This window comes from Priestia sp. JNUCC 25 (assembly GCF_053667915.1).
This window is the reverse complement of record NZ_CM132211.1, coordinates 4,720,579-4,775,762: the sequence shown is the minus strand read 5'-3', so window position 1 is coordinate 4,775,762 and position 55,184 is coordinate 4,720,579. Positions and strand designations below refer to the sequence as shown.

Annotated in this window: 69 protein-coding genes and 1 riboswitch (2 of these 70 only partly in view); of the genes, 47 read left to right on the top strand and 22 right to left on the bottom strand. The window is 38.1% G+C overall.

Going from position 1 to position 55,184, the window contains the following annotated elements:
* The 20 genes from JNUCC25_RS25125 to JNUCC25_RS25030 all read left to right on the top strand — a co-directional run.
* Positions 1–974: the 3' portion of an acyl-CoA dehydrogenase family protein gene (locus tag JNUCC25_RS25125; RefSeq protein WP_029319253.1), read on the top strand. It extends 811 nt beyond the left edge of the window; 974 of the gene's 1,785 nt are visible here — the last part of the coding sequence; the start codon falls outside the window, past its left edge; it ends in the stop codon at positions 972–974.
* A 115-nt stretch (positions 975–1,089) separates the two neighbouring features.
* Complete coding sequence (locus JNUCC25_RS25120; protein WP_013059656.1) at positions 1,090–1,446, top strand: arsenate reductase family protein; 357 nt, start codon at positions 1,090–1,092, stop codon at positions 1,444–1,446.
* Positions 1,447–1,581: 135 nt separating this feature from the next.
* On the top strand, positions 1,582–1,965 hold the full coding sequence (gene gcvH, locus JNUCC25_RS25115) for a glycine cleavage system protein GcvH (RefSeq protein ID WP_013059655.1): 384 nt from the start codon (positions 1,582–1,584) through the stop codon (positions 1,963–1,965).
* A gap of 79 nt (positions 1,966–2,044) precedes the next feature.
* Entirely contained in the window at positions 2,045–2,290 is a 246-nt protein-coding gene (locus JNUCC25_RS25110) for a YusG family protein (protein ID WP_013059654.1), read from the top strand.
* A 181-nt stretch (positions 2,291–2,471) separates the two neighbouring features.
* Positions 2,472–2,822: a toprim domain-containing protein gene (locus tag JNUCC25_RS25105; RefSeq protein ID WP_013059653.1), complete on the top strand. Its 351-nt coding sequence runs from the start codon at positions 2,472–2,474 to the stop codon at positions 2,820–2,822.
* A 14-nt stretch (positions 2,823–2,836) separates the two neighbouring features.
* On the top strand, positions 2,837–3,136 hold the full coding sequence (locus JNUCC25_RS25100) for a thioredoxin family protein (protein WP_013059652.1): 300 nt from the start codon (positions 2,837–2,839) through the stop codon (positions 3,134–3,136).
* A 180-nt stretch (positions 3,137–3,316) separates the two neighbouring features.
* Positions 3,317–3,424: riboswitch (SAM riboswitch) on the top strand.
* Positions 3,425–3,555: 131 nt separating this feature from the next.
* Positions 3,556–4,581, top strand: coding sequence for a methionine ABC transporter ATP-binding protein (locus tag JNUCC25_RS25095; protein WP_013059651.1), 1,026 nt, complete (start codon positions 3,556–3,558; stop codon positions 4,579–4,581).
* Complete coding sequence (locus JNUCC25_RS25090; protein WP_013085342.1) at positions 4,574–5,242, top strand: methionine ABC transporter permease; 669 nt, start codon at positions 4,574–4,576, stop codon at positions 5,240–5,242. Before JNUCC25_RS25095 ends, JNUCC25_RS25090 begins: the two co-directional genes overlap by 8 nt.
* A 17-nt stretch (positions 5,243–5,259) precedes the next feature.
* Positions 5,260–6,096 (top strand): MetQ/NlpA family ABC transporter substrate-binding protein, encoded by an 837-nt coding sequence (locus JNUCC25_RS25085; RefSeq protein WP_013059649.1) that lies wholly within the window; start codon positions 5,260–5,262, stop codon positions 6,094–6,096.
* Between the two features lie 122 nt (positions 6,097–6,218).
* Positions 6,219–6,584 carry a carboxymuconolactone decarboxylase family protein gene (locus JNUCC25_RS25080; protein WP_013059648.1) on the top strand — a complete coding sequence of 122 codons (366 nt, stop codon included), beginning with the start codon at positions 6,219–6,221 and terminating at the stop codon, positions 6,582–6,584.
* Positions 6,585–6,823: 239 nt separating this feature from the next.
* Positions 6,824–7,609 (top strand): Fe-S cluster assembly ATPase SufC, encoded by a 786-nt coding sequence (gene sufC / locus JNUCC25_RS25075; RefSeq protein ID WP_013059647.1) that lies wholly within the window; start codon positions 6,824–6,826, stop codon positions 7,607–7,609.
* A 17-nt stretch (positions 7,610–7,626) separates the two neighbouring features.
* Positions 7,627–8,934, top strand: coding sequence for a Fe-S cluster assembly protein SufD (gene sufD / locus JNUCC25_RS25070; RefSeq protein ID WP_014457887.1), 1,308 nt, complete (start codon positions 7,627–7,629; stop codon positions 8,932–8,934).
* Complete coding sequence (locus JNUCC25_RS25065) at positions 8,934–10,154, top strand: cysteine desulfurase (protein WP_013059645.1); 1,221 nt, start codon at positions 8,934–8,936, stop codon at positions 10,152–10,154. The genes sufD and JNUCC25_RS25065 overlap by 1 nt, the downstream gene beginning before the upstream one ends.
* Entirely contained in the window at positions 10,144–10,578 is a 435-nt protein-coding gene (sufU, locus tag JNUCC25_RS25060; protein ID WP_025601570.1) for a Fe-S cluster assembly sulfur transfer protein SufU, read from the top strand. Before JNUCC25_RS25065 ends, sufU begins: the two co-directional genes overlap by 11 nt.
* Before the next feature lie 45 nt (positions 10,579–10,623).
* Positions 10,624–12,021, top strand: coding sequence for a Fe-S cluster assembly protein SufB (gene sufB, locus JNUCC25_RS25055; RefSeq protein WP_013059643.1), 1,398 nt, complete (start codon positions 10,624–10,626; stop codon positions 12,019–12,021).
* Between the two features lie 102 nt (positions 12,022–12,123).
* On the top strand, positions 12,124–12,978 hold the full coding sequence (locus JNUCC25_RS25050; protein WP_025601573.1) for a DUF72 domain-containing protein: 855 nt from the start codon (positions 12,124–12,126) through the stop codon (positions 12,976–12,978).
* Between the two features lie 131 nt (positions 12,979–13,109).
* On the top strand, positions 13,110–13,412 hold the full coding sequence (locus JNUCC25_RS25045; protein WP_013059641.1) for a YunC family protein: 303 nt from the start codon (positions 13,110–13,112) through the stop codon (positions 13,410–13,412).
* 89 nt (positions 13,413–13,501) lie between these two features.
* Positions 13,502–14,254 carry a sporulation protein YunB gene (yunB, locus tag JNUCC25_RS25040; RefSeq protein ID WP_013059640.1) on the top strand — a complete coding sequence of 251 codons (753 nt, stop codon included), beginning with the start codon at positions 13,502–13,504 and terminating at the stop codon, positions 14,252–14,254.
* A 249-nt stretch (positions 14,255–14,503) separates the two neighbouring features.
* Entirely contained in the window at positions 14,504–16,018 is a 1,515-nt protein-coding gene (locus JNUCC25_RS25035; protein WP_454222583.1) for a sodium-dependent transporter, read from the top strand.
* Complete coding sequence (locus JNUCC25_RS25030; protein ID WP_107918137.1) at positions 16,018–16,134, top strand: methionine/alanine import family NSS transporter small subunit; 117 nt, start codon at positions 16,018–16,020, stop codon at positions 16,132–16,134. The genes JNUCC25_RS25035 and JNUCC25_RS25030 overlap by 1 nt, the downstream gene beginning before the upstream one ends.
* A gap of 30 nt (positions 16,135–16,164) precedes the next feature.
* On the opposite strand, the gene JNUCC25_RS25025 is transcribed toward JNUCC25_RS25030, so the two are convergent.
* Positions 16,165–17,166: a M23 family metallopeptidase gene (locus JNUCC25_RS25025; protein WP_013059638.1), complete on the bottom strand. Its 1,002-nt coding sequence runs from the start codon at positions 17,164–17,166 to the stop codon at positions 16,165–16,167.
* Positions 17,167–17,482: 316 nt separating this feature from the next.
* Between JNUCC25_RS25025 and lipA the strand changes: the two genes are divergently transcribed.
* Entirely contained in the window at positions 17,483–18,382 is a 900-nt protein-coding gene (lipA, locus tag JNUCC25_RS25020) for a lipoyl synthase (protein ID WP_013059637.1), read from the top strand.
* A 38-nt stretch (positions 18,383–18,420) separates the two neighbouring features.
* Here lipA and JNUCC25_RS25015 read toward each other — a convergent pair whose 3' ends face one another.
* The gene (locus JNUCC25_RS25015; protein ID WP_013059636.1) at positions 18,421–19,062 is read right to left on the bottom strand and encodes a YhcN/YlaJ family sporulation lipoprotein; all 642 of its coding nucleotides are present in this window, start codon (positions 19,060–19,062) and stop codon (positions 18,421–18,423) included.
* A 196-nt stretch (positions 19,063–19,258) separates the two neighbouring features.
* On the opposite strand from JNUCC25_RS25015, the gene JNUCC25_RS25010 reads away from it, so the two are divergent.
* Positions 19,259–19,534: a YutD family protein gene (locus JNUCC25_RS25010; protein WP_013059635.1), complete on the top strand. Its 276-nt coding sequence runs from the start codon at positions 19,259–19,261 to the stop codon at positions 19,532–19,534.
* A 47-nt stretch (positions 19,535–19,581) separates the two neighbouring features.
* Here JNUCC25_RS25010 and JNUCC25_RS25005 read toward each other — a convergent pair whose 3' ends face one another.
* A complete protein-coding gene (locus JNUCC25_RS25005; protein ID WP_013059634.1) occupies positions 19,582–19,848 on the bottom strand; it encodes a DUF3055 domain-containing protein in 267 nt (88 codons plus the stop codon).
* A 161-nt stretch (positions 19,849–20,009) separates the two neighbouring features.
* Here JNUCC25_RS25005 and JNUCC25_RS25000 point away from each other — a divergent pair, with 161 nt between their 5' ends.
* Positions 20,010–20,447, top strand: a complete 438-nt coding sequence (locus JNUCC25_RS25000; protein WP_029319246.1) for a DUF86 domain-containing protein — start codon at positions 20,010–20,012, stop codon at positions 20,445–20,447.
* Between the two features lie 74 nt (positions 20,448–20,521).
* Positions 20,522–21,292, top strand: coding sequence for a TIGR01457 family HAD-type hydrolase (locus JNUCC25_RS24995; protein WP_013059632.1), 771 nt, complete (start codon positions 20,522–20,524; stop codon positions 21,290–21,292).
* 36 nt (positions 21,293–21,328) lie between these two features.
* Here the strand turns inward: JNUCC25_RS24995 and JNUCC25_RS24990 are convergent, their stop codons facing one another.
* On the bottom strand, positions 21,329–21,829 hold the full coding sequence (locus JNUCC25_RS24990) for a phosphatidylglycerophosphatase A family protein (protein ID WP_029319243.1): 501 nt from the start codon (positions 21,827–21,829) through the stop codon (positions 21,329–21,331).
* Positions 21,830–22,005: 176 nt separating this feature from the next.
* On the opposite strand from JNUCC25_RS24990, the gene yutH reads away from it, so the two are divergent.
* The 5 genes from yutH to thrB all read left to right on the top strand — a co-directional run bounded on the left by yutH (position 22,006) and on the right by thrB (position 27,626).
* Positions 22,006–23,007, top strand: a complete 1,002-nt coding sequence (gene yutH, locus JNUCC25_RS24985) for a spore coat putative kinase YutH (RefSeq protein ID WP_013059630.1) — start codon at positions 22,006–22,008, stop codon at positions 23,005–23,007.
* Positions 23,008–23,124: 117 nt separating this feature from the next.
* Entirely contained in the window at positions 23,125–24,114 is a 990-nt protein-coding gene (locus JNUCC25_RS24980; RefSeq protein ID WP_013059629.1) for a 2-hydroxyacid dehydrogenase, read from the top strand.
* Between the two features lie 241 nt (positions 24,115–24,355).
* Positions 24,356–25,657, top strand: a complete 1,302-nt coding sequence (locus JNUCC25_RS24975; protein WP_029319239.1) for a homoserine dehydrogenase — start codon at positions 24,356–24,358, stop codon at positions 25,655–25,657.
* On the top strand, positions 25,657–26,718 hold the full coding sequence (thrC, locus tag JNUCC25_RS24970) for a threonine synthase (RefSeq protein ID WP_025752680.1): 1,062 nt from the start codon (positions 25,657–25,659) through the stop codon (positions 26,716–26,718). Before JNUCC25_RS24975 ends, thrC begins: the two co-directional genes overlap by 1 nt.
* Entirely contained in the window at positions 26,712–27,626 is a 915-nt protein-coding gene (gene thrB / locus JNUCC25_RS24965; RefSeq protein ID WP_013059626.1) for a homoserine kinase, read from the top strand. The genes thrC and thrB overlap by 7 nt, the downstream gene beginning before the upstream one ends.
* A gap of 89 nt (positions 27,627–27,715) precedes the next feature.
* Here thrB and JNUCC25_RS24960 read toward each other — a convergent pair whose 3' ends face one another.
* Positions 27,716–27,946, bottom strand: coding sequence for a NifU family protein (locus JNUCC25_RS24960; RefSeq protein WP_013059625.1), 231 nt, complete (start codon positions 27,944–27,946; stop codon positions 27,716–27,718).
* A 193-nt stretch (positions 27,947–28,139) separates the two neighbouring features.
* On the opposite strand from JNUCC25_RS24960, the gene JNUCC25_RS24955 reads away from it, so the two are divergent.
* Entirely contained in the window at positions 28,140–28,466 is a 327-nt protein-coding gene (locus tag JNUCC25_RS24955; RefSeq protein ID WP_013059624.1) for a YuzD family protein, read from the top strand.
* Positions 28,467–28,509: 43 nt separating this feature from the next.
* On the opposite strand, the gene JNUCC25_RS24950 is transcribed toward JNUCC25_RS24955, so the two are convergent.
* Positions 28,510–29,574 (bottom strand): NAD(P)/FAD-dependent oxidoreductase, encoded by a 1,065-nt coding sequence (locus tag JNUCC25_RS24950; RefSeq protein ID WP_013059623.1) that lies wholly within the window; start codon positions 29,572–29,574, stop codon positions 28,510–28,512.
* Between the two features lie 382 nt (positions 29,575–29,956).
* Between JNUCC25_RS24950 and JNUCC25_RS24945 the strand changes: the two genes are divergently transcribed.
* The 4 genes from JNUCC25_RS24945 (at position 29,957) to JNUCC25_RS24930 (ending at position 32,460) form a co-directional block, all read left to right on the top strand.
* Entirely contained in the window at positions 29,957–30,196 is a 240-nt protein-coding gene (locus JNUCC25_RS24945) for a YuzB family protein (protein WP_013059622.1), read from the top strand.
* 301 nt (positions 30,197–30,497) lie between these two features.
* Positions 30,498–31,352 (top strand): diaminopimelate epimerase, encoded by an 855-nt coding sequence (dapF, locus tag JNUCC25_RS24940; protein WP_013059621.1) that lies wholly within the window; start codon positions 30,498–30,500, stop codon positions 31,350–31,352.
* Positions 31,353–31,427: 75 nt separating this feature from the next.
* Positions 31,428–31,793 (top strand): HesB/IscA family protein, encoded by a 366-nt coding sequence (locus JNUCC25_RS24935; RefSeq protein WP_013059620.1) that lies wholly within the window; start codon positions 31,428–31,430, stop codon positions 31,791–31,793.
* Positions 31,794–31,941: 148 nt separating this feature from the next.
* Entirely contained in the window at positions 31,942–32,460 is a 519-nt protein-coding gene (locus JNUCC25_RS24930) for a hypothetical protein (RefSeq protein WP_454222579.1), read from the top strand.
* Between the two features lie 26 nt (positions 32,461–32,486).
* Here JNUCC25_RS24930 and JNUCC25_RS24925 read toward each other — a convergent pair whose 3' ends face one another.
* On the bottom strand, positions 32,487–33,479 hold the full coding sequence (locus tag JNUCC25_RS24925; RefSeq protein WP_013059618.1) for an NAD(P)/FAD-dependent oxidoreductase: 993 nt from the start codon (positions 33,477–33,479) through the stop codon (positions 32,487–32,489).
* 493 nt (positions 33,480–33,972) lie between these two features.
* Between JNUCC25_RS24925 and JNUCC25_RS24920 the strand changes: the two genes are divergently transcribed.
* The 3 genes from JNUCC25_RS24920 (at position 33,973) to JNUCC25_RS24910 (ending at position 36,362) form a co-directional block, all read left to right on the top strand.
* Positions 33,973–35,187, top strand: coding sequence for an NAD(P)/FAD-dependent oxidoreductase (locus JNUCC25_RS24920; protein WP_025752690.1), 1,215 nt, complete (start codon positions 33,973–33,975; stop codon positions 35,185–35,187).
* Between the two features lie 122 nt (positions 35,188–35,309).
* A complete protein-coding gene (locus JNUCC25_RS24915; RefSeq protein WP_013059616.1) occupies positions 35,310–35,633 on the top strand; it encodes a YuiB family protein in 324 nt (107 codons plus the stop codon).
* 81 nt (positions 35,634–35,714) lie between these two features.
* Positions 35,715–36,362: a 3D domain-containing protein gene (locus JNUCC25_RS24910; RefSeq protein ID WP_041816630.1), complete on the top strand. Its 648-nt coding sequence runs from the start codon at positions 35,715–35,717 to the stop codon at positions 36,360–36,362.
* A gap of 42 nt (positions 36,363–36,404) precedes the next feature.
* Here the strand turns inward: JNUCC25_RS24910 and JNUCC25_RS24905 are convergent, their stop codons facing one another.
* The gene (locus tag JNUCC25_RS24905; RefSeq protein WP_013059614.1) at positions 36,405–36,881 is read right to left on the bottom strand and encodes a divergent PAP2 family protein; all 477 of its coding nucleotides are present in this window, start codon (positions 36,879–36,881) and stop codon (positions 36,405–36,407) included.
* Between the two features lie 245 nt (positions 36,882–37,126).
* Here JNUCC25_RS24905 and JNUCC25_RS24900 point away from each other — a divergent pair, with 245 nt between their 5' ends.
* Both JNUCC25_RS24900 and JNUCC25_RS24895 read left to right on the top strand, forming a co-directional pair.
* On the top strand, positions 37,127–38,620 hold the full coding sequence (locus JNUCC25_RS24900; protein WP_029319223.1) for a leucyl aminopeptidase: 1,494 nt from the start codon (positions 37,127–37,129) through the stop codon (positions 38,618–38,620).
* A gap of 267 nt (positions 38,621–38,887) precedes the next feature.
* Positions 38,888–40,207 carry a Na+/H+ antiporter family protein gene (locus tag JNUCC25_RS24895; protein ID WP_029319220.1) on the top strand — a complete coding sequence of 440 codons (1,320 nt, stop codon included), beginning with the start codon at positions 38,888–38,890 and terminating at the stop codon, positions 40,205–40,207.
* A 51-nt stretch (positions 40,208–40,258) separates the two neighbouring features.
* Here JNUCC25_RS24895 and JNUCC25_RS24890 read toward each other — a convergent pair whose 3' ends face one another.
* From JNUCC25_RS24890 to JNUCC25_RS24880, 3 genes are all read right to left on the bottom strand, one after another.
* The gene (locus JNUCC25_RS24890; protein WP_013059611.1) at positions 40,259–40,450 is read right to left on the bottom strand and encodes a hypothetical protein; all 192 of its coding nucleotides are present in this window, start codon (positions 40,448–40,450) and stop codon (positions 40,259–40,261) included.
* Positions 40,451–40,566: 116 nt separating this feature from the next.
* Positions 40,567–41,103, bottom strand: a complete 537-nt coding sequence (locus JNUCC25_RS24885) for an HD domain-containing protein (protein ID WP_013059610.1) — start codon at positions 41,101–41,103, stop codon at positions 40,567–40,569.
* Between the two features lie 176 nt (positions 41,104–41,279).
* The gene (locus JNUCC25_RS24880) at positions 41,280–41,648 is read right to left on the bottom strand and encodes a hypothetical protein (protein ID WP_013059609.1); all 369 of its coding nucleotides are present in this window, start codon (positions 41,646–41,648) and stop codon (positions 41,280–41,282) included.
* A gap of 106 nt (positions 41,649–41,754) precedes the next feature.
* Here JNUCC25_RS24880 and JNUCC25_RS24875 point away from each other — a divergent pair, with 106 nt between their 5' ends.
* Together JNUCC25_RS24875 and kapD are read left to right on the top strand one after the other, a co-directional pair.
* The gene (locus JNUCC25_RS24875; RefSeq protein ID WP_013059608.1) at positions 41,755–42,138 is read left to right on the top strand and encodes a hotdog fold thioesterase; all 384 of its coding nucleotides are present in this window, start codon (positions 41,755–41,757) and stop codon (positions 42,136–42,138) included.
* Positions 42,139–42,482: 344 nt separating this feature from the next.
* On the top strand, positions 42,483–43,097 hold the full coding sequence (gene kapD, locus JNUCC25_RS24870) for a 3'-5' exonuclease KapD (protein WP_013059607.1): 615 nt from the start codon (positions 42,483–42,485) through the stop codon (positions 43,095–43,097).
* Positions 43,098–43,133: 36 nt separating this feature from the next.
* Here kapD and JNUCC25_RS24865 read toward each other — a convergent pair whose 3' ends face one another.
* The gene (locus JNUCC25_RS24865) at positions 43,134–43,514 is read right to left on the bottom strand and encodes a kinase-associated lipoprotein B (protein ID WP_013059606.1); all 381 of its coding nucleotides are present in this window, start codon (positions 43,512–43,514) and stop codon (positions 43,134–43,136) included.
* Positions 43,515–43,599: 85 nt separating this feature from the next.
* Here JNUCC25_RS24865 and JNUCC25_RS24860 point away from each other — a divergent pair, with 85 nt between their 5' ends.
* Positions 43,600–43,797, top strand: coding sequence for a hypothetical protein (locus JNUCC25_RS24860; RefSeq protein WP_078082210.1), 198 nt, complete (start codon positions 43,600–43,602; stop codon positions 43,795–43,797).
* A 103-nt stretch (positions 43,798–43,900) separates the two neighbouring features.
* On the top strand, positions 43,901–44,425 hold the full coding sequence (locus JNUCC25_RS24855) for a superoxide dismutase family protein (protein ID WP_013059604.1): 525 nt from the start codon (positions 43,901–43,903) through the stop codon (positions 44,423–44,425).
* A gap of 35 nt (positions 44,426–44,460) precedes the next feature.
* Here JNUCC25_RS24855 and JNUCC25_RS24850 read toward each other — a convergent pair whose 3' ends face one another.
* Positions 44,461–45,633 carry a MalY/PatB family protein gene (locus JNUCC25_RS24850; RefSeq protein WP_013059603.1) on the bottom strand — a complete coding sequence of 391 codons (1,173 nt, stop codon included), beginning with the start codon at positions 45,631–45,633 and terminating at the stop codon, positions 44,461–44,463.
* Positions 45,634–45,801: 168 nt separating this feature from the next.
* A complete protein-coding gene (locus JNUCC25_RS24845) occupies positions 45,802–46,650 on the bottom strand; it encodes an alpha/beta fold hydrolase (RefSeq protein WP_013059602.1) in 849 nt (282 codons plus the stop codon).
* A 158-nt stretch (positions 46,651–46,808) separates the two neighbouring features.
* Between JNUCC25_RS24845 and JNUCC25_RS24840 the strand changes: the two genes are divergently transcribed.
* From JNUCC25_RS24840 to yugI, 3 genes are all read left to right on the top strand, one after another.
* Positions 46,809–47,309 (top strand): Lrp/AsnC family transcriptional regulator, encoded by a 501-nt coding sequence (locus JNUCC25_RS24840; protein ID WP_013059601.1) that lies wholly within the window; start codon positions 46,809–46,811, stop codon positions 47,307–47,309.
* Positions 47,309–48,469: an aminotransferase gene (locus tag JNUCC25_RS24835; protein WP_013059600.1), complete on the top strand. Its 1,161-nt coding sequence runs from the start codon at positions 47,309–47,311 to the stop codon at positions 48,467–48,469. Before JNUCC25_RS24840 ends, JNUCC25_RS24835 begins: the two co-directional genes overlap by 1 nt.
* 207 nt (positions 48,470–48,676) lie before the next feature.
* A complete protein-coding gene (yugI, locus tag JNUCC25_RS24830; RefSeq protein WP_013059599.1) occupies positions 48,677–49,078 on the top strand; it encodes a S1 domain-containing post-transcriptional regulator GSP13 in 402 nt (133 codons plus the stop codon).
* A gap of 36 nt (positions 49,079–49,114) precedes the next feature.
* On the opposite strand, the gene JNUCC25_RS24825 is transcribed toward yugI, so the two are convergent.
* Positions 49,115–49,345: a DUF378 domain-containing protein gene (locus JNUCC25_RS24825; RefSeq protein WP_013059598.1), complete on the bottom strand. Its 231-nt coding sequence runs from the start codon at positions 49,343–49,345 to the stop codon at positions 49,115–49,117.
* Between the two features lie 220 nt (positions 49,346–49,565).
* On the opposite strand from JNUCC25_RS24825, the gene JNUCC25_RS24820 reads away from it, so the two are divergent.
* Complete coding sequence (locus JNUCC25_RS24820) at positions 49,566–50,729, top strand: iron-containing alcohol dehydrogenase (protein WP_013059597.1); 1,164 nt, start codon at positions 49,566–49,568, stop codon at positions 50,727–50,729.
* 44 nt (positions 50,730–50,773) lie between these two features.
* Here JNUCC25_RS24820 and mnhG read toward each other — a convergent pair whose 3' ends face one another.
* The 7 genes in view from mnhG to JNUCC25_RS24785 are tightly spaced (at most 6 nt apart) and all read right to left on the bottom strand, a layout consistent with a single transcriptional unit that may run on beyond the window.
* A complete protein-coding gene (mnhG, locus tag JNUCC25_RS24815; RefSeq protein WP_013059596.1) occupies positions 50,774–51,136 on the bottom strand; it encodes a monovalent cation/H(+) antiporter subunit G in 363 nt (120 codons plus the stop codon).
* Positions 51,120–51,404 (bottom strand): Na(+)/H(+) antiporter subunit F1, encoded by a 285-nt coding sequence (locus JNUCC25_RS24810; RefSeq protein ID WP_013059595.1) that lies wholly within the window; start codon positions 51,402–51,404, stop codon positions 51,120–51,122. Before JNUCC25_RS24810 ends, mnhG begins: the two co-directional genes overlap by 17 nt.
* Positions 51,405–51,881, bottom strand: coding sequence for a Na+/H+ antiporter subunit E (locus JNUCC25_RS24805; protein WP_013059594.1), 477 nt, complete (start codon positions 51,879–51,881; stop codon positions 51,405–51,407).
* A gap of 6 nt (positions 51,882–51,887) precedes the next feature.
* A complete protein-coding gene (locus JNUCC25_RS24800; protein WP_013059593.1) occupies positions 51,888–53,372 on the bottom strand; it encodes a Na+/H+ antiporter subunit D in 1,485 nt (494 codons plus the stop codon).
* Positions 53,362–53,703 carry a Na(+)/H(+) antiporter subunit C gene (locus JNUCC25_RS24795; RefSeq protein WP_013059592.1) on the bottom strand — a complete coding sequence of 114 codons (342 nt, stop codon included), beginning with the start codon at positions 53,701–53,703 and terminating at the stop codon, positions 53,362–53,364. The genes JNUCC25_RS24800 and JNUCC25_RS24795 overlap by 11 nt, the downstream gene beginning before the upstream one ends.
* A complete protein-coding gene (locus JNUCC25_RS24790) occupies positions 53,703–54,125 on the bottom strand; it encodes a Na(+)/H(+) antiporter subunit B (RefSeq protein WP_013085301.1) in 423 nt (140 codons plus the stop codon). The genes JNUCC25_RS24795 and JNUCC25_RS24790 overlap by 1 nt, the downstream gene beginning before the upstream one ends.
* Positions 54,122–55,184: the 3' end of a Na+/H+ antiporter subunit A gene (locus JNUCC25_RS24785; protein WP_029319206.1), read on the bottom strand. It continues 1,343 nt past the right edge of the window; 1,063 of the gene's 2,406 nt are visible here — the last part of the coding sequence; its start codon lies off the right edge, out of view; it ends in the stop codon at positions 54,122–54,124. The genes JNUCC25_RS24790 and JNUCC25_RS24785 overlap by 4 nt, the downstream gene beginning before the upstream one ends.

The window sequence follows — 55,184 nt, the reverse complement described above, 5'->3', positions numbered from 1 at the left end:
TTGGAGCAGTTGGAGCAGGTAAACGTGCGTTAGAAATTACGTCTCAATATGTTAACCAGCGTCAGCAGTTTAAAACGCCCATTGCTAAATTTTCATTAACCCAAGAAAAGTTAGCAACAATGGCTTCTAAATTGTACGCAACTGAAAGCTCCGTCTATCGTACGGTAGGACTTTTTGAAGACCATATGGGCCAGCTTTCAGAAGAACAGCAAAAAGACGGAAAACAAATTGCCGCTTCCATTGCTGAATATGCCATTGAATGCTCATTAAACAAAGTGTTTGCCACGGAATCTCTTGACTACATCGTAGATGAAGGGGTGCAGCTTCACGGAGGCTATGGTTTTATGAGCGAGTATGAAATTGAGCGCCTGTATCGTGATTCTCGCATTAACCGTATTTTTGAAGGAACAAATGAAATTAATCGACTCTTAGTACCAGGCACATATTTACGCAAAGCGCTAAAAGGAGAGCTTCCGCTGCTTCAAAAAGCACAAACGCTTCAAGAAGAATTGATGATGCTTATGCCGCAGGAAGTAGGAAATGAGCCTTTAGATCAAGAAAAAATGCTTGTGCAAAATGGGAAGAAAATTGCGCTCTTGCTTTTAGGTCTGGCTGCACAGAAGTATGGTAAAGAATTAGAGAAAGAACAAGAAATTCTCGTTAATATTTCCGATATGATTAGTAACGTATATGCAATGGAATCCACTGTTTTACGTACTGAAAAAGCCATTTCCAAAACAGGTGCAGATCAAAACAGCTTGAAAGTAAAATATACGCAAGTATTTTGCCAAGAAGCATTTAATCGAATTGAAGCAGATGCAAAAGAAACGTTAATTGGCGTTGAACAAGGTGATACGCTTAGAGTCATGCTTTCGTCTCTTCGCAAGTTAACGCGCTATACACCAATCAATGTGATTAGCGTAAAGCGCGAGATTGCAAAAACGCTTTTAGAAGTAGAGAAGTTCACAGTTTAAGGGAAAAGGAGCTCGCTTCGCGAGCTTCTTTTTGTTTAAGAAGCCTCTATCTAGGTAAATGATAAAGGATGTGTTAAAATACGAAAAAAGCTTAAAATAAAGGGTGGTTGACGAAATGTCATTATTTTTTTATTCATATCCAAAGTGTGGTACGTGCCGAAAAGCAAAGAAGTGGCTGGATGATAACGGAGTAGCGTATGAAGAAATTCATATTGTAGAAAACCCGCCAACAAAAGAGCAGCTGCAATCTTATTATCAGAACAGCGGCTTAGAATTAAAAAAATTCTTTAATACAAGCGGTAAAAAGTATCGCGAATTAGGGCTTAAAGATAAAGTAAGCAGTGCGAGTGAAGACGAACTTCTGTCTATTCTTGCGTCAGATGGCATGTTAATTAAACGTCCGCTGCTAACAGATGGACAAAAAGTAACGCTTGGCTTCAAAGAAGAGCAGTTTGAGGACGTGTGGAAGTAAGTTTTCAAATAGAAAATTTTTACGTTTTACGTTACACTGTTAATAGAAAGTTATTTTAGGTTGTAGAAAGTGTTCTCCACGTTGAAGGCACTTTTTATATAAACAAATTACGATACATATTTTGGAGGGATTAAGATGAGTACACCAAAAGATTTGCGTTATTCTGAAGAGCATGAATGGGTAAAAACAGAAGGAGACGTTGTCCGCGTAGGTATTACGCATTTCGCTCAAGCTGAGCTTGGCGACATCGTATTCGTTGAACTGCCAGAAGTAGGAGCAACAGTAGAAGCTGACGAGCCGTTTGGCAGCGTTGAATCAGTAAAAACAGTTTCTGAGCTTTATGCACCAATTAGCGGTGAAGTTGTAGCAGTCAACGACAACTTAAGCGATAGCCCTGAGCTTGTTAATGAATCTCCATACGAAGAAGCATGGATGATTACAATCAAACCGTCTGATGCTTCTCAAGTAGACAAGCTAATGACAGCAGAGCAATACGAAGAAATGACAAACGAAGGATAATATTCCTCCATAAATTGTCTTTATGAAAAGTTTTTGACTGGACACTCTATTAGTAAACAAGCTAAAGGAGTGTCTTTTTATGTTTGAAAAACAAAAAATGGACGTTACAGATCGCGTTACAGCTAAATTTCATGACGGCGGCATGAAATTATATGTTGATAAGCAGCCAATTGGTGAAGTTAGTTACGGAACAAGCGGCAATGAATACCGCTTTGAAGAAGGGTATTCGCAAGAAAATAATAAGTTCTACCAATATACGGATGTACAAAAGCAAGGTGAAACGCAAAAATATACAGACTGCGACGAAGAAGCAGGATGGTGCTAAACAGTGGCAACTGCCGCTGTTTTTCTTGTTTTATGGAAACAATATGGCCTAAGCTGCCTTTTAAAACAGTTCTTTCTTGCAAATTTCTTTTAAAAAACAGGTGAACTGTGATACATTAACGAATATTGTATAGCATAAAGAAATGATGTTACTATACAACTGACGATTATGGGTGATGAAAATGGGGCTAATTGAAATCGAAAAAGTAATTATTGTCGAAGGAAAATCAGATAAAAAACGTATCCAAGATATCATTCGAGAACCAATTGAAATTATCTGTACAAACGGTACGATTAGTTTATCAAAGCTGGATGAAATTATTGACTTTACGTTTAACAAAGAGGTATACATACTCGTTGACTCTGATGATTCAGGGAATAAGCTAAGAAAACAATTTAAACGAGAGCTTCCGGAAGCAGAGCATCTATATATTGATAAAATGTACCGAGAGGTTGCTGCCGCCCCTAGACATCACATAGCAACAGTATTACTGAGTGCCAATATCGATGTTAATGCAGAATTTTTAACATAAAAGGAATGAGCAACATGCAAGAATGGAGCGAAAAACAGCTTGACGATCAGTTAAAAGAAGGACAAAGAGCGTTTATCTTTTTCCATACACCTTTTTGCGGGACATGTCAGCTGGCAAAAAAAATGTTAACCGTAGCAGAAGCGATGCTGCCCGGTGTAACTATCGGAATGAGCAATTTAAATTATATGCCTTCAAAAGCAGAAGTATTTTCAATTGAAAGTGTACCTTGTTTGATTGAAGTGAAAAATGGCGAAATGGTAAAAAAACTCTATGCGTTTCATTCTATCGAGCACGTACTTGAAGAGCTTCGATAATCAAACGTTTGTTTAAAATGAAGAAATTGAAAGAGAGCAAACCGTTGGGGCTGTTGAAATCTTGGGATATTATCCCAAGAACAAAATCTGTTGACAGCCTATCTGACACATGCTAAAATCACACTCATGAATGTTCATAAATGAATGAATATTTCCCAAAAACAAAATAATTGTTGCGAACTCTTATCAAGAGAGGTGGAGGGACTGAGCCCTGTGAAACCCGGCAACCGTCAGACTAACTGAAATGGTGCCAATTCCTGCAAAGCTATGCGCTTTGAAAGATGAGAGAAAGGATTAAATATCGAGCCTTTCTGTCATGCGCAGAGAGGCTTTTTTAATGAGGAAAATTGTTTTACGGCTTTTTCATCCTATAGGGCAACCTAACATAATTAAGTTTTTACTAAAGAAGGTGAAGAAATATGATTACATTAACAGACGTTACAAAAATTTATCAGGCTAAAAGCGGTCAAGTAACAGCTGTTGATAATGTGAATCTAACCGTTAACCAAGGTGAAATTTACGGAATTATTGGTTATAGCGGAGCGGGGAAAAGTTCTTTAATTCGCTTGCTAAACGGGTTAGAAACACCAACGACAGGAACGGTCGAAGTAGCAGGTAATGATATTGGAAAAATTAAAGGCGGAAAACTCAGAAAAGCTAGACAAGAAATCAGTATGGTGTTTCAGCACTTTAATATCTTGTGGTCGCGTACGGTGCGAGAAAATATTGCCTTTCCGTTAGAAATAGCAGGGATCTCAAAAGAAAAAAGAATGAAACGAGTAGACGAGCTTATCAAGCTAGTCGGGCTTGAAGGGCGTGAAAATGCTTATCCATCACAGCTTAGCGGTGGACAAAAGCAGCGTGTTGGTATTGCTCGAGCGCTAGCCAATAACCCAAAAGTATTGCTGTGTGATGAAGCAACATCAGCGCTTGATCCTCAAACGACAGATTCCATTTTAGATCTGTTAGTAGATATTAATGAGAAGCTAGGGTTAACCATTGTATTGATTACTCATGAAATGCACGTTATTCGTAAAATTTGTCATCGGGTAGCCGTTATGGAAAATGGGGCAGTGGTAGAAGAAGGACAAGTGCTAGAAGTATTCAGAAAACCTAAGCAGCCGATTACAAAACGATTCGTTCAACAGATTTCTGAACCAGAAGAAACGTTTGAAACAATTGAACAAGTACAGGAGTTATATCCAAGCGGGCAAATTATTCAGCTGACGTTTGTTGGCGGAAAAGCAGAGCAACCGCTCATTACAACGATTTTAAAACAGTTTGATGTAACGATTAATATTTTGCAAGGAAAGATTTCTCATACACAAACAGGTTCATACGGAACGTTGTTCGTTCATTTAGACGGAGAATTAACAGAAGTTGAAAAAGTCATTGCATACATTCATGAGCAGCAGGTAGAAGTGGAGGTAATGACAAATGCTTGAGAAACTATTTCCAAACGTTATTTTAGATGATTTTATTCAAGCGACAAATGAAACACTATATATGACGGCTATTTCAGTTATAGCCACGTTTGTTCTAGGTATTTTATTAGGCTTGCTTTTATTTTTAACGTCCAAAGGACAGCTTTGGCAAAACAAACCTTTATATGCCATTGTGTCAGCAGTTGTAAATATCTTTCGTTCCATTCCATTCATTATTTTAATTGTTTTACTGATTCCATTTACCAAAGCATTGGTAGGAAGTATTTTAGGCGCTAATGCAGCGTTACCTGCTTTAATTGTTGGAGCAGCACCATTTTACGCGCGTCTTGTAGAAATTGGTCTGCGTGAAATTGATAAAGGTGTTATTGAAGCTGCTAAATCAATGGGAGCAACAACAAGCACTATTATCTTTAAAGTGCTGTTACCTGAATCGCTGCCAGCTTTAATTTCTGGTTTGACGGTAACGACGATTGCGTTAGTCGGCTATACGGCAATGGCGGGTGTGATTGGAGCTGGAGGTCTCGGGAATCTTGCATATTTAGAAGGATTCCAGCGCAGTCATAATGATGTAACGCTAGCTGCTACGATCTTAATTTTGATTATTGTATTTATTATCCAACTTATTGGAGATGCGATTACTGCAAAAATTGATAAAAGATAAAGGGAGGATTATTTATTATGAAAAAATGGCTTTCGGCTTTAGCACTAACATCTGCGCTAGTAGTAGGATTAGCTGCATGTGGATCTAACAATGGATCAAAAGATGAAAAGAAAATTGTTGTGGGTGCATCTAATACGCCTCATGCTGAAATTTTAGAACAAGCAAAACCGATTTTAGAAAAACAAGGAATCGACTTGGAAATTAAAAAATTCCAAGATTACATCTTACCGAACACAGCTCTTGCAAACAATGAAATTGATGCAAACTACTTCCAGCACGTTCCTTATATGAATTCAGTGCTAAAAGATCACAAGGGTGAAAAAGGGTATGATTTTGTAAGTGCCGGTGCCATTCACATTGAACCAATCGGTATCTACTCTAAAAAATACAAAAGCTTAAAAGATCTTCCGAAAAACGGCACAGTTATTATGCGTGATGCAGTAGCAGAGCAAGGACGTATTTTATCGATTTTTGAAAAAGCCGGCGTAATCAAATTAAAACCAGGCGTAAAGAAAATAGATGCACAAATTAAAGATATCGTAGAAAACCCGAAGAATTTAAAATTTAAAGCCGATGTTGAAGGCGGATTGTTACCTCAAATGTACAAAAATAATGAAGGTGACGCTGTTGTTATCAATGCTAACTATGCTATCGATGCTGGCTTAGATCCAGTAAAAGATCCAATCGCAGTGGAAAGTAAAGAAAATAACCCTTATGCAAACATCATTACGGTTCACAAAGGCGACGAAAATAAAGATACAGTGAAAGCTTTAGTGAAAGTTCTTCACTCTAAAGAAATTCAAGACTACATTAAAGAAAAATACAAAGGCGGAGTACTGCCGGTAAATAAATAATAGAAGAAAAGCGCTTGCCCACTCTGGGCAAGTGCTTTTTTTGTATGCGGGAAAACGAATAACTCTTATTTTTCTCACGCATACTAACCGTGAAAACTTTACTGATGATGGGAGCTGACGTTATGCAGCAAGAAGCACGTCATTCAACTGAGCAAGCACTTCATGATTATAAAATGGGTGTTGGGAAATTTAGCGAAAAATTGCCGGAAGTAACAAAAACGTTTAATGCGTTTACTGAAGCATGTTTTGGAGAAGGTTCTCTTTCTAAAAAAGAAAAGCAGTTAATCGCGTTAGGAATCAGCGTAGTAGCTCAAGACGAGTACTGTATGATTTATCATACAAAAGGCTGCATTGATCAAGGTGCAACTGAGCAAGAAATTTTAGAAGCATGCGGAGTGTCAGCAGCATTTGGCGGAGGCGCAGCGATGAGTCAGTCCGTTACGCTTGTCCAAGAGTGTATTTCAGAACTGACTAGCCACACGCACTAAGTAAATAAAGTGGGTAAAAAAGCTTGTCTTAGAAGGCTCTATGGAGTCTTTTAAGGCAACTTTTTTATGAGTGGATTTAGTCTTGAAAAACGTACATAATGGTTTAAAACCTTTTGGGTCAAAAGGTTGCTATAAGTTTTCATTTGTTATAAGATTGTAATGAGAATAAAATGAGAATAATTAAAAAGATATAGGTATATCGTTTTTTACTATATACGTCTATAACTGGAGGTTTTAATATGGCAGGGTCAACTTTAACAATTAAAGATCTTCATGTTGCAATTGAAGGTAAAGAAATTTTAAAAGGTGTTAATTTAGAAGTTAAGGGCGGCGAAATCCATGCAATCATGGGACCAAACGGTACTGGTAAATCAACATTATCTTCAGCAATCATGGGACATCCTAAATACGAGGTTACACAAGGAAGCATCACGCTAGACGGCGAAGATGTACTTGAGATGGAAGTAGATGAGCGCGCTCGTGCAGGTCTATTCCTAGCTATGCAATATCCAAGTGAAATCAGCGGGGTAACAAATGCAGACTTCTTACGTTCAGCAATTAATGCTCGTCGTGAAGAAGGCGAAGAAATTTCACTAATGAAATTCATCCGTCAATTAGACAAAAACATGGATTTCTTAGAAATGGATCAAGACATGGCTCAGCGTTACCTAAACGAAGGTTTCTCTGGCGGTGAGAAGAAACGTAATGAAATTCTTCAATTAATGATGCTTCAACCAGGAATTGCAATTTTAGATGAAATCGACTCTGGTTTAGATATCGATGCGTTAAAAGTTGTATCAAAAGGTATTAATGAACTGCGCGGCAGCGAGTTTGGTTGCTTAATGATTACTCACTACCAACGTTTACTAAACTACATTACACCAGATAAAGTTCACGTTATGATGCAAGGTCGCGTTGTAAAATCAGGCGGACCAGAATTAGCACAGCGTCTAGAGGCAGAAGGTTATGACTGGATCAAACAAGAATTAGGTATTGAAGACGAAACTGTAGAGCAAGAAGCTTAAGAGTTAGGAGGATCTCTATGACTATTGATACGAAATTACCATTTGATCAAGAGTACATCAGCAGCTTTTCAAAAGAAGCTAATGAACCAAGTTGGCTGCTAGATCTTCGCTTACAAGCTCTTGCGAAAGCAGAAGATCTTGCACTTCCAAAGCCAGATAAAACAAACATTTCGAAATGGAACTTTACTGCATTTGACAAGCACACTTCACAGGCAAGCACAATCTCATCTGTAGACGAGCTTCCAGAAGTGGTTAAAGCATTGATTGATACAGAAGCTGTTAAAAATCTATATGTTCAGCGTGACCAAACAGCAGCATATTCAACATTAACAGAAGAGCTAAAGTCTCAAGGCGTTATCTTCACAGATATTCAAACAGCTGCTAAAGAGCATAGCGACCTTGTTGAGAAGTACTTCATGAAAGACGGAGTTAAAGTAGATGAGCACCGTTTAACTGCATTAAACGCAGCGTTATTAAACGGCGGTGTATTTGTATACGTTCCTAAAAATGTAGAAGTACAAGAGCCGCTTCAAGCTGTATTTGTCCGTGAAGATGAAGAAGCTGCTTTATTCAACCATGTGATTGTTGTAGCTGAAGACAACAGCTCAGTAACATATGTAGAAAACTACATTGCTACTGCTGAAGAGTCAAACGGTGTTGTCAATATCGTGACGGAAGTATTTGCCAACAGCAATGCGAAAGTAACATTTGGGGCTGTTGACTACTTAGCTAAAGGTACAACTACTTATGTGAACCGCCGCGGCGTAGCGGGCAAAGATGGTCGCATTGAGTGGGCTTTAGGCTTAATGAGTGAAGGAAATACAGTTTCAGAAAATACAACGTATCTAATGGGCGACGGTTCATATGGAGATACAAAAACGGTAACAGTTGGACGTGGAGAGCAGTCTCAAAACTTAACAACAAGTATCGTACATTTTGGAAAACATTCTGAAGGCTACATTTTAAAACACGGCGTTATGAAAGAAAGCGCGTCTTCAATCTTTAACGGTATCGGTAAAATTGAACACGGTGCGTCTAAATCAAACGCTGAGCAAGAATCTCGTGTGTTAATGTTAAGTGAAAAAGCACGTGGAGACGCAAACCCAATTCTTCTAATTGATGAAGACGATGTAACAGCAGGGCACGCTGCATCTGTTGGACGCGTAGATCCAATTCAGCTTTACTACTTAATGAGCCGCGGTATTCCGCAAACAGAAGCAGAACGTCTAGTTATCCACGGGTTCTTAGCACCAGTTGTAAACGAGTTGCCAATCGAAACGGTTAAAAAGCAATTAACAGATTTAATTGAAAGGAAAGTTCGATAATGAATATCTCTGATATTCGTAAACAATTTCCTATTTTAGACCAAGAGGTAAATGGCAGCCCACTCGTTTATTTAGACAGTGCAGCAACTTCACAAAAGCCGCTTGCTGTAATTGAAGCAATTGAGAAGTATTATAAAGAATATAACTCAAACGTACACCGAGGTGTTCACACGCTTGGTACAAGAGCAACAGACGGATACGAAGGCGCTCGTGAAAAGGTTCGTAAGTTTATTAATGCAAAATCAACGGAAGAGATTATCTTTACGCGCGGTACAACGACAGCTCTTAATACAGTAGCTGCAAGCTATGGCCGTGCTAATCTCAAACCTGGTGATGAAATTGTGATTACTTATATGGAGCATCACAGCAACATCATTCCTTGGCAGCAAGTTGCCAAGGAAACAGGTGCAACGTTAAAATATATTTCATTAACAGAAGATCATGCACTTTCACTAGAAGAGGTAAAAAGCACGATTACATCCAACACCAAAATTGTATCGATCATGCAAGTATCTAACGTATTGGGTACAATTAACCCAGTAAAAGAGATTGCAGAAATTGCACATGCTAACGGTGCAGTAATGGTTGTGGATGGTGCACAAAGTACGCCTCATATGAAGGTGGATGTACAAGATTTAGACTGTGATTTCTTTGCTTTCTCTGGACATAAAATGGGCGGGCCGACTGGAATCGGCGCTCTTTATGGAAAGAAAGAGCTTCTTGAAAAAATGGAACCAATCGAGTTTGGCGGCGAAATGATTGACTTCGTAAACCTATACGAATCAACGTGGAAAGAACTTCCTTGGAAATTTGAAGGGGGTACGCCAATCATTGCAGGTGCAATTGGTTTAGGTGCAGCAATTGATTTCTTAGAAGAAGTTGGTTTAGATAATATTCAAGCACATGAACACAAGTTAGCGCAGTATGCACTGGATCGCTTATCGCAAGTAGATGGAATTACGATCTACGGACCGAAAGAGCGAGCGGGTGTTGTGACGTTTAATATTGAAGATGTGCATCCGCACGACGTTGCAACAGTAGTAGACGCTGATGGAATTGCGATTCGTGCAGGTCATCACTGTGCGCAGCCGCTGATGAAATATTTAAACGTATCTTCTACTGCACGTGCAAGCTTCTATTTGTATAACACGGAAGAAGAAGTAGATAAATTGGTATCATCATTAATAAAAACGAAGGAGTATTTTACAAATGGCTTTTAATAATTTAGATACTCTCTATCGTCAAGTAATTATGGACCATTATAAAAACCCGCGTAATCGTGGAACGTTGAATGAAGATACTGTGAACATTCATATGAATAACCCGACATGTGGAGACCGCATTGAACTTTCTTTAAAAGTAGAGGACGGCAAAGTGGTGGATGCAAAGTTCGAAGGTGAAGGATGTTCAATTTCAATGTCATCAGCTTCAATGATGACACAAGCAATTAAAGGTCAAGAAGTAGACAAAGCGTTTAAAATGGCCCATATCTTCTCTGACATGATGCAAGGTAAAGAGTATGATGATAGTATAGATTTAGGAGATATTGAAGCACTTCAAGGTGTAGCAAAATTTCCTGCGCGTATTAAATGTGCAACACTAGCGTGGAAAGCGATGGAAAAAGGTCTTAACGAACAAGAATAGGACCTTCATTCATTCCCAATCCTATCAAGTAGGGGGTAATAAAAGATGGCTAAAAAAATGCCAGAAATCGGCGATTATAAATATGGATTTTCCGATAAAGACGTATCAATTTTCCGCTCTAAACGCGGTTTAACAAAAGAAATCGTAGAAGAAATTTCTCGTATGAAAGAGGAACCACAGTGGATGCTTGACTTCCGTTTGAAATCTCTAGAGCACTTCTACAACATGCCAATGCCACAGTGGGGCGGAGACATGGCAAGCTTAGACTTTGATGAAATTACGTACTACGTAAAACCATCTGAGAAGTCTGAACGCTCTTGGGATGAAGTTCCTGAAGAAATTAAACAAACGTTTGATAAACTAGGTATTCCTGAAGCAGAGCAAAAGTATCTTGCGGGTGTATCAGCTCAGTACGAATCTGAAGTTGTTTATCACAATATGAAAGAAGATCTTGAAGCACAAGGTATCGTATTTAAAGATACGGATACGGCGCTAAAAGAAAACGAAGATATTTTCCGTGAGCATTTTGGAAAAGTTATCCCGCCAACGGATAACAAATTCTCTGCACTTAACTCGGCGGTTTGGTCTGGTGGATCATTCATTTACGTACCAAAAGGCGTAAAAGTAGATACACCATTACAAGCTTATTTCCGTATTAACTCTGAAAATATGGGACAGTTTGAGCGTACGTTAATTATTGCTGATGAAGGCTCACACGTTCACTATGTAGAGGGCTGTACAGCACCTGTTTATACAACAAACTCCCTTCACAGTGCCGTTGTAGAGATCATCATCAAAAAAGATGCGTATTGCCGCTATACAACAATTCAAAACTGGGCGAACAACGTATACAACCTTGTAACAAAACGCGCGGTTTGTGAAGCAAATGCAACAATGGAATGGATTGATGGAAACATCGGTTCTAAGTTAACAATGAAATATCCAGCTGTTATCTTAAAAGGTGAAGGTGCACGTGGTATGACATTATCTATTGCCCTTGCTGGTAAAGGACAGCACCAAGATGCTGGTGCAAAAATGATTCACTTAGCACCGAACACATCTTCAACGATCGTATCAAAATCAATTTCAAAACAAGGCGGTAAAGTAACATACCGCGGTATCGTACACTTCGGCCGTAAAGCAGAAGGTGCACGTGCGAACATTGAGTGTGATACGCTGATTATGGATAATCAATCAACTTCTGATACAATTCCGTACAATGAGATTTTAAATGACAACATCTCACTTGAGCATGAAGCGAAGGTATCAAAAGTATCTGAAGAACAATTATTCTATCTAATGAGCCGCGGTATTTCTGAAGAAGAAGCAACAGAAATGATTGTAATGGGCTTTATTGAGCCATTTACAAAAGAGCTTCCGATGGAATATGCAGTAGAAATGAACCGTCTAATCAAATTTGAAATGGAAGGTTCAATCGGTTAATAATAGATCAAAACTCGTTTGCTGTTTATGCAAACGAGTTTTTTTGTATCGTTTGTATTAAAATAAAGAAAAGCGAAGCTAAGAACATAGAGGAGGAGTGGCATGATTTATATTGGAGTCACAGGCTGGGGAGATCATGATTCATTATATGAAGCGGGGGTTTCATCAAGAGACAAGCTTGCCGTATATGCAGGCCATTTTCCAATTGTTGAAGTCGATTCATCTTTTTATGCAATTCAACCAACATCAAATGTAAAAAAATGGGTAAACGATACACCGGAATCTTTTCGTTTTGTGGTAAAAGCCTATCAAGGTATGACAGGGCATATGAGAGAAGGAAATCCGTTTGATAGCAAAGAAGAAATGTTTCATGCATTTTTAGAATCAGTGAAGCCTTACGTAACATCGAATAAGCTTGGTATGATTTTATTTCAAATGCCACCCTGGTTTGACTGTACAAAAGAAAATGTAGCCTATTTGAGATATAGCCGCGAGAAGTTTGGAGATTTGCCAGTAGCGCTTGAGTTTCGAAATCAATCTTGGTTTAAGCCGTTTTTCTATGATAAAACGCTGACGTTTATGGAACAAGAGAAGTGGATTCACGGTATTTGTGATGAACCGCAGGCAGGAGAAGGATCTATTCCAATTGTGATTCATGCTACAGATAAACAGAAAACACTTATCCGTTTTCACGGACGAAACGTACATGGTTGGAATAAGCCCGCAGAAGGCAATTGGCGAGCAGTAAGGTTTTTGTATCGTTACAATGAAAAAGAGCTCCTAGAGTGGAAAGAACGGCTTGAAAAGCTACAAAAACAAACGAAGGACATTTACCTGTTATTTAATAATAACTCCGGCGGAGATGCTGTACATAATGCCAAACAGCTCATGAGTTTATTAAATATTGAATATGAAAATTTAGCTCCTAAACAATTAGATTTTTTTAATGAATTTTAGCACTGAGTCCTATAAAAGTTTATATAAATAAGGAAGAAGGAATATAAACGTCAAATAGGTAGAAAAGTATATGTAAAACCTCACTTTTTTCTTTCAAAATCATAAATTGATTAAGAAAGGAGTGAGTTACTATGATTACCTTAGCGCCTATCGTAATTGAAGGTCATACGTTTAATGCAGTTACCGTATTGCTGCCAAAAACAACTCTGTTAACAATCTCATCAGATAAAGGGTACATTATGTGCGGAGCACTAGACGTAGGTCTATTAAATGATAAATTAGCTGATCGTCAAATAATAGCTGGAAGAGCTGTAGGTGTACGTACAATTGAGCAGCTTCTTGAAGCGCCTCTTGAATCTGTAACGCTTGAAGCTGAAAAAAGAGGAATTTTTAAAGGAACAATTGGCAAAGATGCTTTATTGAAAATGCTTTAATATAGTGGGGAATTTAAGATAAAACTTTTTAAAAGAAGCGTGAACCTCCTTATACATGCATACATATAGCTTGTAAGGAGGGATTTTTTTTGGTTAAACTTCGTCGGAAATTAACAAGAAAAGGCCCGCTTCCTTTTCGCTACGTTCTGTTGCTCACCTTTCTTTTTTTTATGCTTTCCACAGGGGTAGGATTATGGCTAATTAATAGAGGGATTGAACCGACGTTAATGAAATATGCTGAAGCACAAACAAAAGAGATTGCAACTTTAGTTATTAATAAAGCGGTGAATAAACAGGTACTTGATCAACTGGACGTAGATGTTATTAAAGTTGAATCTACACCTAACGGTCAAGTAGCCAAAATTGACACAGCGCTTGTAAATCGGGTTAGAGCTCAGACTACGTCATTTGTTCAAGCTAATTTAAAAGAGGCAGAGAAAGGGAATTTAGATGCACTTGAACTTCCAACAGATATTCGTATTGAAAAAAATGAAAAGCTGCGCAATCAAGGAATTGTATACCAAGTTCCTCTTGGGCAAGCAACTAATAATGCGCTGCTTGGAAATCTAGGTCCGCTGATTCCGGTTAAATTTCATGCTATTGGTGACGTTCAAACAGACGTAGTGCGAAAAATCGAGGAATATGGAATAAATAATGCGTTTCTTGAAGTATCCATCAAAGTAAAAGTAAACATGCAAATCATTATCCCGTTTGCAACGAGAAAAACAACCGTTACGGCTACAATTCCTGTAGGAGGAACTGTTATCCCTGGAAATGTTCCTGATTATTTTAACGGTGGAAATTCATCTTCTCCGGCAATTGAACTTCCGAAGAAAAATTAACAATATTATATTAACGTGATAAAGTGTTGTTTAAAAAGCAGGTGCGGAAGTTCAAAAATACTTTCATATCTGCTTTTATTCATTGGAAAGTTTGTCTGAATTTTCTATAAAAAAATATTTTGACATACTATCTTCTCCCTTCTATAATTTGAGATAGGAAGTTATAGAAAGAATAATCTAAAAATTATAAAAATTATCGTTGATCTATGATAAAAAGAGAGTAGGGAGAGGAAAAGAGGGGGAATTACAGTGGAAAATAGGCCGCAGTGGGGATCAAGAGCAGGGTTTATTTTAGCAGCAGCAGGTTCAGCAATTGGACTAGGGAATATATGGAGATTTCCAGCCACTGCATATGAAAATGGAGGAGGGGCATTTTTTCTCCCCTACTTATTTGCTTTGTTGACAGCAGGAATTCCTATCTTAATCATGGAATTTGCTATTGGACATAAATATAAAGGTTCCTCTCCTTTATCATTAGCAAGAATAAGCCCCAAGGCTGAATGGCTAGGCTGGTGGCAAGTAGCTATTTCCTTTTTTATTTCGGTTTACTATTCCGTCATTATCGCGTGGGCAATGTCGTATTTTATCTTTTCATTTAAGTTAAGCTGGGGAAACGATACGGAAGCGTTTTTATATGGAGATTACTTAAAGTTAGCTGAAGCACCAGGACAAACAGGAAGCCTCGTATTACACGTTTTAATTCCGCTTGTACTTGTATGGATTGTGACATTAGGTGTCTTATTGAAAGGAATCAAAAAAGGAATTGAAGCCGCAAACAAAATCTTTCTACCAACGCTAATTATTCTATTTTTAATCATTGTCATTCGAGCAGTTACGTTAGACGGAGCAATGGAAGGTCTGCATGCTTTTTTTAAACCAAACTGGAGCGCAATTGGAGACGGAAAGGTTTGGATCGCAGCATATGGTCAAATTTTCTTTAGTTTATCTGTTGGTTTTGCTATTATGATCACTTATTCCAGTTACCTTCCAAAGAAATCTGATTTAACTAATAATGCGTTTATTACTGGATTTGGTAATTCAGCGTTTGAATTACTAGCAGGAATCGGTGTATTTAGCGCACTAGGTTTTATGGCTACTCAGCAAGGTATCCCAATCGATAAAGTAGTTCAGGGAGGGGTAGGACTAGCCTTTGTAGTTTTCCCGCAAATTATTAATGAATTTCCAGCGTTTAAACAGCTGTTTGGAATGTTATTCTTTGCTTCCTTAACATTAGCAGGATTAACGTCACTTATTTCAATTATTGAAACCTTCGTAGCAGGCATTCAAGATAAATTTACTATCTCACGTACAAAATCTGTATTAATAGGTGGAGGAATCGCTTCAATTTGCTCGCTATTATTTGCAACACAAGGAGGACTTTATTTCTTAGATGTGGTCGACTATTTTATTAATAACTTCGGAGTTGCTCTAGCAGGCTTAGTAGAAGTTGTATTAGTTGCTTGGGTATTTAAGCAGTTGAGCAGCCTTCAGCAGCATGCAAACGAAGTTTCTGATATCCGAATCGGTTCATGGTGGAAAATATGTTTAGGAGTAGTTACACCACTTGTACTTGGATACATGATGTTTGATAACTTCCGGAAAAATATTTCGGAAAATTACGAACAGTATGCAACGACTTTTGTAGGTCCTTTTGGTTGGGGTGTGGCAGCTCTTGCTGTTATTTTGGGAATTGCTTTTTCTTTTGCACGATGGGAAGATGGGACGCTTCGTTTGTCAGTTAAAGAGAAGGAGGTTTCTAAATAATGGATGGAAGTTCAATGACAATGATGGTTGTAGGGATGGTCATCATATGGGGCGGCTTGGCAGCAAGTATTGCTCATGCTGTGAAAAAAGCAAAAGAAAGTAAAGCATCAGGATAAAAAAACAGGAAGCATCAGCTTCCTGTTTTTTTATTTTTTCTTTAGTTCTAAACGATCATTTCGTTCCCACGTTCTTAACTGAGGATATGGGTCAAACGACCACTCATTTTTGCCGTTATCTTTATACATTCCATAGTGCAAGTGAGGAGGGAATTTCCCAGAAGTTCCAGGAGGTCCATAACCGGAACTTCCTACTCCGCCAATGAGTGTTCCTGGTTCTACAATTTGTCCTACTTTTAAATTTTTTGCAAATCCGCTTAAATGAGCTAAATAGTGATAGTTATTGTGAAGGTCACGAATACCGATTCGCCAGCCTCCATATTTATTCCATCCTTTAAGCTCAATAATGCCATAGCAAGGGGATTTTACTGGAACTCCGTAATCTGCAAAAATGTCTGTTCCTTCATGAATTCGTTTGCCACCCCAGCCGCGCGCATCTCCCCATGTACTCCTGTAACTGTAGTTCGCACGGAGAGGCACCGGAAATGAAGAACCTTTTAAATCAATGCGACCGTAATGGCGAAAAATTTTGGCATTCCCTAAAATAATATCAACTGCTTTAGCCCGGTGATAATAGTTCCAAAGCGCAATTTTAATATAGTCTTCGGACACCCCGAACGTCCGAATATAATCTGCCATTGTAAAAAGCATATCTTCATCATTAAATTGGTCTGCTTTTTTGTCTCCGTTCCCATCTTTGCCCATTCCCCCGAGCAGAGAAATAGTAAGTGGGTTTGTATCTTCCAAATTCGGATTTAAAGAACCTGACCATTTTTCTGGAGGATAGTAAATGGCGATCGAGCCTTTTTCTCTTGGAATATCTTTATGGGAGCGTCGAATATTTCGTTCATACTGGTCAATCCCTGCAAAGTAATACCAAGGAATCGTAGTAGCGGCTTCCATTTGTTTATACAGCTCTAATCTCTTTTGAATAAGTATTTTTTCTTGATCTGCTGATGATTCAGCTGTTACGTGGTGCCATCCTGTGAATATAGACATGAACATAAAAAGTAAGATAATCGTTTTGCGCATCGTGTTTCCCCCTTTCTAAAAATAGTGTGTAATACTAGTTTGCAGCGAGAAAAAAGATTTCATAAATATTAATTAATGGAAATCGCTTCAAAACTTTTTTAAAGAATTTTATTCAGAAGATAAATGGAAATTATACGGAGGATGAAAACGCACACATTTGAATGGAAAATAGAAGAAAACTGAGGAAAATAAAGAGCAGACAACTTGTCGAATCTCACTTTTTTATGATAAAGTGACATATAGTTATGTTTTTAATATGTAGTTAAAATTAAGCATATAGGTTATAGACATTTTCTAGATTGGTGGAGTTGATAATATGGCAACAAAAGAAGAGCATGTCCGCAAACCCGAGTGGCTGAAGATTAAGCTAAACACAAACGAAAATTACACAGGCTTAAAGAAAATGATGCGTGAGAAAAACCTTCATACAGTTTGTGAAGAAGCAAGATGTCCGAATATTCATGAGTGTTGGGCTGTTCGTCGTACGGCAACTTTTATGATTTTAGGAGAAGTATGTACACGTGCCTGTCGTTTTTGCGCGGTTAAGACAGGTTTACCAACAGAATTAGATTTAGAAGAGCCAGAACGCGTAGCGGATTCTGTTCAGCTAATGAACTTAAAACATGCGGTTATTACAGTAGTAGCTCGCGATGATTTAAAAGACGGAGGAGCAAGCGTATTAGCTGAAACAATTCGTGCGATTCGTCGTAAAAATCCATTCACAACAATTGAAGTATTGCCTTCTGATATGGGCGGTGTGGAAGAGAACTTACGTATTGTAATGGACGCACGTCCTGATATTTTAAATCATAATATTGAAACAGTACGCAGCCTTACACCTCGTGTTCGTGCTCGTGCTAAATATGAGCGTTCTCTTGAGTTCCTTCGCCGTGCAAAAGAAATGCAGCCGGATATCCCTACGAAATCAAGTATCATGCTTGGTCTAGGAGAAACAAAAGAAGAAATTATTGAAACGATGGATGATTTGCGTGCGAATAATGTAGATATTATGACGCTAGGCCAATATCTACAGCCAACTAAAAAGCACATAAAAGTTCAAAAATATTACCATCCAAATGAGTTCGAAGAGCTAAAAGAAATTGCATTATCAAAAGGATTCAGCCATGTTGAAGCAGGTCCTCTTGTACGTTCTTCTTACCATGCAGATGAGCAAGTTAACGCTGCTGCAAAAAACAAAGCGCAAGAAAGCAAATAAGGTAAAAAAGGTGATGATATGCTCATCACCTTTTTTGTTTATTCCACCATATCTTTGTCCGTCATCGGTTCATTCAATTCGTTTTTCTCTCTTCCATTTGCATCTTCTCCGCCGTTCATTTTACGCCCTTGGGGAGATTTCAGCATTTGTTGAATAACAGCATCGATTCGTTTTCTAGCATCATTCGTTTGCGTATTCATTTCACTGATATTTTCGATTTGGTCCATCTGTTTCGGATTATCTGAGACGTATACATGATAATAACGAGGAACTACAGACATAGCTGTACGTTTTACCTGATCGGCTGCGTTATTCCGGTTTTTAGCATCTGTTTTATAAGCAACAAGCACATCTTTATCGGTTACTAGCGTAGCGGCTTGCTTAATATTTGGTATAGCGGTGCTCAGTTTACTAATATTGTCGGCTGCTTCTTCTCGATTAAATGTTCCTACTTGGTTCATATTGGAATTTTGTTCATTTGTGTTTTTAGTGTATCGAACATATCCATAATTTGTGCCGCTATTATTATTTGGATTATAATAATGATTAGGCTCGTTTACATTAATGGCATCTGGGTTGTTTGGTGATAAATTTTCATTTTCAGCTGTGTTTTTATTTTGACAGCCAATGGTTAAAATACTTGTTATCAAAGCGATTCCAAGAATAGATTTCTTCACCATTTCCACCTCCTGTAGTTAAATATCGTACGCCAGGTAAACCGGCGAACCTTCATGTGGAGCATAAAAGATCAGTAGGTATACCGATAAAACTCCTACAGGATTAGAGTGCTGCTTATACGTGAAAAATTTCATGTTAATTGATGGTTTCATCATCATAATTATGGTATGGTAAATTTTAAGAGAAGAGGTGTGAGCAATGGTCTGTATCAATAATATTTGTTATGAAGTATTAAAAGATGAGCGCGAGGCATTTAATGAAGAGGCGTTTAGAGGTCGCTTTATTGACGTGCTGAGCCGCTATGACTATATTGTGGGAGATTGGGGATACAATCAGCTTCGGCTGCGAGGCTTTTTTGATGACCGAAATCAAAAGGCAACGTATGATACGAAGATTAGTACGCTTCAAGACTATTTACATGAATATTGTAATTTTGGCTGTGCGTATTTTGTCTTAAAAAAAGTCCATAAGTAAAAAAAGGCAAGCCGAAGACACTAATTGTCCTTCATGCTGCCTTTTTTTTAGATGATTTCATATAAAAATTCGCGAAGTTCCTGACCGTCTTCACTGTTTAATTTAAATACTTCTTCAAGATAGTTTGGTTCTTCAAGGTCATCTTGTCCAATGATGGCAAAGCGTCCTCCTTGAATATCAAGAACAACTTGTTTGCCATAATAACGGTCGGTTTGGATAATAGCTAAATCAAATCGTTGGTTTTCGCCCATAAAGCTGACAAATCGGGTCTTTGTAGATACAACATCGTCATATAGATAAAAGCGTTCGCTCATAGGTATACTCCTTTCATAGGTTGTATTTGTATCATATCAAATAAGGTCAAAAACAAAAATGAATTTATCAAATGGATAATGGGTCATGATAAAATAGAACAGGAACCCCGTTTGTTTATGAAAAAGATTTATAGAGAGCTGACAACTAGGGAGGAAATAATATGTACTTTGTAGATCGTGAAAAAATAGAAGCCACGCTTGTTTTTTTTGATGAACACGTTCGCTTGTTTGCTGAGCATTCGAGCTGGAACACAGAAATAGAGAAAAAGGCATTAGAGAGAATTGTACACCTTTTAATTGAAAACGTTTTAGATGTAGGAAATGCAATGATTGATGGGTTTATTATGAGAGATCCAGGCAGTTACGACGATATCATTGACATTTTAGTTGATGAGAAAGTGGTTAAAAAAGAGGAAGAAATGCCATTAAAAGAGATCGTTCAATTGCGTAAAACCCTTGTTCAAGAATATGTGGATGTTAATCATCAGGATATTTATCAAAAAGTGATGCAGCATAAAGACGTACTGGCAGCATTTTCAGAGCGCGTAAGGACATATCTAGAGACAGAGTTAGGGCCTGTGTCTGCTTTCCGTAACTAAAGGCAAGCAAGTTGTAGTTGTATAAAAAATAAGCTATGATTTCAAGTATGAGACTTGAAAGGAGATCACACAACATGAAGGAATATAAAGGATATTTGATTGATTTAGACGGAACAATGTACAAAGGAACAGAGCTAATTGCCGAGGCGCGTGATTTTGTTATTAAATTAAAGGAAAAAGGAATTCCTTATTTATTTGTAACAAACAACTCTACAAAAACGCCCGATAAAGTAGCTGAAAAGCTAGAGGCATTTGGCATTCCTGCAACAGAAGAGCAAGTTTTTACAACGAGCCAGGCAACAGCTAATTATTTACACGAACGCAAAGCAAACGCTTCAGCTTATGTAATTGGTGGAGAAGGAATCCGACATGCGCTGCTTGAAAAAGGATTTACCATTGAAGAGGAAGATACGGATTTCGTAGTTGTTGGTTTGGATCAGGAAATTACATATGAAAAATTAGCAAAAGCATGTTTAAACGTTCGAAACGGCGCCTTTTTTGTTTCAACGAACGGAGATATTGCGATTCCTACTGAAAGAGGCTTACTGCCTGGTAATGGATCTATCACGTCCGTTATTACGGTTTCTACTCAAACAAATCCAGTATTTATTGGCAAACCAGAAAGTATTATTATGGAGCAAGCCCTTGAAGTCATCGGTACGCCAAAAGAAGAAACAATCATGATTGGTGATTACTATGATACAGATATTTTAGCAGGGATGAATGCAGGCTTAGATACATTATTAGTCCATACAGGGGTAACAACAAGAGAGTTACTAGAAGGATATGAGAAAAAGCCAACTTATACGGTAGATTCACTAAAAGAGTGGATGGAGAGAATTTAAAAAGCTGTCAATTGACAGCTTTTTTTGTTTTTTAACCTATTCTTGACTGGCAGCCCGGTGCGCTAACCGGCTAGAAGCAGCAGCGGCAATTGCGCCTACTAAATCATCTAAGAAAGTGTGGCACTCTCCAGTCGATTTATCGTTTAATCGTTCTAGAATACCCGGCTTTTGTTTATCAATATACCCGTAATTGGTAAAGCCGATTGATCCGTACACATTTACAATCGATAATGCTAAAATCTCGTCGATACCGTATAAACCTTCGTCTTTCTCAAGAATATCCAACAGAGGCGGCTCAATCACTTTTTTTTCTGTGAGGACATCTAGTTGAATACCCGTTAAAATAGCATTTTGAACTTCTCGTTTAGAAATGACGCGCTCAACGTTATATAAACAGTTTTCAATTGTTAAGTTTGGGTGATACTTTTTTTGCAAGTAATAGACCAGTTCAGCAATGTCTGTAAGAGCCACGCCGCGTTCTATTAACCATTCTCTTGCTTTTTTTTCTAACTCACTTTGTGTATGTTTTTTCTCCAAGTATCATCACCTGTTTTCTATATATTTTTAAGTCTAAAGTTGTTTCATACTACTAACCCGGAGTAAATAACTATAAATGGTGTATTTCTAATCTATTCAATCCTCCGTAAATATTATGACAAGTAATGTTGTTTTCCATCATATAATTTCTTGAATGAATGAAGAGAGGGATTAAAATGATACAAACCATTTATGAGCATTACGGATTACGTCCAAATGAATTTATGCCCGTTGGTAAATTTGAAGGTTTCCAGTATCGAGATATTTTATATACAATCATTAATGTAAAGCAAATGGAACAAGACGAGTTAAATGAACTATATCAAATGAGTCAATTTCTGATGGGCCAAGGTGATCGCCATGTGGCAACATTTATGCCTAATTTGAATGGTGAAATGATTACAGAAACTGAAACTGAAAAATTTATCATTTGCCGCTGTCTTGCGGAAGAGAAAAACCCCAACTTTTCACCTGGGCACGAGCTAGCTGTTTTTCATCAAAAAGGGAGGCTGTTTCCTTATGAAGTGGAAAAAGCAAACCGGCTAGGGCAATGGAAGTCCATGTGGGAGAAGCGTCTCGACCAGATGGAGCAATTTTGGTATGGAAGATTACGTGCTTTGCCTAATCAAGAGATGGAAAAACGTTTTTTAGAAACTTTTCCTTATTACCTAGGATTAACGGAAAATGCTATTCAATACCTAGTAGACACGGAAATTGACGATTTGCCTCGTTCAGTTGACGCTGCGACGATTTGTCATCATCGGTTCGGGCAAAAAACATGGGGGGAAGACTACGTTTACAAGCTCCCAGCAGATTGGGTCTTTGATCATCCGAGCAGAGATATAGCTGAATATATAAGGGAACAATATTTATTAACATACGCTGTCGATGAAAGGCACATGCATCAGTTTTTAAGTGAATACGAAAAGGTAAATCCGCTTTCTTCTTTTTCATGGAGACTGTTATATGCTAGACTTCTTTTTCCCGTTCATTATTTTGAGGTCATTGAAGGGTATTACAGTGTACAAGATGAGCGGCAAAAACAAAAGTATTATGAGAAGCTGGAAGGAGTATTAGCTCATTCTTCTCACTACGAAGCTTTTCTGAAGCGCTTTTACCAGTCGGTGGGTATCTCAACGTCTCGTTATCACATTCCTGAATTAACATGGATTCATTAAAAAGCGATTACTATAGAATATGATAAAATAGAAAAATAGGTGTTGGATAATCCAAACCTGTTTTTCTATTTTGTTTTTGTGCATGCAGTTTAAAAAGGATAAAGAGGTGGCGTACATATGGACAAGCCGTTTGTATTTATTACGAGAAAAATACCGAATGAATTAATCGAACCTTTAAAGGCAGTAGCGAATGTGGAAATGTGGGATAAAGAAGATGAGGCAGTCCCTCATGAGCTGCTTTGTGAAAAAGCTAAGCACGCACATGCTCTATTAACAATGCTTTCAGATCGTATTGACAGTGAATTGCTTACGCAAGCTCCTCATTTAAAGCTTGTAGCTAACTTGGCGGTCGGATTCGATAATATTGACGTAGAAGCGGCAACTGAACGAGGAATTATCGTTTCTAATACCCCCGATGTTTTATCTGATACAACAGCAGATTTAACGTTTGGTTTATTAATGAGTGTAGCTAGACGTTTAGTAGAAGCTGCTGGATATGTGAAAGAAAATCAGTGGAAAAGCTGGAGTCCATTTTTGTTAGCGGGTAGAGATGTTCATCATAAAACATTAGGTATTGTTGGAATGGGGAAAATTGGAGAGACGCTTGGGAAACGTGCTACAGGTTTTGATATGGAAATCTTGTACCACAATCGAAGCCGCAACCTTCAAGCAGAAAAAAAGCTCAATGCAGTTTACTGTGAGTTAAATGAGCTGCTTGAACGATCTGATTTTGTTGTTTGTTTGACACCGTTAACGGACGAAACCAAACATTTATTTAATGCTTCAGCATTTGAACAGATGAAAACAACTGCGATTTTTATTAATGCTTCAAGAGGAGCAGTGGTTGATGAGCAAGCATTGTTACATGCGGTTCAATCCGGGGAAATTGCTGGAGCTGGCTTGGATGTATTCGATCAAGAGCCTATTTCTGCTTCTCACCCTCTTCTTCAATTGCCTAATGTTGTAGCTCTTCCTCATATCGGCAGTGCGAGTATCGAAACGCGCACGGAAATGATTTCTTTATGTGTTAAAAACATTAAAGCAGTACTTACAAATGAGTCTCCCATTACAATTGTAAATAAAGAAGCGTTTGCGAAAAAATCATAACAGAAAAAGGCAATTTCATTTCGGTGAAATTGTCTTTTTTTTATTAAAAAACAGTGAGAGCCATGTTATGATAATAAAATGAAATATTTTAAAAATTTACATTTATCTTTATATACCAATTTTTTTAACGAGTTTACGAGAAAAGATGGCAAGTAAACCTTGTAAAAAAGAAAAATAAGGTCTATAATGTCCTCTATAAGAGAACAAATGTATACGTAGAAAGAACACAGAGGTGAGGAATATGACAAAAAGTATTTCAGTAGGATTATTAGGGTTAGGAACGGTAGGAAGCGGAGTAGTCAAAATTATTGAAAATCATCAGGATAAATTAAGTCATCAAGTCGGGTGTCCTGTAGAAGTTAAAAAAGTAGTAGTTAAAGATATTGATAAGAAACGTGACGTAGAAATCAGTGAAGATAAATTAACAATGAATGTTGAAGACGTTTTACATAACGCGGAGATTGACGTTGTCATTGAAGTAATGGGTGGCGTTGAAGAAACAAGAGATTATATCTTAACAGCCCTTCGTAATAAAAAGCATGTTGTAACGGCAAACAAAGATTTGATGGCAGTTTACGGCTCAGAATTGTTAACAGTAGCTTCTGAAAATAACTGTGATTTATTTTATGAAGCAAGTGTAGCAGGCGGTATTCCAATTCTTCGTGGATTAGCAGATGGATTAGCATCTGATCGTATTACCAAAATGATGGGAATTGTAAATGGTACAACAAACTTCATTTTAACGAAAATGACAAAAGAAGGAAGCGCTTATGATGAAGTGTTAAAAGAAGCGCAGGATTTAGGATATGCTGAAGCGGATCCCACTTCTGACGTAGGTGGTTTAGATGCTGCTCGCAAAATGGCAATCTTGGCTACACTAGGATTTTCAATGAAAATTGACTTGGACGATGTTCGTGTTCAAGGTATTACAGAAGTAACGGAAGAAGACTTGCAATATAGTAAACAATTAGGCTATACGATGAAACTGATTGGATATGCACATCGTGATGGCGACAATGTAGAAGTTAGTGTTCAGCCAACTCTTTTAGCAGACACACATCCTCTTGCTTCAGTAAGCGATGAGTACAATGCTGTATATGTATACGGAGAAGCTGTTGGAGAAACGATGTTTTATGGACCGGGGGCAGGAAGCCTGCCAACTGCCACTGCTGTCGTATCAGATTTAGTAGGTGTTATGAAAAACATGCGTTTAGGTGTGAATGGTAAAAGTGCGGTAACGCCTCAGTATCCAAAACAGTTAAAAGCAGAAGATGAAATGTTCTCGAAGCATTTCTTACGTATTCATGTTAAAGATCAAGTTGGAGCATTTGCAAAATTAACAACACTATTTTCAGAGCGTGGCGTGAGCTTCGAAAAAATTATTCAACTTCCTGTGAAAGGAAGCGAATTAGCTGAGATTGTTGTTGTTACACACAAAACATCTCAAAAAGATTATGAGGAAATCCTTCAGCAGCTTCGGGATTTACCAATTGTAGAAAATGTAAAAAGCAGTTACCGCGTAGAGGGAGTTGGCACAGTATGATGTGGAAAGGTCTATTAGCTGAATATAAAGAGTTTTTACCTGTAACAGAGAAAACACCTATGCTTACACTACATGAAGGAAATACACCTTTAATTCATCTTGCTCATTTATCAAAAGAGCTAGGCATTGATTTACATGTGAAAGTAGAAGGGTTAAATCCAACGGGGTCATTTAAAGACCGCGGAATGGTAATGGCTGTAGCAAAAGCCAAAGAAGAAGGAAGCAATACGGTTATTTGTGCATCTACAGGTAACACATCCGCAGCTGCAGCAGCTTATGCATCACGCGCTGGCATGCGCTGTATCGTTGTTATTCCAAATGGAAAAATTGCGATGGGGAAATTAGCTCAAGCTGTTATGTATGGTGCAGAAATTGTAGCAATTGAAGGAAACTTTGACCAAGCACTTTCTATGGTTCGTAAGCTGAGTGAAACATCACCGGTTGCACTTGTAAACTCTGTAAACCCATATCGTATTGAAGGGCAAAAAACAGCTTCTTTCGAGATTTGTGAACAGCTTGGAAAAGCGCCTGACGTTTTAGCTATCCCAGTGGGGAATGCAGGGAATATTACAGCTTACTGGAAAGGATTCAAAGAATACAGTGAGCGTCACCAAACGTCTCTTCCTCACATGCACGGGTTTGAAGCAGAAGGTGCAGCCGCGATCGTGCGTAATCAAGTTATCGAAAATCCAGAAACAATTGCAACGGCTATTCGAATCGGAAATCCAGCAAGCTGGGATTATGCTGTAAACGCAGCAAAAGAATCAAACGGAAAAATTGATGAAGTAACAGATGAACAAATCTTAGAAGCATATCGTACAATTGCACGCAAAGAAGGTGTATTTGCAGAGCCAGGTTCTTGCGCTTCAATAGCTGGTGTGTTTAAAGATGTAGCTTCTGGTAAAATTGCAAAGGGTTCAACGGTTGTAGCTGTATTAACAGGTAACGGATTAAAAGATCCAAACGTAGCAATCGATGCTCATAATGTAAAGCCAGTGGTTTTACCAAATGATGAAGAAAAGGTATTTGAGTATATCCAAGGTGTCGTTGCTTCATGCTAGAAAATGAGCGTTTTGTCATTACGGTCCCAGCTAGCTCTGCTAATTTAGGGCCAGGATTTGATTCCATTGGAGTCGCTTTATCTCGTTACTTAAGATTAACAGTAGAGCGTCATGAGGAATGGATTTTTATCCCTGAAACGAAAGAAGTGCAAAGTATTCCTACAGGTACAGATAACTTAATGTATGAAGTGGCACAAGACGTGGCTCGTCAATTTAACATTGATCTTCCAAGTGCGAAGGTCTCTGTTTGGAGCAACATTCCATTAGCAAGGGGACTTGGAAGCAGCGCATCGGCTATCGTAGCTGGAATCGAGCTGGCTAATGTACTGTGTGACTTGCGTTTATCAAAAAGAGAAAAGCTTCGCATCAGCAGCTTAATGGAAGGACATCCCGATAACGTCAGCCCGTCTATTTACGGCGGAATCGTTGTTGGTTACCATCATGAAAATGAAACATATATTGCTCAAATACCTGAATTTGATGTCGATATCGTGATGGCTATTCCAGAATATGAATTAAAAACAACCGATGCTCGTGATGTGCTGCCTTCGGATATTAATTATCGCCACGCAGTAGAAGCTGGGGCAATAGGGAACATGCTAGTAGCGGCCCTGTTAAATAAAGATTTACCTCTGGTAGGCGAATTTATGGAGAAAGATTTATATCACGAACCTTATCGTATGAGGCTCGTGCCAGAGCTTTCTCTTGTGCGAAAAGAAGCAAAAGCTCTCGGCGCATACGGTGTGTCACTAAGCGGAGCCGGTCCGAGTGTATTATGTTTAGCACCAAAAGGAAAAGGAAAAGCGATTGCTGAACATATGTATGCTTTACTGCCGAACTGCGAAATAGATGTTTTACAAATTGATCGCAAAGGTGTATTTGTAGAAGCTGAAGTCACAACGAGTTAATAAAAAAATCCTCATTCATTTGAATGAGGATTTTTCATTCGCAAGCCCCAATAAAATGGGAGGTTGCTTTTATAATAAAATCAAAGAGATTAGAATACTTGTTCTACTTCAACTACACCAGGTACTTCTTCTAAAAGGGCACGTTCGATACCAGCTTTTAGCGTGATTGTTGAACTTGGGCAGCTTCCGCAAGCGCCTAAAAGACGTAACTTTACAATACCATCCTCTACGTCTACTAGCTCACAGTCTCCACCGTCGCGAAGTAAAAACGGACGAAGTTTTTCTAATACTTCTTGAACTTGCTCGTGCATTTCTGACATAACTATCGACTCCTTTCTTCTACTCTTATTATAAACGGTCTTTCATGAAAAATCTATCGGAGTATACATCGTAATGTTACCTTAAAAGAAAAAGATGTGCAATGAATCAGTTTTGTGTAAAATAGTATTCATAATGAAGTAAAAGTGTGAATAATCGTACAGTTTGTATGTAAAGATTCAAGGGGGATGTGCTATGCAATCAACTGAGGTAGAAGTGTGTATTTATGGAGCTGAAATTGTTTGTGCAAGCTGTGTTAATCTGCCGTCTTCAAAAGACACCTATGATTGGCTAGAGGCAGCGATTTCTCGCAAATATCCGAACCAACCGTTTGCTATCACATATGTAGATATAAACGAGCCGCATACGGATCCGGAAAAAGCAGCCTTTGCCAAGCGTGTGATTGAAGAAGATTTATTCTATCCTGTAGTGGTTATTAATGGAGAAATTGTTGGGGAAGGCAATCCGAAATTAAAGCGCGTATTTGAGGAAATGGAGAAGTATGGTTTCTGCGCATCATAATGAAAAAAGCCGTTAGATTGTCAGTCATCTAACGGCTTTTATTTTATCCACTGTGGTGTTTATACATCCAAAGAATACCTGATTTTAATAATCGAGCTACGCGTCCTGTAATTGGACGTTCGGCAACTAAGCCAAATCCATGCTTTTTGCCTAATGAACCAAGTATGCCTTTTAATTTAATAGTTGGTAATTCATCTGGAAGCGCTTCGCCTTTCCAGCGGTGAAGAAGTACTTGCACAATTTGTTCAGCCTGACCTTCTGCAAGCTGAGCACTTGGTGCATGCGGTAGGCTTGCACAATCACCTAAAATGTAGACATTTTCATCGTCAGGCAAGTTATGGTATTTCGTTAATACGACGCGTCCTTGAGGATCTTTTTCTACGTCTAAATCGCGTACCACTTTATTTGGCTGGATACCTGCTGTCCACACGATTGCATCGCTTTGAATGGGCTCATCATGATTATAAAGAATGTTCGGTTCTACTTTTGTAATATTAGCACTATTTACGATTTCAACACCGTTTGAAGTAAACCAAGTTTGAACGTAATTACTTAAACGTTCTGGGAAAGCAGATAAAATTAATTTACCGCGGTCAAATAAGATGATTTTTAAATCCGGGCGGCTTTCTCTTAGCTCGCTTGCTAGTTCTACTCCGCTTAATCCAGCTCCTACAATTGAAACAGTAGCGTGGGCCGGCAAGTTGTTTAATGTCTGATAAGTTGCTCGTGAAGCATCAATGGATTGAATGCTGTATGTATGCTCAAGAGCTCCGGGAACTCCATGATATTTATCTTCGCATCCGAGTCCTACAATCAGGTCATCGTAAGCGATCATTTGATCATCCACATAGACGCATTTCTCTTCCAGGTCTATGCGTTTTACACAGCCGTAGCGAATTTTTAAGCGAGGGTGTTCAGGAAAAGCAACACGAACATGCTGATCAGAGATTGTTCCAGCTGCAAGTGCATAGAATTCAGTTTTTAGTGAGTGATAAGGTGCTTTGTCAATAAGCGTTACTTCTACATCGTTAGGCAATTGATTCGGAAAAAGGCGCTGCAAAACGCGCATACCACCGTATCCGCCGCCCAGTATGACAAGGTTCTTCATGTGAATTTCCCCTTTAGCTTCATGCATTTTTGTTTTCTCTCTATTATTCTTGCTTTTAAGAATAGGAGAGTACAAATTACCGTTAATAAGGATGGTTGCCAAAAAGATATGAAAGGCTATATAAGATAACATATTTTACTTAAATAATAATTTAATATAACCTCGTTTGGTTTTCTATACATAAAAGTATAACTAAATTAATAAAAAACCACAATATGTTTCAACATAATTTCAATCTATCCCTGTAATAAAGCTTTATTTATACGTTTTGTTGAAAAAGTCTGTGAAGCTAAGAAGCGTGCGCAAAATGAACGTGAATTTCCAAAGTTGACGTTGAAAATGAAAGGAGATAGGATAAACTAATAGTAGAGAGGTGAAAAACGTGATACAGCCAATTATTGAATTTTGCGTTAGCAATTTAGCCAGTGGTTCTCAAACAGCTTTAGAAAAGCTTGAAAAAGATCCAAATCTAGATATTATTGAATACGGATGTTTAGGTTATTGCGGGAAATGTTCACAATCTTTATTTGCCTTGGTAAACGGAGAGATTGTTACAGCGGAAACACCTGAACAGTTAGTAGATAATATTTACATTCATTTAGAAGAAAACCCAATGTTTTAAACTATCCCCGCTGTCGTATCTCTTTTTATCAGAAGAGGGACATGAGGCTAATAGAATAGATGATGTAAGCACGGCTGTCTTGCCGTGCTTTTTTATGCGTTTTTGCGCAAATATCTGCGCTTTAACCATCCTCTTTACAATCATAATGCTTCTTTTGTTTTTTAATACTCCAAAGGAGGACAAAATAAAAAACCCCTTAATCTTTATGATTAAGGAGCTAAAAAAACGGGGGATGATATTATTGTGTACAAAAGAGAATCACTTTATACTAGAGCTACATAAAAAAATAATGGGTGATAATATGAAAAAATTTCAGTTTACAAAAATGCATGCACTTGGCAACAACTATATCTACGTAAATATGTTTGAAGAACATATAGAAGAGCAAGAGTTAGCACCGCTTGCTGTAAAAGTCTCAAATGTTTATACGGGAATTGGATCGGATGGAATGATTCTTATTTGTCCATCTGAACGTGCAGATGTAAAAATGCGCGTATTTAATAATGACGGCTCGGAAGCAAAAAACTGCGGAAACGGTTTAAGATGTGTAGCTAAATATGCATATGAACATAATTTAGTAACAAGCGAAAGATTTTTTATCGAAACGCTTTCTGGAGTTGTAGAAGCAACGGTGCATCCGCAGGGAAATGAAGTTCCAGAAGTGACAATCGATATGGGAGCGCCTATTTTAGCTAGAGAACAAATTCCAATGACGGGAGCAAGCCAAGACCAGGTCGTTAATGAAGAGATGGAATTTGGAAAAGAACGGTTAAAAGGGACGGCTGTATCAATGGGAAATCCTCACGTCGTCTTTTACGTAAATGATATTGAACAAGCGCCTCTTACTACATTAGGACCCGTGGTTGAAAAAGATTCGCGTTTTCCAGAAGGAGTGAACGTTGAATTTGTCGAGGTAGTGAACGAAAGAGAGCTGAACTTTCGTGTATGGGAAAGAGGTTCGGGTATCACTCAAGCATGTGGGACAGGAGCATGCGCTGCTGTTGTTTCGTCTGTGTTAAATGAGAAGACGAAAAAAGATGCTCCTACTGTCGTACACCTCGCTGGAGGAGATTTAACGATTGTTTGGCAAAATAAAGGCAATGTATTAATGACAGGTCCAGCCAATGTGATTTGTGACGGCACGTATTATTATTAAAAAATGAAGAAGCAGACGATTTGTCGTCACAGCCATTTCGTCGTATACTAAACAAAAAAGGAGGTCTGTTTAAAAATGAGTCAAGATATCCTAACAATTACAGAAGCTGCAAGCTTTCAAATAAAAGATATGATGAAAGAACATGAAGAAGAAAATGCTTATTTACGTGTTAATGTAAATGGAGGAGGCTGTTCAGGTCTTTCTTACGGTATGGGTTTTGCTCACGAAGTAAATGAAAACGATACGCTGTTTGAACAACATGGCATTAAGATTCTTGTAGATAGCGAAAGTGCTCCAATTTTAAAAGATGTAAAAATTGATTACAAGCAATCTATGCTAGGCGGAGGGTTTACAATTGATAACCCAAACGCCATTGCAGCATGCGGCTGCGGCTCTTCTTTCCGTACAGCAAGCAACGCAGGTGCTCCTGAAGAGTGCTAAATATATTTTTATAAAGAAGCTTTCTTCACCTCATCTGGTGAAGAAAGCTTTTTTAGTGAGAAATTTTGTATGTTACATCATCTGCCAAACATGTTGACTGAATAATCAGTCTTTTTTATACTCAATAAAAAAGAGGAGATGAACGGATTTGATAGATGCGACTCGTTACGACGCGGAACAAGTAGGAGGTTACGGAAGTTTTCGCAAAAAAAACACCCTGCCTATTCTATGGAAGGGGTTTATAAACTGGATAAAACTTGAAAGTAGGAAAATGGAGTCTAAGGATGCAAAAAGTATTCACTTCAGTGAATCGCATTTATTTGTTCAACATTTGCCTTTTTCCTCAGGTGAAGCCTGTTATCAAAACTCGTCCTCTGCGCCTCTTAACTATTCTGAACCTTACATTCGCTATTATGAAAATGCTAACGCCTCTCTGGCTGAAAGCTACGGAGCAGTTGAAGGAGAGCATATTCTGCTGATTGAACGTATTGCCGGTCAATCAGAGGTAGTAAAATATTTAAGCAAGCTCGAAGGTTTGAAGGCCTACAGGATGAGCGTAACTAGTCAAGAAGGAAACCATTCCTTTTATGAAATCTGTTTAATAAGCAGTGATGCGGAAATGATGAGTGAAATCATTCATCGAATGGTTACACCAATCCAGCAATGAAAAAAGCAGGCGAGAGCCTGCTTTTTTTATGAGAACATTGACGTACTGTGCATAGGCTGTAAGCGAGCCTTTGGATCAATGTATGCTTTAGCGTTATTAACAGCAGTCGGACCTTCGCCAAATCCTGCCACGATGAGTTTTACTTTTCCATCATATGTGCAGACATCACCTGCTGCATAGATGCCAGGAATGTTTGTTTCTTGCTTTGAGTTAACAACAATTGCATTTTTCTCTAAATCTAAGTCCCATTCTTTAATTGGACCTAGAGAAGAAACAAATCCAAAGTTTACAATAACATCATCTACGTCTACTACTGTCTTTTCTTCACCTTTTGTGTTTTCTAACACAACTTGTGTAATACGGTCATCTCCAATAAATTCAACCGGTACATAAGGCGTTTTAATATCAACTGATGAATTATGCAAGTTTTCTACGCTGTGTTCATGAGCGCGGAACTTGTCTCGGCGATGCGTTAACGTTACTTTTTCTGCGATCGGCTCTAACATAAGAGACCAGTCTACAGCAGAATCCCCGCCCCCGCATACTAGTACTTTGCGGCCTTTGAATTTATTCATATCATCCACAAAATAATGAAGGTTCGTTTGCTCGAACTGTTCTGCGTTTTCTAGCTCGATTTTACGGGGCTTAAATGCACCGTTTCCAGCCGTAATAATAATTGTTTTTGAATAGTGGACTTCAGAATTAGTAGTTAATCGAAATACACCGTCCGCTTGTTTTTCTACCTTTTCTACGGCTTGCTCTAGCGCAACTGCAGGTTTAAATTGATCCATTTGCTCTTTTAGGTTATTGACTAATTCTTGAGCCCGTACTTTTGGAAAACCAGCTACGTCATAAATATATTTTTCAGGATATAAAGCAGAAAGCTGCCCACCAAGCTGTGGCAAGCTTTCAATAATTTTTACGCTCGCTTGACGCATACCGCCATAAAATGCTGTAAATAAGCCTGTAGGGCCGCCTCCGATGATGGTAATATCATATACTTGTTTATCTTCTTTCATTTATAATCACCTCTAGATTGTTCTGTGCCAATGCATATTCTACTTTATGATAGCATAGTAAATTATAAAATATTATTAAAACACGCTGGAATGTTTGAGAAACTTTCTCAACTTAAAGATCAGTATTTGTAATCATTAACATAACCACACGTTTTGGTCAAATATAAAACTGGGTATAAAGGAAAGTAATTGAAAATTTAAAAGCTTGTAAATACAAAGTGAAGGGTTGAAAAACCGATTAAAAAAGCATAAGATGTTTGTGTAAATCAAGCTAGGACTTATGCTTACATTTTTTTGAAACAGAAAAAATGTATTTTTTTAAAAAAGAACGTGAAGTGATTCACATTATTTTTCTTATATGAATAATAAATGGATAGCGATGATCGTTCTTGCTCAAACTAACATAAAAAAGCAAACCAAATAAAATTGCTCTTATCATTATATTTGTAAGACATACTTGTGACTATAACTAAAAAAGGTGGATGACATTCCTATGAAAAAGCCTAAAATCGTCATTTTGGGTGCCGGGTATGGCGGCATTATGACAATTGTTAATTTACAAAAGAAACTGGGTGCTAGTGATGCGGAAATTGTTTTGGTAAATAAAAACGATTACCATTACGAAACCACATGGCTTCATGAAGTATCAGCAGGTACAATTCATCAAGATCGCTCTCGTGTTCCCGTTAAAAATTTAATTAACACAAATAAGGTTACATTTATCAAAGACACGGTCGTAGATATTAAGTTAGATGAAAAGCGTGTTCTTCTTGAAAACAGTGAGCTAACGTATGATTATTTAGTTGTTGCTTTAGGGTATGAAGCAGAAACTTTCGGAATTAAAGGTTTAAAAGAACATGCATTTACCATTACGAGCATTAATGCAGCACGTCAAATTCGTGAGCATATTGATTATGTGTTTGCGACGTACAACAATGAAGTGGAAAAAAGAGACGAACTTCTGACAATTATTGTTGGGGGTGCTGGCTTTACCGGCATTGAATTTGTGGGAGAATTAGCAAATCGAGTCCCTCAGCTTTGCAAAGAGTTTGATATTCCGCGTGAAAAAGTACGCGTTATTTGTGTAGAAGCAGCGCCTACGGCTTTGCCAGGTTTTGATCCAGAACTTGTAGAATATGCGGTAACACAACTAGAACGAAAAGGAATCGAGTTCAAGATCGGAACAGCGATTAAAGAGTGTACAGAAGAAGGGATTATTGTATCAAAAGATGACCAAGTAGAAGAAATCAAATCAGCAACAGTTGTATGGGCTGCGGGTGTTCGAGGCAGTCACGTGATTGAAAAAGCTGGATTTGAAAACATGCGCGGGCGTGTAAAAGTAAGCAATAGCTTGCTGGCACCAGGGCATGAAGATGTGTTTGTTATTGGAGATTGTTCACTAATGATTAACCCTGAAACAGAACGTCCTTATCCGCCAACAGCTCAAATTGCTATGCAGCAAGGCGGTACCTGCGCTGAAAATATTAGCCGTTTGATGAAAGGTCAAAAAGAATTAAGCGAGTTCAAACCAGATATTAAAGGAACGGTATGTTCGTTAGGGCATGATGACGCAATTGGCGTTGTATATGGTCGAAAACTATTTGGTTCAAGCGCATCTTTTATGAAAAAAGTTGTTGATAATCGCTCGCTTTTCCTTCAAGGCGGAGCAGGTCTTGTATTGAAAAAAGGAAAATTTAATTTCTTTTAAAACAAAAAGCAAAAGGTCTTTAAGCCTTTTGCTTTTTTGGTATTAACTTACTTTTCTGTGATTGACGCCTTCATTACTCTTAAGTAAACTGAGAGTATAAAGAGTAACGGAGGCGAAAAGCAATGGAAATGAGTGTGCCTGTACTAATTATCTCCATCTTGTTGTTTTTTGTTTTGTTTTTTGGAATCGGTTTCTTATTGAATATGCTGCTTCGCATGTCTTGGATTATGGCCATTATTTATCCCGTGATTTTTATTTTTATTATTGATGATGTAAGAGCGGTTGATTACATTCAACATCCCGCTCACTCCTTTCAGCAGCTAGGGACAAAAGTGCTCTCTTTAGCCACAGCTGACATTGCGATTTTAATGGCTGGTTTTATAGGTGCACTAGCTTCAGGCATTACCATTAAATCTTTACGAACAAGAGGGTACCAAATGTTTTAAATGTAAATTCTTCTCGCAAACGAATAATTTGTTTTTATGTTGGAAACAAATAGATTCGTGAGAGGAGTTGTGGAAATCACAATGATTGGAAAAATAGCAAAGCGATTCATTATGTGCCTACTACTGGTCGGAGCGCTGTTTACAACATATGAAGCAATTACTGGCGTCCCAATAACCACAGTCATCAAATATATGCCTTTTATAAACCGTACAGGGCATCCTCTAATGAATGAAAGGCTCTTGCCATCATTTCTAAAACCACTAAGAGCTGAAGCGGCTAGCAATGACAAAGAGCGTCTGACGATTGAAGAAGCATTTGATTGGTCGCGTTATCCAACTAAGAATGTATTGGCTACGGGTTACACAGCTGGTTACGAATCAACTGGGAAAAATCCCAATCATCCAGGGTATGGTATTACATATTCGGGCGTTAAAGTAAAACGTGACTTGTATTCAACCATCGCTGCTGATTTAACCATATTTCCAATCGGCACGATCTTGTTTATTCCGGGCTATGGCTATGGAGTGGTAGCAGATAAAGGTGGGGCTATTAAAGGCAATCATCTTGATTTATATTTTGAGACTGTTTCCGATGTGTACAACATATGGGGTAAAAAAGAATTAAACGTCTATGTAGTGAAATCAGGGGACGGCCGCTTAACTGAAGAAGAGTTAACAATGCTGAATGAAAAGAAGTCGATGCAGGTTTTTCGCCAGCAGGTAAAATAAACGAGAAACACATGAAGAATTCTTCATGTGTTTTCTTATGTTTTATGGCCATACATAATACGTTACAAAAGCAACTGCTATCCCTGTTAAGGCCCCAAAGAAAACTTCAATAGGCTTATGTCCAAGCAGCTCTTTTAGCTTCACTTGTTTTTCGTCTTCTTCATTGGTCGTCCACAGCTTTGCCTCTTTTACCGCGCGCTGAAAGTCTTCAACCAAACGATTTAAAACCGTTGCTTGCTCTCCTGCATGTCTTCTTACTCCTTTAGCATCGAACATGACAATAATGGCAAAAATAGCGGAGAGAGCAAAAATGGGAGATTTAAGACCTTCTGCTAGCCCAATGGCAGTTGCTAAGGAAGTTACTGCTGCGGAGTGAGAGCTTGGCATGCCTCCCGTACTAAAAAATAAGCTGCCGTCTATTTTCTTAGTAGCTACAAAAGAAAGGGGAATCTTAATAAATTGAGCAAAGAAAATAGCGATTAATGAACTCCAAAGTGGAAAATTTGAGAATAAATCCATTGAGACGTCCTCCCTCAACTTAAAATGTCTGAAAAGCTAAACCCGTATGATGAAAAAAGCGGTAGATGAAAGTATATGTGTGAAACTAAGGTTTTTGAACTGTGATTAAAAATTGTATTTCTGCTATCATATGTATATAGATGAAAACAGTGGTGAATATGATATATATTCCACTTGCTGAATAGATTAAACAAAGCAGATGATAAATAAAAATAAAATCTCTATACGTAAAAGGGAGGAATTTTATGTTTTCGCATGTAGAAACATTTGGTGTTGATCATCAAACAGAAGCGCTCGTAATCGGGTTATTTAATCAAAACCAACAATTTGAAGGCCTTCTAAAAGAAATTGATGAAGCTTTAGGTGGACAGCTCATTCATTTGATTAAAGAAGGAGATATACGTGTACAAGAAAAACGTACATCAACGATTCATACACTAGGAAAATTAGGAGCAAAACGTCTTTATTTTGTGGGACTCGGACGAAAGCAAGCGCTAACTAAAAATGGACTCAAAGAGAGCTTTGGACTGTTATTTAAAAAGTTAAAAGAAGCGAAGATTTCAAACGCATCGGTCGCCCTTTCTACATTTGATACAGGAGTGTGGTCAGAGCAAGAAACTGCAGCTTTATTAGGAGAAGCTCAACAGCTTGCTATGTACGAGTTTGAAAACTACAAAAAGAAATCAAACGAACCTGACAAGCAGCTTGAGAAAATTGAACTGTTTTCTTTTTACAAAGACGTTGTACAATCTGCTTTGGTTGGATATACGTATGGAAAAGCAACAAACTCAGCGCGCACCCTTGTTAACTTACCAAGCAATATGCTAACGGCTACAGATTTAGCTAATTATGCAGTAGAAATGGCACATACATATGGTTTTGAATATGAAATTTTAGAAAAAGAAGAGATGGAAACATTGGGAATGGGCGCACTGTTAGCAGTTAATCAAGGTTCCGCAGAGCCTCCTAAAATGATTGTCCTGAAATATCAAGGAAAAGAAAAATGGGAAGACGTTATTGGGTTGGTAGGAAAAGGGATTACCTTTGACACAGGTGGTTACTCTATTAAATCTAAAGACGGGATTGTAGGTATGAAAACAGATATGGGCGGAGCTGCATCTGTTCTTGGTGCAATGGAAGCAATTGGAGAATTAAAACCTCATCAAAACGTAGTAGCTGTCATTCCATCAACTGACAACGTTATTAGCGCGCGTGCTTTTAAGCCAGATGACGTAATTACAGCAATGAATGGAAAGACAATAGAAGTACTGAATACAGATGCTGAAGGGCGTTTAGCGTTAGCTGATGGTATCTCCTATGCCAAACACCACGGAGCAAATTATTTAGTAGACGTGGCGACATTAACGGGTGGTGTAATTGTAGCTCTTGGTACACATACAACTGGGGCAATGACGAATGATTCTGCTTTATTGCAGCAAATAGCGAAAGCAAGCATTGAGACAGGCGAACCGATTTGGGAGCTGCCTATTACAGAACGAGACAAAAAGCGTGTTCGGGGAAGTAAGGTAGCAGATTTAAATAACTCTCCTGGACGAGAGGGGCACGCAATTATGGCAGGAACTTTTATTGGTGAGTTTGCAGAGCAAACACCATGGGTTCACTTGGATATTGCTGGAACTGCAACATCCGCTGCTTCTCATGAGTTAGGACCTTCAGGTGCAACAGGCGTGATGGTGCGAACACTAGCTACAATGGTTTGTTCATTTGAAGCCAATTAATGAAAAAAGTATAGCAGTGATAGAAAGAAACGTAAAAAGAAGCATCGATGATGCTTCTTTTTTAATATGTTTACATAATTTTTTTTCTTTTTAGTAAGAAAAGATTACTTAGAAAAATCCTTATATTGTTAAGGATGTAGAGAAGTTAAACAAACGTTTATTTAGTAAGATGATTGACTTTTTTTCTATACCTAATATAATGAACATGTTGTTTATCTCTCTAATGTTTTAATGAGATAAAGTGAGAAGAAAAATGGAGGTTTCAAAATGAATGCAGTATTAATAGCTGTGCTCGTGATGCTGATTTTGAGCTTATTGCGTATCAACGTTGTCTTTTCTTTAGCAGTCGGAGCGCTAATTGGAGGACTTGTTGGCGGTATCAGCCTCACAGATACAGTAAGTATATACACAGATGGTCTTGGAAACAGTGCTTCTGTTGCATTAAGCTATGCTTTGCTTGGAGGATTTGCAATGGCTGTTTCGCGGACAGGGCTGCCTGATGCCGTTGTTCAGCTAGCGTTAAAAATAGTAGGGAAAGAAGGAGAAACGAAAAAGAAGTCACTGTCAAAAGTACTGATTTTATTGATCATCCTTATTATTTCATGTTTTTCTCAAAACGTTATTCCGGTTCACATTGCATTTATTCCGCTTTTAATTCCACCTCTATTGAAAGTATTTAATCAGTTAAAAATCGATCGCCGATTAGTCGCAACCGTTATTACATTTGGATTGGTTACACCTTATATGTATTTGCCGGCAGGATTCGGTAAGATTTATCACGACATTTTATTTACTAACATCAAAGAAAGTGGATTAACAATTGATAAAGGAGATATTACCACGGCGATGGCTCTTCCAGCTTTAGGAATGGTAGTGGGCTTATTGTTTGCTGTGTTTATTTCGTACCGCAAGCCGCGCACTTATGAAGACATTGACATTGACCAAGGCACAGAGGAGCGTACAGGTTACACAACAAGAGGAATTATTGTAGCTTTACTTGCGATTGTAGCGGCTTTAACTGTGCAGCTCTTAGTAGATTCTATGATTTTCGGAGCGCTTGCAGGGATTGTTGTCGTTTACTTCAGCGGGGCTTTGAAGTGGAATGAAGCAGATCCAGTATTAACGAACGGAATGAGAATGATGGCTTTCATCGGATTTGTTATGCTGTCTGCCTCTGGTTTTGCAAAAGTTCTTCAAGAAACTGGAGATGTAGAAGCGCTTGTAAAAGGCTCTGTTGCTCTTATTGGCGGCAACCAAATGCTAGGTGCATTTCTTATGCTTGTCATCGGGCTTTTAGTGACAATGGGCATTGGTTCTTCTTTCTCTACCATTCCAATTATCGCGACGATTTTTGTTCCTCTTTGCTTAGAACTTGGTATGAGTCCAATGGCAACGATTTGTATTGTTGGTACAGCGGGAGCGCTTGGAGACGCTGGTTCACCAGCTTCAGACAGTACGCTTGGACCCACATCTGGATTAGCAGTCGATCGTCAGCATGATCATATTTGGGATACGTGTGTACCAACTTTTCTTCACTATAACATTCCACTTATTATTTTTGGGTGGATTGCCTCGGTTATCTTGTAAATAGAGGCCCTATAATGAAAAAAAGCAGCCGATCAAAACCGGCTGCTTTTTTCATGCTTGAGAAAGAGTAGAAGCAGTGCTGTCACAAGCTCCTAATGCTTGCTCTACAGCCTGAAGAGATTGTTCAATACGTTCACGATTTGAATCTTTCTCTACTGTTTGAAGAGCTTGTTCAAGGCTTGCTTTTGCCTGATTTAATGATGTGCAAGAATCTTGCACGTAACCTCTAGCGTTTTTAGACATTCTTCTTCCTCCTAACTAACAAAAAATGAGAATCAATAAGTAGTATGAGTAATTTGCAGGGAATTATGAGGAGAAATAATAAAAAGGATTAACTCTTATGAAAGGAGTTAATCCTGTCAGCCTAACTGTTTAAATTGGTTGGAATGTAGAAGTTCAAGCACTTTCTTATCAAGCTCCTTAATTTTCTTTACAGCCAGATTATATTCCATTTCCCGGTAATGGTGTTTGCCGCCTGGCTCTTCATCAGCTTCATCAGCTAGTTTGACTACTTTTTGAAGAGGGCGTTGTTGAATTGTTCCTTCAGGCAAATATGAGTCTGTGTGTAGTAAAATAGCTAAAGCAATTTCTTTTGCCGCCTGAGGTTCCTCACCTAAACGAATGAGTAATTTATGTGCACGTTCAGCCCCTTTAATAGCGTGAATATCATTTTGACGATACTTCTCATAATCCCACTGACCATTTGTGTACCATTCGTAGTGGCCAATATCATGAAGCAGCGCTGCTTTTGTAGCTAAATCGGGGTTTACATTATGCTGTACGGATAGACGAAACGCATGATAGGCGACGGATACAGCATGCGCAACGCCAGATCGAGTTAAATATTTTTGAGCGATAGGATGCGTGAAAATTTCTACTAGCGTAACATGTCTCATCATGTCATCCCTCCTAAAGAAAAAATATATTTCCAAATACAATATCATATTTGTATCCTAAATACAATTATCGTGTAATTTGTTTTTACATACAAAAATGGCATATATTATAATATTCGGAACGAAACAACATGTACATCTTTTTTTGAAGAAAATAAGACTTTTTTCCTTGTATTTTACCATCTAATATTTAACGATACGTGACAGCAGTCAAATTGGTTATCGGGATGAATAAACGTAATTTTAATATAGTCTGGAGTATAAAAAACATCGATTTTTGTCTTAACACCAGTGGAAAGAATGAGTCTTTTTACTTCACTCATTTTGGATTCTTGAGCAGCAGCTTTTATTTTTTTTATTAAATTTGGCGAAGTATTAGCTCTTTGAATAAATATAGTAGCGCTTTGCATGGTAGAGGGAATAACTTTAAGAGATTGCTGAAATGTCGCGATGTCCGCCTCAGGTAAGTTAGGTACCCTGTATGTATAAGGGTGAGGCATGTAGTACGGTGGCCAATAGTAAGACAAGGGAGCAAATGATTTCATATAAGAATCCTCCTAGAAAACGGATTTTTATTATGTATATGTAGAGGGTTCGTATATGTTGTAGCAAAACCGTTATTGTATACTAGATACAAAGGGAGGTATGGATATGAAAACAAAAGATACGCTGTTAGAAGCATTAGGAATTGAGATTATTAGTGCGAGTGAACAAAGAGTCGAAGCGACGATGCCTGTTGATGAGCGAACGCGTCAGCCATTCGGGCTTTTACACGGAGGAGCATCGGTGGCGTTAGCTGAAACTGTGGCTAGTCTAGGTGCCATTAAAAGTGTAGATCTCGAAAAAGAAATCTGCGTAGGTTTAGAAATTAATGCCAATCATATCAAAGGGAAAAAAGACGGAATCGTTACAGCTATAGGCGTTCCTTTACATAAAGGAAAAAAAACAGCGGTTTGGGAAGTGAAAATTCAAGATGAAGAAGAGAATTTAATCTGTATATCCAGATGTACGCTTGCTATTCTACCTAAAGCTTAAACATAAGAATGCTTAGTCTAGAAGGTGTGAGGTATGCTTTTGGAGTGAGAAGGAGCCACCTCACACACTCATGTTAGAGTTTAAAGAGAATTTGGAAGAGCGGATACATAAAAAAGTGAAAAAATAGGTAAAAAAATAAGCGAAATTATGTCTATTCGTGACAGTTACCCTGCGCATAGAGACATGCTCTAGAATATAGTAGTAGTAAAGTATTCTTTTTATTCAGCAACTAGAATATTCATAATATTAAAAATAAGAACAGAAAATAGACCTTCCGATTGTTCAATCGTGCTATAATAGCATTAATATAGTAGGGCGGTTTATTTTACAAAGGGGTGATAATATTGGATAAGAACTCTCAGTATTTATTCATTGATTTTGAATTTACAATGCCAGAGTATAAGGGTTTTCCAAAAGGCTTTTTTCCGGAAATCATTGAAGTTGGTTTGGTGTTTGTTAAAAATCAAGAAATCATTGATCGTTTCTCCTCTTACGTACAGCCTACACACTTTACAAAATTAACTGAGCGCTGTAAATCATTTCTCCATATCGAACAAAATCAAGTAAATGAAGGCATTACGCTAGAGCAGCTTGTACAGCGACTGGGCATGTATAAACACAGCACGATTATTACATGGGGGAACATGGATATGAAAGTATTAAGGCAGTGCTGTCAAAAAAATAAGGTGCCATTTCCTTTTGCAGGTAAAGAAATTGATCTTTCAATGGAGTATAAGCGCTTTTTTGGAGATCAAAATCAAACTGGCCTTTGGAAAGCTGTGCAAGAGTATGGTAAAGAAGGAACTGGAAAGCACCACTGCGCGCTTGATGATGCGATGACGACACTCAATATCTTTAAGCTTGTAGAAAAAGATAAGCGGTACCTTCAAAAACCAGAGCCAACGACCATAGGAGATCGAATCGATTTTTCAAAAGTATTAAATAAATTTGCATTATAAAAGCCAAATCACTTCTACGTGAATTTGGCTTTTTACTTAATGAATACCGTACTCTTTTTTTAACTCTTCTAAACAGGCAATACTTGCTTGAGCAAAAGGGCTATCTTTGGCTTGTTGTTCAGCTATCTTTAATTCAAGCGCTTTTTTTAGTGAATTTTTATAATCGGGAACGCTGTCTTCATAGAGATGAACCATTTTTTGAGGAATATTGGCCTGCTCTCGAAATGCAAGTGCTTTTCGCTCGTGAAAAAAAGGTACGTCCACTTGTCCAGGATTATGTAAGTCACCTTGTTCTGGATGCTTTAACACAGCTTGAATCCGCACAACATAATGCAGGTCTCGAACTTGTGTAATTTCACCGATGTATTTCCCAGTTTTATAAAGTGCCGTAACGGTTTGACCAATTGTAAATGTCATATTGCCAGATCTCCTTTAAGTAAAGTGTTTGTTATCACCAGTATAAATCAAAACCCTCTACCGTTTCTATGAAAGGATGTTGTACATGATGTATTTAATGTTTTTGCTTTATTTTCCGGAAGATAAAAGAGAATATATTCCTGCTTTTGCTACTATGGCGATTTTTGTACTAGCAGCAGTTGCAGTATGGCGTTTAATCATTAAGATTTCGAAAAAAGAAGAAGAAAAAACGAAGGAGTTAGAAGCAAAGCTAAAAGAACAGGATAATAAGAAATCACTGTAATGAAATGCAAATAAAATGTAAGCGTTTAAAATAATATGTTGCTGGACAATCTATGGAAAGACATCTAAAACTTTCGCTAGTGCATATGCGATTGGAGGGCAACATGAAAAAACTACTACTCATTGGAACCGTGCCTTTTTTCTTGTTAACGGGGTGTATGGAAAAAGAAATATCCAATAAAGAAGTCAAAGTCTATAACGCAGATGGAGATAGCATCGGTACAGTCAAGTTGAAAGAACAGGCCGATGGAATTGAGTTTACGTACAATTTAAGCGGACTTCCACCTGGCGAACACGGCGTACATATTCATGAAATGGGAATTTGCAAAGCTCCTAACTTTAAAAGCGCGGGCAATCACCTTGATCCTGATAAAAAGAAACACGGACTGTTAAATCCAAAAGGACCGCATTTAGGCGATATGAAAAATATTGTGGTAGAAGACGATCAGACGTATACAGGAACAGATATGGTTCCTCAAGTCACGTTAAAAGAAGGAAAGACATCGCTCGTTAAGCGTATGGATGGTTCATCCCTTGTTATTACCGAACAAGGTGATGACGGAATGACAGAGCCATCAGGTAATTCTGGCAAGCGAATCGCCTGCGGAGTTATTTCAAAAAAACATTAAAAACAGCGTTCTTTCGTGGGAAAGAACGCTGTTTTTTACGTTAAAGCTACTTTTAAGCGATTTAATCCTTCTTGAAGCTGTTCATGTGAACAGCCAATGTTCAAGCGGATAAAACCTTTTCCATATGTGGAACTGTATTTTTCACCTTTTTCTACGGCAATTTTCCCTTTTTCTAATAAGCGTTCATGTAATTCTTCTTCTGATAAATGCAGCTTGTTGCAGTCAATCCATAGTAAATAAGTTCCTTCGGGCTGAACCACTCGCAGTTCAGGCAAGTTTTCACTTATAAAACGCGTCACGAGATCTACATTTTTCTTCAGATATACAAGCAGTGCTTCTAGCCACTCCTCACCTTCACTGTAAGCCGCCTCTAACCCAATTATTCCGAATGTGTTTAAATTAGAAAACCCTTGTTTTTGCTGTTGTTGAACATACTGTGTGCGCAGTTTCTCGTTTGGAATAATAATAGCTGAAGCTTGAAGTCCCGGTATATTAAATGTTTTGCTAGGGGCCATACACGTAATGGTTCGATTGGCTGCATCTTCACTCACCATGCTAATGGGAATGTGTTTATAAGGCTGGTAAATTAGATCAGAATGGATTTCATCTGAAACAATTAATACATTGTATTTTTCACAAAGATCGGCAAGCTTCTTCAGTTCTTCTTTTGTCCACACGCGTCCTACTGGATTATGAGGGCTGCAAAGAATCATTAATTTTACGCCTTCTGCAAATTTTTGCTCTAAATCTGCAAAATCAATTTCGTATTTATCGCCTGCAAGTTTTAACGGATTTTCAACAACTTCTCGATCATTTACCTTTATCATGTTAAAAAATGGAGTATAGACTGGAGGCTGAATTAAAATTGAATCTCCGGGTTCCGTAAATGCTTGGATAGCCATACTCAGGGCAAATACAACTCCTGGACTGTATGTAATCCATTCATGATCAATGGTCCACTGATGCTTTTTTTCTACCCAAGATGATAAAGCATTTGCCGTAGATTCAGTAGGGGAAGTGTAGCCGAAAATACCGTGTTTGACACGCTCATTAATGGTTTGAAGAACATTAGGCGGCGCTTGGAAATCCATATCAGCTACCCAAAAAGGCAGAACATCTTTTGCTCCAAAAACAAGATCAGTTTTGTCCCACTTTACGGACTGCGTACCTGTACGGTTAATTAATTGATCAAAAGAATAAGTAGACAATAAAGGTACCCCCTTTTTTAATATAATAGTTTGCTTATTTTTAATACGTTTGTCAACGAAGTTAACTTGTGAAGTCAATAAAGAAAGTGAAAAAATTGCTGAAGCACGACTAATAAATTTTTTATTAAAGTTAGCGCCTCGTGTGAAATATACGAACTCGCCCCGTCATTATTGAGACAGGGCTTTTTCACCGTACAAGAAATCGACCATATGAGATTGCACAATGTCGGGACACTCTTCTGGTAAAAGGTGTCCAATTTCCTTTAAAGAGATAAAGGTAGAGTCTGTTAAATCATCTTTTAACTTACGTCCGAGATGCAAAGGAACAACCCGGTCTTCTTCTCCCCAAATGAGTAAACTGGGTTTTTTTATGTGCTGCAAATCCTTTGAGGATAGGTCTCCTTCTCGATCACGAATCATTCTTGTTAAAGCCATAAACGTACGGTCATCCAAAAATGGTTCAGTATAGCCATCAATCATTTCTTCGTCGATTAACTTATGATCAAATACGACATTTTGCAAGTTGCCTAATACACCTTTGCGAGACAGCCACGTTTTTACCCACAGATAAAAGAAGGGAACATAAGAAGACATGACCAATCCATAATGTGAGGGGCCTAAATAAGCTGAGCTGCACAGAAGAACTAGTTTTGATACGCAAGAAGGCTTTAACTTTGCTACGTTTAAACAAACTTGTCCTCCCATTGAATGTCCTGATAGTACAACATCTTTCAACTTTAAATATTCAATCAACTCGATGACAATTCTGGCTAAATTTTTATACGAGTATTGAAAGGTTAACGATTTTTCACTTCGCCCAAATGGCGGAAGGTCCAGCGTAATGATAGAAAACGTATCTTCAAATAAAGGAATTAAACGTCGAAAGCTAAAACTCGATGATAAAAAGCCGTGAATAAATACAATGGCTGGTTTATCAGGGTGATAGTTATGGCATTCGTAGTAAACATTGACTCCATTAAAAGTACGCTGGTGACAAGTAATTTTAGATTCAGTCAATTTGTTTCACTCCATCTTTTTCTTTCTAGTCTGTCCTAATTTCCAGCAATCTATAAAATGAAACTCAATTACCGGTATAGATTTCACATTAAAGATGTGTTTAAATTTGATATAATGGAAAAAGTGAAAAAATTTAATCGTTGTAGGAGGGGAACGCGGTGTTCTTAGAAGAAAAAGAGTTAGAAATTTTAGAAATTCTAGAAAAAAATAGCCGTATTTCAATAGATAGTATTTCAAAAATGGTGGATTTAACATTTGAAGAAACCTCTAATATTGTTAAAAAGCTAGAGAGAGAAAAAGTAATTGTGCAATATTCAGCTGATATTAACTGGAGACGAGTAGATGGACATGAGGGCGTCACGGCTATGATAGATGTAAAAGTTGCACCAAAGCGAGGAGTAGGCTTTGACGAGATTGCGGAGCGCATCTATCGTTTTCAAGAAGTGAAATCCGTGTACCTAATGTCAGGAGCATATGATTTGTCTGTTATTATTGAAGAAAAATCAATGTCTGAAGTAGCGTTTTTTGTTTCTGAAAAGCTTTCTACGCTAGACTCTGTTTTATCTACAACGACTCACTTTATCATGAAAAAATACAAGCACGATGGTACCATCTATGACCAAGGCGATGAAGATCGCAGAATCGTGGTGTCTCCGTAATGAAAGAGCGCTTGTCAACAACTGTACAACAGCTGAAACCTTCAGGTATTCGCCGCTTTTTTGATTTAGCAGCAAGTATGGATAACGTCATCTCTCTTGGAGTAGGTGAACCTGATTTTGTCACATCTTGGGCTGTTCGAGAAGCGAGTATTTTATCGTTGGAAAGAGGATATACCTCTTATACAGCAAATGCGGGGCTTTTAGAGCTCCGCTTTGAAATTATGAAGTATATGAAAAGAAATTTTAACGTCTCGTATGATTATAAAGATGATATTATTGTGACCGTTGGAGGAAGTCAGGCTCTAGATATTACAATGCGAGCTTTGATTAACCCTGAAGATGAAATTATTGTCGTGGAGCCAAATTTTGTGTCTTACAGTCCGTTAATTTCGCTAGCGGGAGGAGTTCCTGTGGCAATTGAAACAACGGCAGAAACAGAGTTTAAACTGCAGCCTAGACAGATTGAAGAAGTCATTACAAGCAACACGAAAGCCCTTCTTTTATGCTCTCCTAATAATCCAACAGGAAGCTCACTCTCTAAAGAAGAGCTGCAGGCTATTGCGGATATTGTCATAAAGCATGACTTGCTTGTTATCACGGATGAAATCTATGCAGAATTAACATATGATGAAGAATTTACATCTATTGCTTCTTTAGAAGGAATGAAAGAACGAACTATTATTATTTCTGGCTTTTCTAAAGGGTTTGCCATGACTGGATGGCGTCTTGGATACATATGTGCACCAACTGAGATTGCTAAAGCAATGCTGAAAATTCATCAGTATACAATGATGTGTGCGCCTACCATGGCACAATATGGAGCAATTGAAGCACTACAAAATGGGCAGCATGACGTAGAAGAGATGAGAAAAAGCTATCGCAGAAGACGGAACTATATGGTGAAGTCATTAAATCAAATTGGTCTGGAATGTCATTCTCCCGGAGGAGCGTTTTATGTGTTCCCGTCTATCAAGAAAACTGGATTGTCATCGGAAGAATTCGCTGAGCAGCTTTTGCTTGAAGAGCGAGTAGCCGTGGTGCCAGGCAATGTATTTGGAAAAGGCGGAGAGGGACATATTCGCTGTTCATACGCTTCTTCAATGGAATCATTAGAAGAATCCATAAAACGGATTAGCCGTTTTGTTGAAAATAAGTTATAATAAAAATAAGATATTATGTCATATCGTATAGACGGTTTGATATAATATCTTTTTTGCTATGATGAAATGTAGTGTTAGTTTATATTTGTGACGAAATTGGTAAATAATAAATATAGTATAACTACTTTTTGATTCAATCTATGAACTGTGCTATAATTTTAAATTGGCTATAATGGTGAAAATAATAAGGTATCTAGGAGTGTTTATATGTCAAAATTTGAAATCGGTACTGTTACAAAAGGTAAAGTAACAGGAATTCAACCATACGGTGCATTCGTTGCATTAAATGAAGAAACTCAAGGATTAGTTCATATCTCAGAAGTGAAACATGGCTTCGTTAAAGATATTAACGAACATTTATCAGTAGGAGACGAAGTAAACGTTAAAGTTTTATCTGTTGATGAGTCAACTGGTAAAATTGGTTTATCTATTCGTGCTACTGAGCCAGCTCCAGAAAAAACTGAAGCTTCTGCACCTAAAAAACCTGCTAAAAAGCGTCAAGGTCAAGCAACAGTTCACACTGAATCTACTCAAGGATTCAACACATTAAAAGAAAAATTAGAAGAGTGGATTGAGCAATCAAACCGCGAAGATCTAATTAAGAAATAAGAAAAAAAGAAGGATAGCTTAGCTATCCTTCTTTTTTTAATGTTCCGTTCTAGGTTCTGTACGCTCTACTTCAGCAGAAGGTTTAAATAATAGACCTAGGTTAATCAGTCCTGCGATTCCAACCAATCCATAAATAATGCGGGAGAAAGCAGATGTTTGACCGCCGAAGATTGCTGCTACTAAATCAAATTGAAAAAAGCCAATAAGTCCCCAGTTAATTGCTCCAATAATCGTTAATACGAGCGCAATACGTTGAATACCACTCATGATGAACCCTCCTTGTTTTGTAGTTCACTTATTAGCCTGCTTTTTTTTGAGGGAAATATGCATATTTACTTTTGGAAGATACAGACAAATAAACGTTGATTTGGATGGGGTGAGCGTCTAGTCAACAGGGAATAATCTTTAGGAAGTCAATTTTCTTTACAATCAAAAAGTTGTTCTTCATAATGATGCATGTAATCAAGCTCGTAAGGAGGAGTTTATAGTGAACAATTTTACATTTTATAATCCTACAAAATTAATTTTTGGTAAAGGTCAATTAGAGCAATTAAAAACAGAAGCAGGGCGCTTTGGTAAAAAGATATTATTAGTATACGGCGGAGGAAGCGTAAAACGCAGCGGTTTATACGATCAAGTAATGGATGTACTGAATGACATGAATGCAGAAGTACATGAGTTAGCGGGAGTAGAGCCGAATCCTCGTCTGACAACTGTTCGCAAAGGAATCGATATTTGTAAAGAAAACGGTATTGAATTTTTACTTGCAGTTGGTGGAGGAAGCGTAATCGATTGTACAAAAGCAATCGCAGCAGGCGCAAAATATGATGGAGACGTATGGGACATCATTAACCGCGACGTATTCGCAGCTGAAGCTCTTCCATTTGGAACAGTGCTGACATTAGCAGCAACAGGTTCAGAAATGAATGCTGGTTCTGTTATTACAAATTGGGAAACACAAGAAAAATACGGCTGGGGCAGTCCGGCAACATTCCCTCAATTCTCTATTTTAGATCCCGTTAATACATTTACTGTACCAAAAAATCAAACAGTTTATGGCATGGTCGACATGATGAGCCACGTATTTGAACAATATTTCCATGCTGCAACAAATACGCCGCTTCAAGATCGCATGTGTGAAGGAGTACTGCAAACGGTTATTGAAACGGGACCAAAATTATTAAACGACTTAGAGAACTACGAGTTACGTGAAACGATTTTATACAATGGGACAATCGCATTAAACGGTATGTTACAAATGGGACACCAAGGCGATTGGGCTACTCACAATATTGAGCATGCGGTATCAGCTGTATATGACATTCCACATGCAGGTGGATTGGCAATTTTATTCCCGAACTGGATGAAACACGTAATGGATGAGAACGTAGATCGCTTCAAGCAAGTAGCTGTACGCGTATTTAACGTAGATACGGAAGGCAAGACGGATAAAGAAGTAGCACTTGAAGGTGTTGATAAGCTTCGTGAATTCTGGTCAAGCCTAGGTGCACCAACTCGCTTAGCTGATTATGATATTGGTGAAGACAAATTAGATCTTATGGCTGATCGTGCAATGGCTAAAGGTGAATTTGGTAAATTTAAAAAATTAAACAGAGAAGATGTACTAGCAATCCTACGCGCTTCTTTATAAGATTCTCGATAAAAAACGCCGTGCAAACCGCACGGCGTTTTTTTCTATTCATCATGGGTAAGCTTTTTCTGCTGTTTGGTTTTCAAATCATCCCGAACGGTTTTATCAGAAAGAGGAACTCCGCTGTAATAAGCCGCTCTTCCTAGTAAATGCCCAGCAATAGGAGAGGTGATAAACACAAAGACAATCGCTAAAATTAACCGTGCACTAATATGGCCGGTGTCAATCCAAAAGTAGAGTAAGCAGCCCACTAATATAAACAGGACGCCTAAGGTAGCACTTTTGGAGGCAGCGTGACTTCTTGTATACGTATCAGGCAAGCGAATAAGCCCAATCATGGTCACAACTGTCAGAAGAGACCCTATTAGTACCAAAGCTCCTACAATGATTTCACTGATCACGTTCATATTCAATCACTTCTCCTTTCTCTAAAAACTTAGAAAAAGCAACGGTACCTACAAAGGCTATGATGCCTAGCAGTAAAATGACTTCGAAAAAAGCCTGCGTTCGAAAAATAATCGAGATGATGGCCGTGATGGCAATGATGTTAATTCCAATAGCATCAAGGGCCATTGCTCGATCAGCAGTTGACGGACCTTTTACCACTCGATAAACAAATCCAATAGTTGAAGCAGAAATGAGAATGAGCGAAACGTTTAAAAAAATATCGAGCATTTAACGACTCACCTCCATAATGGCTTTTTCGAATGTTTGCTGAATATCTGTAATAATGTCATCAATATCGTCTGTATTGATTGCATGAATATAGATAGTAGAATTATCATCTGACACATCCATCACCAGTGTGCCTGGCGTTAGCGTAATTAAAAGAGAAAGAATGGTAATTTCCCATTCACTCTCCAGACGGGTTGGCATTGCAAAGATGGCTGGCTGAATATTTAATTTAGGGCGCAATACGTCCTTAGTCACTGCAATATTGGCTTTGAATAATTCTCGTATGAAAATAAACAGCAGTTTAATGATCGCATACACTTTATGCAAGTAAAAACGCCTGTGAAAAAAACGGCGGAAAACAAACAGCAGTACCGCTCCCCAGAAAAAACCTATAATAAAGGAAGGGAGTGTCCAAATTCCTCTCAAAAACATCCATGTGAATGCAATGATTACGTTTAATAATAGTTGAAATGACATGCAGATCTACTCCTTTAACACCGATTGGATATAAATTGAAGGATCCATAAGCGTTTGAGCGGCTGTTGACACATAAGGAATAACAGCTTCTGCACCTAGTCCTAAAAAGACAGAAACAGCAAGTAAGATAGCGGATGGGTATAGAATACCTTTAAGGGATACTTTTCCATGCTCAGAAGAAAGCTTAGGTTCACCCCAGAAGCAGCTCATGAAAATCTTAATGGCAGAATATAAAACAAGCAGGCTTGAAACTAGTAAAACTCCTACAAACGTGTAGCTCTCTGATTCTAAGCCGCCCTGAACTAAAAGGAATTTTCCAATAAAGCCGCTTAGGGGAGGAATTCCTGCCAACGAAATAGTAGCGATAAAAAACATCCAGCCAAGCAGCGGGTAGTCTTTAATTAACCCACCCATTTTCTTTAATTTTGTTGTTCCAGTTATTCGAATGATGCTTCCAGCAAGAAGGAATAGAGCTGCTTTAATAATCATGTCGTGAATTAAATAATAAATAGCTCCTTCAAAACCTGCGTTTGTTGTCAAGGTCACTCCGTAGACTATGACTCCGACAGCAATAATAATGTTATAAATTAAGATTTTATTTACATCAGAATAAGCAATGGCGCCTACTGCACCAACAACGATAGTCAAAAGCGCAACGTAGCCGATAATTTGATGAGTAAATTCAGGATGATGGTAAAACAGTAAAGTGAAAGTCCTGAAAATCGAATAAACGCCTACTTTTGTGAGCAAAGCACCAAACAACCCGATAATAACGGGTGGAGGCGCACTATATGAACCTGGAAGCCAGAAATACATTGGAAATAAAGCTGCTTTTAAGGCAAAGACGATAAATAAAAGCATGCCAATGGTTGTTAAAATTCCCGGCTGGTTCGCCTCAGCAATTCGCTGTGAAAGGTCCGCCATGTTGAGAGTTCCTGTTACGGCATATAAATAAGCAACGGCAATGACAAACAAAGCGGATGAAATGACGTTGACTAAAATATACTTAAGTGACTCTCGAAGCTGTGCTTTTGTACCGCCAATTACAATAAGAGCGTACGAAGACATAAGCATGACTTCAAAAAAGACAAATAAGTTAAAGATATCACCTGTTAAGAAGGCGCCGAATACGCCTACTAATAAAAATTGCACAAATGAATAAAAGTAAAAACGTTCACGCTTTTCCCCAATTGTATGAAAAGCAAAAAGAACGCAGCATAGTGTTACCACACTAGCAGTAAGTACGAGAAGGGACGCGAACATGTCCGCTACTAGAATAATTCCAAAAGGAGGTTTCCAGTTCCCAAGCTCGTGAGTTAAAACACCTTTTGATTGAACCAGTTGTACTAAATAGGAAGCAAAAGCAGTGGTGGTGATTAATGATAAAACACTGATTATCCTTTGAAGTTTAATATTGTCTTTGAAAAAAATGAGCACAACACCTACAACAAACGGGATAAGCAGTGGGATGATTACAAAATTACTCGTCATGTTCATTTCCCCTTAACTTGTCCATATCGTCTGTTCCGAGTTCTTGATAAGCCCTGTAAGCTAGTACAAGGAAAAAAGAAGTGACGCCAAAGCTTATGACAATGGCAGTTAAAATTAGGGCTTGAGGTAAAGGATCTGTATAAGAAGAAGCCTTTTCTCCCAGAAGGGGAACACTCCCCCCTTTTAATCCGCCCATCGTTAAAATCAACAGGTGAACGCCGTGGCTTAATAAACCTGTTCCAATAATAATTCGCAGTAAACTGCGGGATAACATAAGATATACAGCGGCAGTGAATAGAATCCCTGCCACTATGGACATTAATATTTCCACTATTCACTCTCTCCAATCGTTTGAATAATGGTCATCGTAACACCAACTACTACTAGATATACACCTAAATCAAATAGTACAACGGTAGCTAAAGATGTTTTCCCGAGAAGGGGAAGGTTAAAGTAGCTATATGTGTGAGTTAGAAATGGAACTTTGAAAATAAATGACCCAAGCCCCGTTAAAATAGCTAGCAGCAGTCCGGAAGCCGCGACCTTCTTATAATCAAATGGGATGACTTTGGATACGGTTTTTATATCGAAAGCCAGCAGTAGTAATACAAGGGCTGCTGAGGTAGTAAGTCCCCCAACAAACCCTCCCCCCGGTGTATAATGACCTGCAAAGAAAAGATGAATGGCAAAAATGATAATAATAAACGTGACTACTTTCGTTGTGGTTTGTAGTATCAAATCATTTTTTTTCACTCTTCTTCCTCCTTTGTTAACCGAAGACGAATCATGCCATAGATAGCAAGAGCTGCTATACAAAGTACGGTAATTTCAAATAATGTATCAAATCCGCGGAAGTCAACAAGAATTACGTTCACCATGTTTTCGCCGCCTGCTTTTTCATAGCTGTTTTCAATAAAGTAATATGAAATCGATTCAAATAGTTTCGTACTGTTTGCTGATATGCCAAGCAGTGTAACAGTCGTTCCTACAAGAAGAGCAACCAGTAAGTTTGGCAGCTGAAACTTCACCCTTACTTTTCGCTTCCGAAACTCCGGCAAGTAGTAGAAACATAGTAAAAACAGGGATACCGATACAGTTTCAATCACTAATTGAGTCAAAGCTAAGTCAGGAGCTCGGAATAATACGAAAAATAAAGAGAGCGTATACCCGACAACTCCGAGCGAAATAATGGCTGTGAGGCGTGATTTTGCCAATAAAGTTGTGATAGTAGCCGCAACCATTACGACTGCTAATATGGCTTCATAAACGCCTATAGAAGCAGTATCTTTTAAATCAATCGCAAAGGCATTCTGAGAAAAGAGCGTTACGAGAAGTAAAATGCCTATGAAAGTAAAAATGATTAAAAGATAGTCTCTAATAAATCCTGTCATTAATGTTTTCATGATACGTGTTGACCCTTTTTCTATCCCTTTAATTCCATAATTATAGCCGTTATTAAGCGTTAAAGAAGAAGGGAATCGTGTATAAATTTTTGACCACTTTTGAATCGTCATAAATAACAAAATACCAAATACGATGACCCCTAGCGTCATAAATAATTCTGGGGTAAAGCCATGCCAAAATTTAATATGCACTTGATATTCTTTACCTTCAGCTAGCAGGCTAGGTGCGATAGAGGCCATTGTTGGCTCAATAAGGGTTGATTCTAATAAATTAGGAGCAAAGCCAAAAATAACAACCAGTGATGCTAAAATAACAGGTGAAATAAGCATCCCTACTGGTGCTTCATGCGGCTTCTTTTCTAGTTTTTCGGGCTGGTATTTGCCTGTAAAGGTTTTAAAGACAAGAATC

Coding starts and splice junctions, on each gene's coding strand:
- JNUCC25_RS24980 (WP_013059629.1), top strand. CDS start 23,125: ATGGACAAGCCGTTTGTATTTATTACGAGAAAAATACCGAATGAATTA.
- JNUCC25_RS25110 (WP_013059654.1), top strand. CDS start 2,045: ATGTTTGAAAAACAAAAAATGGACGTTACAGATCGCGTTACAGCTAAA.
- sufU (WP_025601570.1), top strand. CDS start 10,144: ATGGCTTTTAATAATTTAGATACTCTCTATCGTCAAGTAATTATGGAC.
- JNUCC25_RS24920 (WP_025752690.1), top strand. CDS start 33,973: ATGAAAAAGCCTAAAATCGTCATTTTGGGTGCCGGGTATGGCGGCATT.
- JNUCC25_RS25050 (WP_025601573.1), top strand. CDS start 12,124: ATGATTTATATTGGAGTCACAGGCTGGGGAGATCATGATTCATTATAT.
- thrC (WP_025752680.1), top strand. CDS start 25,657: ATGTGGAAAGGTCTATTAGCTGAATATAAAGAGTTTTTACCTGTAACA.
- JNUCC25_RS24890 (WP_013059611.1), bottom strand. CDS start 40,450: ATGTCTAAAAACGCTAGAGGTTACGTGCAAGATTCTTGCACATCATTA.
- JNUCC25_RS24950 (WP_013059623.1), bottom strand. CDS start 29,574: ATGAAGAACCTTGTCATACTGGGCGGCGGATACGGTGGTATGCGCGTT.
- gcvH (WP_013059655.1), top strand. CDS start 1,582: ATGAGTACACCAAAAGATTTGCGTTATTCTGAAGAGCATGAATGGGTA.
- thrB (WP_013059626.1), top strand. CDS start 26,712: ATGCTAGAAAATGAGCGTTTTGTCATTACGGTCCCAGCTAGCTCTGCT.
- JNUCC25_RS24955 (WP_013059624.1), top strand. CDS start 28,140: ATGCAATCAACTGAGGTAGAAGTGTGTATTTATGGAGCTGAAATTGTT.
- sufC (WP_013059647.1), top strand. CDS start 6,824: ATGGCAGGGTCAACTTTAACAATTAAAGATCTTCATGTTGCAATTGAA.
- JNUCC25_RS24960 (WP_013059625.1), bottom strand. CDS start 27,946: ATGTCAGAAATGCACGAGCAAGTTCAAGAAGTATTAGAAAAACTTCGT.
- mnhG (WP_013059596.1), bottom strand. CDS start 51,136: ATGAACGTGATCAGTGAAATCATTGTAGGAGCTTTGGTACTAATAGGG.
- JNUCC25_RS25065 (WP_013059645.1), top strand. CDS start 8,934: ATGAATATCTCTGATATTCGTAAACAATTTCCTATTTTAGACCAAGAG.
- JNUCC25_RS24900 (WP_029319223.1), top strand. CDS start 37,127: ATGTTTTCGCATGTAGAAACATTTGGTGTTGATCATCAAACAGAAGCG.
- JNUCC25_RS25105 (WP_013059653.1), top strand. CDS start 2,472: ATGGGGCTAATTGAAATCGAAAAAGTAATTATTGTCGAAGGAAAATCA.
- JNUCC25_RS25095 (WP_013059651.1), top strand. CDS start 3,556: ATGATTACATTAACAGACGTTACAAAAATTTATCAGGCTAAAAGCGGT.
- JNUCC25_RS24810 (WP_013059595.1), bottom strand. CDS start 51,404: ATGCTCGATATTTTTTTAAACGTTTCGCTCATTCTCATTTCTGCTTCA.
- JNUCC25_RS24915 (WP_013059616.1), top strand. CDS start 35,310: ATGGAAATGAGTGTGCCTGTACTAATTATCTCCATCTTGTTGTTTTTT.
- JNUCC25_RS24995 (WP_013059632.1), top strand. CDS start 20,522: ATGAAGGAATATAAAGGATATTTGATTGATTTAGACGGAACAATGTAC.
- JNUCC25_RS24935 (WP_013059620.1), top strand. CDS start 31,428: ATGAGTCAAGATATCCTAACAATTACAGAAGCTGCAAGCTTTCAAATA.
- JNUCC25_RS24875 (WP_013059608.1), top strand. CDS start 41,755: ATGAAAACAAAAGATACGCTGTTAGAAGCATTAGGAATTGAGATTATT.
- sufB (WP_013059643.1), top strand. CDS start 10,624: ATGGCTAAAAAAATGCCAGAAATCGGCGATTATAAATATGGATTTTCC.
- JNUCC25_RS25000 (WP_029319246.1), top strand. CDS start 20,010: ATGTACTTTGTAGATCGTGAAAAAATAGAAGCCACGCTTGTTTTTTTT.
- JNUCC25_RS24855 (WP_013059604.1), top strand. CDS start 43,901: ATGAAAAAACTACTACTCATTGGAACCGTGCCTTTTTTCTTGTTAACG.
- JNUCC25_RS25120 (WP_013059656.1), top strand. CDS start 1,090: ATGTCATTATTTTTTTATTCATATCCAAAGTGTGGTACGTGCCGAAAA.
- JNUCC25_RS24975 (WP_029319239.1), top strand. CDS start 24,356: ATGACAAAAAGTATTTCAGTAGGATTATTAGGGTTAGGAACGGTAGGA.
- JNUCC25_RS24895 (WP_029319220.1), top strand. CDS start 38,888: ATGAATGCAGTATTAATAGCTGTGCTCGTGATGCTGATTTTGAGCTTA.
- JNUCC25_RS24910 (WP_041816630.1), top strand. CDS start 35,715: ATGATTGGAAAAATAGCAAAGCGATTCATTATGTGCCTACTACTGGTC.
- JNUCC25_RS25080 (WP_013059648.1), top strand. CDS start 6,219: ATGCAGCAAGAAGCACGTCATTCAACTGAGCAAGCACTTCATGATTAT.
- JNUCC25_RS24905 (WP_013059614.1), bottom strand. CDS start 36,881: ATGGATTTATTCTCAAATTTTCCACTTTGGAGTTCATTAATCGCTATT.
- JNUCC25_RS25025 (WP_013059638.1), bottom strand. CDS start 17,166: ATGCGCAAAACGATTATCTTACTTTTTATGTTCATGTCTATATTCACA.
- JNUCC25_RS24825 (WP_013059598.1), bottom strand. CDS start 49,345: ATGAGTGGTATTCAACGTATTGCGCTCGTATTAACGATTATTGGAGCA.
- JNUCC25_RS25100 (WP_013059652.1), top strand. CDS start 2,837: ATGCAAGAATGGAGCGAAAAACAGCTTGACGATCAGTTAAAAGAAGGA.
- dapF (WP_013059621.1), top strand. CDS start 30,498: ATGAAAAAATTTCAGTTTACAAAAATGCATGCACTTGGCAACAACTAT.
- JNUCC25_RS25015 (WP_013059636.1), bottom strand. CDS start 19,062: ATGGTGAAGAAATCTATTCTTGGAATCGCTTTGATAACAAGTATTTTA.
- lipA (WP_013059637.1), top strand. CDS start 17,483: ATGGCAACAAAAGAAGAGCATGTCCGCAAACCCGAGTGGCTGAAGATT.
- yugI (WP_013059599.1), top strand. CDS start 48,677: ATGTCAAAATTTGAAATCGGTACTGTTACAAAAGGTAAAGTAACAGGA.
- JNUCC25_RS24805 (WP_013059594.1), bottom strand. CDS start 51,881: ATGTCATTTCAACTATTATTAAACGTAATCATTGCATTCACATGGATG.
- JNUCC25_RS24925 (WP_013059618.1), bottom strand. CDS start 33,479: ATGAAAGAAGATAAACAAGTATATGATATTACCATCATCGGAGGCGGC.
- JNUCC25_RS24865 (WP_013059606.1), bottom strand. CDS start 43,514: ATGACATTTACAATTGGTCAAACCGTTACGGCACTTTATAAAACTGGG.
- JNUCC25_RS24885 (WP_013059610.1), bottom strand. CDS start 41,103: ATGAGACATGTTACGCTAGTAGAAATTTTCACGCATCCTATCGCTCAA.
- JNUCC25_RS24860 (WP_078082210.1), top strand. CDS start 43,600: ATGATGTATTTAATGTTTTTGCTTTATTTTCCGGAAGATAAAAGAGAA.
- JNUCC25_RS25090 (WP_013085342.1), top strand. CDS start 4,574: ATGCTTGAGAAACTATTTCCAAACGTTATTTTAGATGATTTTATTCAA.
- yutH (WP_013059630.1), top strand. CDS start 22,006: ATGATACAAACCATTTATGAGCATTACGGATTACGTCCAAATGAATTT.
- JNUCC25_RS25005 (WP_013059634.1), bottom strand. CDS start 19,848: ATGAGCGAACGCTTTTATCTATATGACGATGTTGTATCTACAAAGACC.
- JNUCC25_RS25085 (WP_013059649.1), top strand. CDS start 5,260: ATGAAAAAATGGCTTTCGGCTTTAGCACTAACATCTGCGCTAGTAGTA.
- JNUCC25_RS25045 (WP_013059641.1), top strand. CDS start 13,110: ATGATTACCTTAGCGCCTATCGTAATTGAAGGTCATACGTTTAATGCA.
- JNUCC25_RS25010 (WP_013059635.1), top strand. CDS start 19,259: ATGGTCTGTATCAATAATATTTGTTATGAAGTATTAAAAGATGAGCGC.
- JNUCC25_RS24800 (WP_013059593.1), bottom strand. CDS start 53,372: ATGACGAGTAATTTTGTAATCATCCCACTGCTTATCCCGTTTGTTGTA.
- JNUCC25_RS24880 (WP_013059609.1), bottom strand. CDS start 41,648: ATGAAATCATTTGCTCCCTTGTCTTACTATTGGCCACCGTACTACATG.
- JNUCC25_RS24835 (WP_013059600.1), top strand. CDS start 47,309: ATGAAAGAGCGCTTGTCAACAACTGTACAACAGCTGAAACCTTCAGGT.
- JNUCC25_RS25030 (WP_107918137.1), top strand. CDS start 16,018: ATGGATGGAAGTTCAATGACAATGATGGTTGTAGGGATGGTCATCATA.
- sufD (WP_014457887.1), top strand. CDS start 7,627: ATGACTATTGATACGAAATTACCATTTGATCAAGAGTACATCAGCAGC.